Here is a 56,974-nt window from a genome sequence, read left to right as displayed (position 1 = left end):
ACAGCCGGGTCTTCGCGTTTGGGTGCCGCCGCCTCGACCGCCGCGCTCGCGGCAGGAGACTCGGTCGGCTTGGTTTTTTCCGGCGAGGCGCCGTCACAAGCACTGAGCAACGCCAGCGCGCAGGCCAGCAACAATCCTTTGTTGAACATGGAGTGGGAACTCTTTGGCAGCGTGTACGTAAGGGCAGCAACTATAGCGCAATGGCAGCAGGGACACCTGAGGTCGAGCGTATTGGCTGGCTGGCCGTTACACTGTTGCCCTCAGAAAAGCGCGGCGCACGGCCGTTCCCGGACCCGCAATCGTTGGGAGCGGCCCGGTGACGCGAAACGGCCGCAACGCAGCCGCAGATTCAACAGGAACCCGATGACTTCACTGACGACCGACTGGCGCGACCGCCCCACCCACCGCAAGGTCTGGGGCCTGGCCGCACCGATGATTCTCTCCAACGTTTCGGTGCCACTGGTGGCGCTGGTCGACAGCACGGTGATTGGTCACCTGCCCCATGCCCACCAGTTGGGTGCGGTCGCCGTGGGCGCCACCCTGTTCACCTTCATGGTCGGCCTGATGGGCTTTCTGCGCATGGGCTCCACCGGTTTCGCCGCCCAGGCTGCCGGGCGCGCCGACGGTGCTGCGCTGCGCCAGGTGCTGGTACAGGGGCTGTTGCTGGCGGTCGGCTTCGCCCTGCTCATCGGCCTGCTCGCCGTACCCTTCAGCCAGTTGGCGCTGCAGGCCATGCAGCCGAGCGAAGCCTTGCAGCAAGCCACCGAAGACTTCTTCCACACGCGGCTGCTTGGCCTGCCGGCCGCGCTTGCCAGCTATGCCTTGGTGGGCTGGTTCCTCGGCACCCAGAACGCCAGGGCACCGCTGGCCATTCTGCTGACCACCAACCTGCTCAACATCGTGCTCAACCTGTGGTTCGTCCTTGGCCTCGACTGGGGGGTGCTGGGCTCGGCGCGAGCGTCGGTGATTGCCGAATGGAGCGCCGCGCTATTGGGCTTGGCCCTCACCCGCCCTGCCCTGCGCGCCTATCCGGGGCAGATCGCCTGGGCGGCGCTCAAGCGCTGGCAAGCCTGGCGGCCACTGTTGGCGGTGAACCGCGACATCTTCCTGCGCAGCCTTGCGCTGCAGCTGGTGTTCCTGCTGATTACCGTGCAGGGCGCGCGCCTGGGTGAGGCCACGGTGGCCGCTAACGCCCTCCTGCTCAATGGCCTGCTGTTGACCGCCTATGCCCTGGACGGCCTGGCTCACGCCGTGGAGGCCCTGTGCGGCCACGCCATCGGCGCCCGCGACCGCGACACGCTGCGCCGCTCGTTGGTGGTGGCCTGTGGCTGGTCGCTGATCACCAGCCTGGGGTTTGCCGTGTTGTTCCTGATGGGCGGGCACCTGTTCATCGACCTGCAAACCGACATCGACAGTGTGCGGGCAGCGGCTTATCCGTATCTGCCGTACCTGGCGGTGCTGCCGCTGATCGCGGTGTGGAGTTATCTGCTCGACGGGCTGTTCATCGGTGCGACAAGGGCGCGAGAGATGCGCAATGCAATGCTGGTTTCGGTACTGGTCGCGCTGCCTCTGGCGCTGGTGTTGAGTGGCTCCGGCAACCATGGGTTATGGCTGGCGTTTCTGGGGTTCATGGCGTTGCGGGCAGTGACGTTGGGGTGGGTGGGATGGAAATTGCAGCAGAGAGGCAAGTGGGTCGGAGTGGAAAACAATATGAAAAATAGATTCGATTGACTGCGAGAATCAATTTGAAAATGCAGCGCCCACGGAGGGGACTCTTCTTAATTACTTAAGAGCAAGGAGCCTTTATGTACCCTCCAACCGCATCTGTTGATAGCGACATGAATGCTGCCAGCAAGGCGCGTAACTACTTTAAAAACGGCGGCAGTGCTTTTCTAGTGCCGTGGTTTTACTCGATGGTCAGAAATCGAGGTGAGTGGGACTATAAACAGCAAGGAAGGCAGTACGAAACCTTTGGCAACTTCAATTCCGGAGCTACGGGAACCGCCGCAGGTCTATCGCAAGAATTCTTGTTGAGAGGTGCTGGATGGGCACAGCGTCGGGCTGGCACCTGCAATTCGGCATTTGGATCGTGGTGCAATGATGCCCCTTACGGAGACGACCCCGAAGATCAGGCATGGATCAAAGCAGGTATTGAGTATGCGAAGTCAAGGGGCTACTCAGTGCCTGATAGCAGTCTTGCTTCTACTTGCCGTCGGACAAGGCATATGGATGCTCACCACAGACTCAAAGCCCGTACTGAGCAGGGTTGTTGTGTATAGGCAGTTGGGGCTGCTACGCAGCCCTTTCGCGCCACAAGGTCGCTCCCGCCCCACACAGGGCAGGAGCGGCCCCTGGCGATCAGGACGACAGGTATGAAGACCGGGTCAGGCCAAGACGCAGCGCATCGAGGAACTGGGTCCGCTCGCGGGCGCTGATCCTGGCGCTGGCCACCTTGTCGCGGTAGTGGGTCATCAACTCCTCCGGCGACAGGTGCACGTAGCGCAGCATGTCCTCGATAGTGTCGTGGGTCTCGATACCGGCGTGGTACACGCTGCCATCGGCATTCTGATAGATGTTCACCGAGTCGGTGTCACCGAACAGGTTGTGCATGTCGCCCAGGATCTCCTGGTAGGCGCCGACCAGGAACACACCCAGCAGGTAGTCTTCGCCTTCCTTGACCGCATGCACCGGCATGCTGGTCTCGATGCTCTGCTCGTCGACGTACTGGTTGATCTTGCCGTCGGAATCGCAGGTCAGGTCCTGCAGCACCGCGCGACGCATCGGCTCTTCATCCAGGCGATGCAGCGGAATGATCGGCAGCACCTGGCCGATGGCCCAGGTATCCGGCAGGCTCTGGAACACCGAGAAGTTGCAGATGTACTTGTCGGCCAGCTTGTCGTTGAGCTCGTCCAGCACTTGGCGGTGCGAGCGCTGGCGGGCTTTGAGCGAGTTGTGCAGGCGACGGCACACGGCGAAGTAGCACTGCTCGGCCAGGGCTTTCTCGGCCAGGCTGATCTTGCCATCGGCATACTGCGCTGCCACGTCACCCATGTAGTGGGTGGCGCGCCAGTAAGTCTCGGTCACCATCTCGATGTCGGTCGGGCCAAGCAGGTCGGCCAGCCACTGCACGGTCTCCGGCAACGACTCCTTGTTCTCGATGGTCGGCACGTCGTCGTTGTGTTTCTCGACGTCGGTCACCTGGATCACCAGCATGGCGTGGTGCGCGGTCAGCGAACGGCCGCTCTCGGAGAAGATGTGCGGGTGTGGCAGGCCCTGCGCGTCGCAGAACTCCTTGAGCATGCCCACCACCACGCCGGCATAGTCATCCATGTCGTAGTTGATGGAGCTGGCATTGCGCGAGTGAGTGCCGTCGTAGTCGACACCCAGGCCGCCGCCGACGTCGATATGGTCGACCGGCAGGCCCAGGGCCCGTAGTTCGCCATAGTAACGGATGGCTTCCTTGAAACCGTGCTGGTAGTCGGCCAGGTTGGCGATCTGCGACCCCATGTGAAAGTGCAGCAGGCGGATGCCCTGGTCCAGGCCCGCGTCGCGGAAACGCTGAACCACCGAGATCAACTGGGCCGCGGACAAACCGAACTTGGACTTTTCGCCACCCGTGTCTGCCCACTTGCTCGATGCCAGCGACGACAGACGCACGCGCAGGCCTACCTGAGGCTTGACCTTGAGCTCGGCGGCCTCCTCGATCACCAGAGCCACTTCGGACTCTTTCTCGATGACGATGAACACGTTGTGGCCGAGTTTCTGCCCCATCAGCGCCAGGCGAATGAACTCACGGTCCTTGTAGCCGTTGCAGACGATGGTCCCGCCCTTGGGCGCCAGCGCCAGCACCGCCAGCAGCTCGGGCTTGGAGCCGGCCTCAAGGCCGATGGACACGTTCTGGGTGGCGATGATGTTTTCCACCACCGCTTCCTGCTGGTTGACCTTGATCGGGTACAGCGCGGTGTACTTGCTCTGGTACTCAAGGCGCGCGATGTTGGCGTCGAAGGCGCCGGTCAGCTGGCGCACGCGGTCCTGCAGAATGTCTGGGAAGCGCACCAGCAGTGGCAGCGACAGGCCGCTCTGGCGCAGCTCCTGGACTTGCTCGAACAGGTCGATCGGGGCACTGCTCGGCCCGTTGGGGCGCACTTCGACGCGCCCGGCTTCATTGATGGCGAAATAACCAGCGCCCCAATGGCGGATGCCATAAACACTGCGGCTGTCGGCCACGGTCCATTGGCTACCATCGTCTTTGCGTGTGCGTCGTACGGACATTCACGTCCCCTATAGATAAGTCGAAGACACTGCCCCACGAGGCGGCGGGCGCAGTGTAAAAGCTGAAAATGACGATTATTCCGTATTCAGGGATAGACCCCTGCTACGGAAACGAGTTTAGAAAGCGCTGGGGAAAAAATCGCGCGGCCGTATCAACCGCCGGATTTCTTCGCCTTGAAGCCTTGCTTGGTCAGCTCGCCGATGAGTAACTCGACGTGATCGCCCTGGATCTCGATCACGCCCTCTTTCAAGGCGCCACCGGTACCACATCGGCGCTTGAGGGTGGAGGCCAGCTCCTTGAGCTGGTCGAGCGGCAGCGGGACGCCGGTGACGGTGGTCACGGTCTTGCCGCCACGGCCTTTGCTTTCACGACGAACGCGGGCGATACCGTCCCCCTCGGGGATGACGGATTGCTTACAGGTGCAGGCGTCCACCGGCTGGCCACAGTCGGGGCAATGCCGACCGGAATCGGTGGAGTACACGAGACCGCCAAGGGCGGAGAAGGAAGAAGCTTTCTTGGCCACTTTTGTTCCTCTTGCTGAGGACAAAAACTGGTCGACGGGAGCCGACCGCGAAGCCCCACTCTGGCAGGGGCGGCGCTACTGCCACAAGACCTGCGGCAGCCCGAAAAGGGCGCGCAGTGTAACGATAAAACCGGCGTTTGCTAAGTACTGGAATGCGCCATTTTTCGAATGTTTTGCGACCCCTCACAGGCAAGCCCGCTGCAACGGCTATTTCACTGGACTCACTGGCAGTGAATCACCTGCTGGAGCGGGTTAACCCGCGAAAAGGCCAGCACCGGGAAGCCTACCTCAGAGACTGGCCTTGTAGCGCTGCAACGCCGCCAGCGAGTCCGGGCAATAGGGCTTGCTCAGGCTCTCGGCCTCCGCTTGCTCGATGCGAACGAACTTCGCCTCTATCACTTCTTCCGGCTGCAAGCGCAACGGCGCATCCGACACCGCCGAATACACCGCGCACCACAAGCGGTTGTCCGGCTGGTCGAAGTAGAACCGCTCATGGAAGCGCAAGTCGACGCCTTCGATCCCCAACTCTTCGGCCAGCTCGCGCGCGGCGGACTCGGCATACGCCTCTCCCGCCGTCACCATGCCGCCTGCCGCCACATCCCAGTAGCCTGGGTAGAGCGCCTTGCTCAGGGTACGGCGGTGCACGCACAGTTCACCGGCACTGTTGAACAGCAGGATGAAGGTGCAGCGACCGATCAGGCCGCGCTCACGCAACTGAGCCCTGGGCAAGGCGCCGAGGACCTGATCGGCTTCGTCCACCCAGGCGACCAGCTCACGGTCGGAAGCTGCCCGGTGGGCAGCCTCCTTGGGATCGATGGCCATGATCAGCCCTGGGACAGCAGCTGACGCAGGTCGATCACCGCTGCGTTGGCTCGGGAGATATAGTTGGCCATCACCAGCGAGTGGTTGGCCCACATGCCGAAGCCACTGCCGTTGAGCACCATCGGGCTCCACAGCGCCTCCTGGGACGCCTCCAGTTCACGGATGATCTGGCGGACGCTGACGGTAGCGTTCTTCTTCGCCAGTACATCGGCGAAGTCCACCTCGATGGCACGCAGCAGATGCGACAGCGCCCAGGCCTGGCCACGGGCTTCGTAGAACACGTTGTCGATCTGCAGCCAAGGCGTTTCCACCAGTTCCTCGTCAACCTGCGGCGCCTGGCCGGGCTGCACCGACTCGGTCTTCAGGGTGCTGTTGAGCTTGACCCGGCCGACACTGGCCGACAGGCGCTGGGACAGCGAACCCAGACGGGTCGCCACGTCACCCAGCCAGTTGTTGAGGTTGTCGGCACGAGTATAGAAGATCGCGCCCTGATCACCCTTGGCCAGGCGAGCCTGGTAGCGGCTCAGCGACTTGATGCCTTCCTCGAACTCCGACTCGCTCGATGGCAGGATCCAGCTCTTGTTGTCGAAGTTGAAGCGCGGCTCGGCCTTGGCCAAGTCGGCGTCTTCGGTGGATTGCGACTGCGAACGGGCGAAGTCCTTGCGCAGTGCGCGCGACAGGTCGCGCACCTGGACCAGCACGCCGTATTCCCAACTCGGCATGTTGTCCATCCACAGCCCCGGTGGGAAGCGGTCGTTGGAAATGTAGCCGCCCGGCTTGTCCAGCAAGGTCTGCGCGACCGTCTTGAGGGTTTCGATGGTGGTGTAGCCAACGACCATCTGCTGGCCATTCTTCTCGGCCGCCGCCTGGGCGTTCTGCTGCACCGGGAACAGTTCGGGCTCCTGGCTCCAGTACCAACCAAGGCCAATGCAGACCAGCAGGTAAAGGCCAATCAACGTGCCCAGCGCACGGCTCCAGAGGCCACCAAGGTAGCTGCGGGCCGCAGCACCGCGACCATCGACACGCTCGCGGGGCTCGGCTTTGGCCTCGCGGTTTTTCCAATCCAGCATGGCTTTGTCCTTAATCAGTCACGACGGTTCAGGGGCTTGGACCACAGGCCTGCGCCAGGGTGCCACGGCAAGCCCGCGTGGCTGCACTATAAAGCAGACACCGCCGTACGCATAAGCGACCAATGAGTCAGTAACTGAATATTCGTTCGGAACCCTTTGTTGATTCAGGGCACTCACTCGTCGGAAAAGAACTGCTAGCATAGAGCCATCATTGCACCTGCACATCCCCAACTAATAAGTAGTCAGGACATGAGCCAAACAGCCGAGCCGAGCCACGAGCGTCTCAAGCAGCACTTCGCCCAGCGTGTGATCCTCCAGGCCAGGCAGATCCTCGAGATCTGGCAGCGTCTGCAGCGTGGCGAATGGTCGGACGGCGACCTGGGCGAACTGTGCGAGGCCAACCTACGCCTGCAACGCTACGCCGAACGCTTCGAGCAGCCTGAGCACAGCGACCTGTCGACCGCCATTGGCCAGACCCTGCAGGCCATCGAAGCCAACAGCGCACGGCTCAACTCACAACTGATCGGCGAGCTCAACCGCCTGATGCAACGTCTGTCGCGCACCGGGCTGCGCAAGGGCGACCAACTCGACCAAGTGCCCCTGCCGCCCTTGCGCAAGCCGGTGTACATCCTGCTGCAGGACCATGACCGGGCCGAGCGCCTGGCCCAGCAGTTGGAGTTCTTCGGCCTGGGCGTCGAAGCCCTGTTCAGTGCAGACGCTTTCCAGGCCTCGATGAAAGAGCGCCTACCGTCAGCCATTGTCATGGATGTCGACTTCACCGGCCCAGGTCTGGGCCTGCAACTGGCTGCTCAGGCCCAGCAGGGCCTGGAGCAACACATCCCGCTGCTGTTCTTCAGCCATCAGGAAACCGACACGCCGACCCGGCTGGCCGCTGTGCGCGCCGGAGGCCAGGAGTTTCTCACCGGCACCCTTGAGGCCTCCAGCCTGCTGGAGAAAGTCGAGCTGCTGACCAGCGCCACCCAGTACGACCCGTTTCGCGTGCTGATCATCGACGACTCACGCGCCCAGGCCCTGCACACCGAACGCCTGCTCAACAGCGCCGGCATGATCACCCGCAGCCTGAACGATCCGATCCGGACCATGGCCGAGCTGGCCGACTTCCAGCCCGACCTGGTGATCCTCGACATGTACATGCCGGCCTGCACCGGCACCGAGCTGGCCAAGGTGATCCGACATAACGACCGCTATGTGAGCGTGCCGATCATCTACCTGTCGGCCGAGGACGACCTGGATAAGCAGCTCGATGCCATGAGCGAAGGCGGCGACGACTTCCTGACCAAGCCGATCCGCTCGCGCCACCTGATCACCACCGTGCGCAACCGCGCCGCCCGTGCCCGTCACCTGAAAGCGCGCATGGTCCGCGACAGCCTGACCGGGCTGTACAACCACACGCACATCCTGCAATTGCTCGAAGACTGCAGCTTCCGCGCGCGCCGCGAAGAGCAGCCGTTGAGCTTCGCCATGCTCGACATCGACCACTTCAAGAAGATCAACGACCGCCACGGCCATCCCATGGGCGACCGGGTAATCAAGAGCCTGGCGCTGTTTCTCAAGCAACGTCTGCGCAAGACCGATTTCATCGGCCGCTACGGCGGCGAGGAATTCGCCATCGTGATGCCTAACACTGGCCTGGAGGCGGCGCACAAGGTGCTCGATGAAATCCGCAGGCGCTTTGCCGAGATTCTCTACCCCGCGCAGCCCCACGACCTGCAATGCACGTTCAGTGCAGGTGTGGTTCAACTCGACGACGACCTGGATGCGCTGACCATGGCCAGCGCCGCCGATGAGGCGCTATATCGCGCCAAGCATGCCGGACGCAATTGTGTGGTGCGCGTGGAGCCCTGAGGCAGGGCTTTGCCTGTGCTGTGCCCTTCGCACCGACCTTGAATTCGCAGCAGTCCCTGTGGGAGCGGCTTCACCCGTGAAGGCGTCGGCACGGCCAAAACCAATGCCGGCACTGTGCCACTTTTTTTTGTGCCACGCCGCCCCGTCGTCATCACCACGTCACAAAACCGCAATAACTTCAGGCACCTACCTCTCCACTCCCCCGCAGGAAGTTCGCGGCTATGCGCCTGAAGTGGCTGACCAATTTCAACACCTTGTTGCTGGTGACCGTGTGTATCGCCCTGGGCGCGACCCTGTGGTGGTCGCAACGCGCCCTGGAACGTCCCTACCAGTTGATGGAGCGCTACCTTGGCCTGTCGCGGCAGTTCCAGAACGACGCCGTGGGCAATATCCAGGCCTACCTCGGCAGCGGTGACGCATTGCGCCACGCGGCGGCCGTGCAAGCCAATACCCAGTTGCAGGCCGCCCTCGCCGAGTGGCCGGAAGACCTGGCTGGCCGACTGCGCCCAAGCCTTGGCAGCCTTCAGGCCTTCACCCGCAACGAACTGCTTGCCGCCGGCAAGCTGGCCGGCGACCCACAGGCCTTGCTGCTGCAAGCCGAACGCGAACTGGGGGCGAACCTCGAACAATTGGCAGGCTATGCCCGCGACAGCGCGAGCGCCGAAGCCGAGCATTACCTGACGCCGATCCTCGACGCCACGCTGCACCTGGGCCGCCTGTCGTTGGCCCGGGACAAACTGGTCAGCAGTGGACGCGCCGAACTGGCCGACGAAGTCGATCGCGAGCTGCAGCTCATTCGCGCCCAGGCCCAGGTCATCGACAGCCTGCCACTGCTGGGCGTGACTCGCGCCGCCGCATCCGGCGCCGATGACTTCGCTGCCATGATGGGCCTGCAGACCCAAGCCAGCGAGCAACAGGAAGACATTGCCGTCGGCCTGAAACGCGAGCTGCTGAGTCTGCTAAACCGGTACCCCGCGGAACTGCAGCGCACCCGAGAGCTGATCGAACGCCGCACGGTCCTGGCCGCCAATACCAACGAACGCCTCGATGCCGTCCAACAGGCCATCGCCGCCGTGGAGCCGGCGGTGCGCAGCCAGCATGGCACGATCGCCAACGAAGTGCGCATCATCCAAGGCCTGATGATCGCTGTGATCCTGCTCATCGCCCTGCTCATCGATACCCTGCAGCGCCGCCTGGCCCGCACCCTCACCAGCCTGGCGCCGGCCTTGTCACGCTGGGCCGAGGGTGACTTCGCCAAGGCCATCGTCCTGGGCAAGAGCAACCGGGAGCTGCAGGACATACAGGAATCGCTCAACCGCCTGCGCCAGTATCTGGTGGAGCTGGTCGGCACCATCCGCCACAACGCCGAGCAGGTGGCGGGCAGCAGCCATGCCCTAGCCGGGATGAGTGCGGCCCTGCACGACGGTGCCGAGCGCCAGGCGGGCGATACCGGGCAGATTCGCGATGCGCTCGGTGAGCTTGAAGCGACCATCGTGCAGGTTGCCAGCGATGCCAGCTCGGCTGCCGATGCCAGCCGCGATGCCGGCCGTGCCGTCGAACAGGGCCAGGCCGTGATTGGCCAGAGCCTGACGGGCTTGCGCGAACTGGTGGACGAGGTGCACGGCAATGCCCGCATGATCGAGCAGTTGGCCGAAGAGTCAGCCACCATTGGTGGTGTACTGACGGTTATTCGCTCGATTGCCGAGCAGACCAATCTGCTGGCCCTCAACGCCGCCATCGAAGCGGCCCGAGCCGGCGAGATGGGTCGAGGCTTTGCTGTGGTCGCCGATGAAGTGCGCTCACTGGCCCAACGTACCACTGGCGCCACGGGCGAAATCCAGGCTTTGATCGACCGCCTGCAACAGGCGGCGCGTGAGTCGGTGGCGGGCATGCGGGCCCAGCTCGAACATGCCGAGGCTACCGCCGACCAGGCCCAGGCCGCCGACGGCGCGCTGGACGAGATCGTCAGTGCGATCCGCACGATTTCTGCCACGGCCATCCGGATTGCCGACGCCACCGCCCAGCAAAGCGGCGCCGTGGGCGAGATCCGCGACCACAGTGAGCGAATCCACGCCCTGGGCGAAGACAACCTGCAGCGCATCGGCGAAGGGCGCGAACAAGGGGAGCAGTTGCTGGCGCTGGGTGGCGAGTTGAACCGGGCGGTGGGGGCATTCAGGGTCTGAGATCGCACGCGAACTGGCCCGAAACAACCGGAGGAGCGAGCCTTGCTCGCGATGCGCCGCGCCGGCGGCGCTCGCTCCCCCAACGCTGAAGATATCCCGACAAACCCCCGCCCCCAACGCCCATCAACTCCGCTATCATGCCCAGCACGTTCCACCTCGCGAGTCCGCCATGCGCCGCCTGTTTTTCCTGCTGTTCCTGCTGCTGGCCAGCCCCGCCTTCGCCTCAGGCCTGCTCGACAACCGCCCCAGCACCACCCTCGGTGCCGCCTCGCTGTCCAACAGCGCCGATTTCCTGCCTGTCCATGAAGCCTTCAAGCTCAGCCTGATCCAGGGCGACGCCCAGACCATCAAGTTGCGCTTCGTCGCCACCGACGGCTACTACCTCTACCGCCACCGCTTCCAGTTCCGCAGCGAGCCGGCCGACATTGCCTTGGGCGCACCACGAATCCCCAAGGGCGAGCCCAAGCACGACGAGTTTTTCGGCGATGTCGAGGTCTACCACGGCGTGCTCGACATCGAGATACCCCGCTCGACCAGCGACCAGCGCGCCTTCACCTTGCTGGTGAGCTACCAGGGCTGCGCCGACAAAGGCCTGTGCTACCCACCGGAAACCGAACGCCTGACCATCGACGGTACCGGCAGCGCCACCGCGCCAGTCCCTGACCAGGCTTGGAACTGGAAATCGCTGCTACTGTTCTTCCTCGCCGGCATCGGCCTGACCTTCACTCCTTGCGTGCTGCCGATGCTGCCGATCCTCTCGGGCGTCGTGCTGCGCGGCCAGGTAGGTGGCTGGCGTGGGCTCAGCCTGTCGTTGGCCTATGTGTTGCCAATGGCCGCCTCCTTCGCCGCGCTGGGTGCCTTGATGGGTGTGTTCGGTGCCAGCCTCAACTTGCAGGCGCGCCTGCAATCGGCATGGGTACTGGTGCCGTTCGCGCTGTTCTTCGTGCTGTTCGCCCTGGCCATGTTCGGTCTGTTCGAGCTGAAACTGCCGCAGGCGCTGAGCAGCCGCCTGAACAACTTCGCCAATGGTGTCAGGGGCGGCTCGCTACTGGGCGCGGCGGCGCTGGGCGTCCTGTCCAGCCTGCTGGTGTCACCGTGCGTATCGGCGCCGCTGGCCGGCGCGTTGCTGTACATCAGCGCCAGCGGCGATGCCCTGGGCGGCGCACTCAAACTGTTCACCCTGGGCCTGGGCATGGGGGCGCCGCTGTTGCTGGTCGCCACTGGCGGTGCAGCCTGGCTACCGAAGAGTGGCCCTTGGCTGAACACGGTGAAGAATGCCATCGGTGTATTGCTGCTGGGCCTGGCCATTGGCTTGCTCAGCCGCATTCTCCCGGGGCCGGTCACCTTGCTACTGGTCGGTTTCCTGGCCGCCGGCGTGGCGCTATTCCTCGGCGCCCTGGAGTTCGTGGTCAAGACACCACGCCAGCGTCTGGTACAACTGCTGGGCCTGGCGCTGCTGGTGTACGCCCTGGCCTGCTGGTACGGCGCCCTGAGCGGACGCGGCGACCCGCTACGCCCACTGCCACCGCCTGCGGTCGTCGGTGCAGGCCCGACCAGCCCCGCCACTCAATCGGATGCCTGGCAAACCCTGACCACCCCTGCCGCGCTCGATGCAGCGCTGGCCGAGGCCAAGGCCGCCGGCCAGCCGGTGCTGTTGGACTGGTATGCCGACTGGTGCATCAGCTGCAAGGTGATCGAACATGAAGTGCTCAATGCGCCCCACGTGCAACCACAGCTGAGCGCCTTCCGCCTGCTGCGCTTCGACATCACCGACAGCAATGCCGAACAGCGCAGCCTGCTCGACCGCTACCAGCTGTTCGGGCCGCCTGCGCTGATGTTCTTTGCCGCGAACGGCAGCGAAATTACCGCTGATCGGGTGATTGGCGAGATAAATGCCGGCGATTTTGCGCAGGTTCTGGCGCGCGTACGCGGCAAACTCGGTCTATAACTTCCCGCGGGCTGTAAAAAAACCACAGTAGAGTGACCAGATTGAATTATTTGGTCACATACTTCGCGCAAACCTCGGACATCGTGCTGGCTATTGCCGGGAACTGGACACTTGCTCCCGCTTTGCGGCACACTCGCCGCGCTGTGTCGAATTGCCCTACAAATTCAAGGAATCCGCAGATGGCAACCCTACTGGTGCTCCACGGCCCCAACCTGAACCTGCTCGGGACCCGCGAACCGGGCCACTACGGCGCCGTGACCCTGGCCCAGATCAACCAGGACCTGGAGCAGCGCGCTCGCGCCGCTGGCCACCATCTGCAGTACCTGCAGAGCAATGCCGAGTACGAACTGATCGACCGTATTCACGCCGCACGCAACGAGGGTGTGGACTTCATCCTGATCAATCCGGCTGCTTTTACGCACACAAGCGTCGCATTACGTGACGCATTGCTTGCGGTGAGCATCCCATTCATCGAAGTGCACCTGTCCAACGTGCACAAACGCGAACCGTTCCGTCACCACTCCTACTTCTCCGATGTAGCCGTAGGGGTGATCTGCGGTCTGGGCGCCAGCGGTTATCGCCTGGCCCTGGAGTCCGCGCTGGAACAACTGGCTGCCAACGCACAGCCCTGATGATAGAGACCTCGGCCTAAGTGGGCCGGGGTTCGAGAGAAACGTTTTCAAACACGTTTTCAATTACGCCCCCTGACCGAACCTTGGGAGTTGATGATTAATGGATATCCGTAAAGTCAAGAAACTGATCGAACTGCTGGAAGAGTCTGGCATCGACGAACTGGAGATCAAGGAAGGCGAAGAGTCGGTCCGTATCAGCCGTCACAGCAAGGCCCCAGCCGGCCAGCAGTACTTCGCTCCGGCACCGGTTGCCGCCGCGCCTGTTGCCGCGCCGGTCGCTGCCGCCGCTGCCGCCGCTGCCCCGGTTGCCGAAGCCGCTGCCGCCGCTCCAGCCCTCAAAGGCACCGTGATTCGCTCGCCGATGGTGGGTACCTTCTACCGCAAGCCTTCGCCGACCTCGCCGAACTTCGCTGAAGTTGGCCAGACCGTGAAGAAAGGCGACACCCTGTGCATCGTCGAAGCCATGAAGATGATGAACCACATCGAAGCCGATGTCGGCGGCGTTATCGACGCCATCCTGGTGGAAGACGGTCAGCCGGTTGAGTTCGACCAGCCGCTGTTCACCATCGTTTGATTCGCGGAGAGCCAACGATGTCTGGGAAGCTGGAAAAAGTCCTGATCGCCAACCGTGGGGAAATTGCCCTGCGGATCCTGCGTGCCTGCAAAGAGCTGGGCATCAAGACCGTCGCCGTACACTCCACGGCCGACCGTGAACTGATGCACCTGGGCCTGGCAGACGAGTCGGTCTGCATTGGTCCTGCTTCGTCCAAAGATTCGTACCTGCACATCCCGGCGATCATCGCTGCCGCTGAAGTGACAGGCGCTACCGCCATCCACCCTGGCTACGGCTTCCTGGCGGAAAACGCCGATTTCGCCGAGCAGGTCGAGAAGTCCGGTTTTGCTTTCATCGGCCCGAAAGCCGACACCATTCGCCTGATGGGCGACAAGGTCTCGGCCAAGGACGCGATGATCAAGTCGGGCGTTCCGACCGTTCCGGGTTCCGACGGTCCGCTGCCGGAAGACGAAGAGGTTGCCCTGGCAATCGCCCGTGACGTCGGCTACCCGGTGATCATCAAGGCCGCCGGTGGCGGTGGTGGTCGCGGCATGCGCGTGGTGCACAAGGAAGAAGACCTGATTGCCTCGGCCAAGCTGACCCGTACCGAAGCCGGTGCGGCCTTCGGCAACCCGATGGTCTACCTGGAGAAGTTCCTGACCAACCCACGTCACGTGGAAGTTCAGGTGCTGTCCGACGGCCAGGGCAACGCCATTCACCTGGGCGACCGTGACTGCTCGCTGCAACGCCGTCACCAGAAAGTCCTGGAAGAAGCACCTGCCCCGGGCATCGACGAGAAAGCCCGTCAGGAAGTCTTCAAGCGTTGCGTCGATGCGTGCATCGAGATCGGCTACCGCGGTGCCGGTACCTTCGAGTTCCTGTACGAAAACGGCCGTTTCTACTTCATCGAGATGAACACCCGTGTGCAGGTTGAGCACCCGGTGTCGGAGATGGTCACCGGTATCGACATCGTCAAGGAGATGCTCAGCATCGCCGCTGGCAACAAGCTGTCGATCCGCCAGGAAGACGTGGTCATCCGTGGTCATGCGCTGGAATGCCGTATCAACGCCGAAGACCCGAAGAAGTTCATCCCGAGCCCAGGCAAGGTGAAGCACTTCCACGCGCCAGGCGGCAACGGCGTTCGCGTCGATTCGCACCTGTACAGCGGTTATTCGGTTCCGCCGAACTACGACTCGCTGATCGGCAAGCTGATCACCTACGGCAAGGACCGTGACGAAGCCATGGCGCGCATGCGCAATGCCCTGGACGAGATCGTCGTCGACGGCATCAAGACCAACATCCCACTGCACCGCGACCTGGTGCGGGATGAAGGTTTCTGCAAAGGCGGCGTCAACATCCACTACCTTGAGCACAAACTGGCTAGCCAGGAGTGATCGCGTAGCGTGATGTACCCAAACCCCGGACATGTGCCGGGGTTTTTTTTGGGTTGTCTTTAGAGGGTTGGTGACTGAGCCTTGCTGGCGATGCGCCGCGCAGGCGACGCTCGATCCCAAACAGCTGGCTTGCCGACGATGGGGCCGCAAGGCAGCCCCAAAATCACCCCTTCATCCGCGGCATCTCGATCCGGTGCTCATGCACCCGCCGATACAGGGTGGCTCGCGAAATCCCCAACGCCCGCGCCGCCTCGGCCGGCTTCCAGCGATGGCGAATCAAGGCATCGAGCAACAGTTGCCGGGCCGGGCTCGACGTCCCGACATCCGACGAAGGCGCTGCATCGCCACGCACCTCCTGTGGCAGGCTCTCCAGACACACCTGCCCCCCTTCACTGACCGCACAGGCATAGCGCAACACCTGCCGCAGCTGGCGCAGATTACCCGGCCAGCGATACACCAGCAGCGCCTGCAACGCATCGTCGGCCAACGTCACCTCGACACCACACGCCTTGGCCTCTTCGGCCAGCAACTGGTGAATCAAGCCCAAGCGATCATCGCGCTCACGCAGCGGCGGCAACTCGAAGCGGGCGTTGGCCAGGCGAAAATACAGGTCCTCACGAAAACGCCCTTCACTCACCATCACAGCCAAGTCCCGGTGGGTGGCACAGATCACCTGGATATCCACGCGCTCGCGCCGTGCAGCGCCCAAAGGTGCCACCTCGCCTTCAGCCAGCACCCGGAGCAATCGGGTCTGCAGATTGAGTGGCATGTCACCGATTTCATCGAGGAACAAGGTGCCGCCATCGGCCTGCTGCAACAGTCCTTGCATACCTTTGCTCGATGCACCGGTAAAGGCGCCGGCCACATAGCCGAACAGCTCGCTCTCGATCAGGCTCTCAGGGATCGCCGCGCAGTTGAGCGTAACGAAGGGTCCGGTACAGCGCTGGCTCTGCTGATGCAACTGGCGGGCGAAAACTTCCTTGCCCGCGCCAGTCTCACCCTGCACCAGCACTGCAAGGTTGCAGTCCTTGACCCGCGTGGCCAGGCGCAAATGCTGCTCGATTCGAGGGTCCTGGGCCTGCTGCACGGCGCGCACTGGCTCGCGTCGCCGGGGCGCACTCACCCGGCCATACAAACCGCCCCACCCCGGCAGCCGCTGGGCAGAGGCCTCGTTGGCGCGGCGCAGCTGATCCAGGTCGAACAACTCGCCGATGTGCTCGGGCAAGCGTCCATGGCGGGCCAGCAGGCGCTCGCGGGCCAGGCTGTTGATCGCCCGCAGGCGCCCGTCGGCATCCCAGGCCAGCAGGTAGTCCGGCTGGCTCTCGACATACCCCGGCGTGCCATGAGCGCGCATCACCCAATGGCCTTGGGCGCTGTGCATGAAAAAGGCGTTTTCGATCTCCCGCGCAGTCTGCTCCACCAACTGGCGGATCAAGTGCTGGCTACGACGGTCGTCCGGCGATTGCAGGGCGGAAACATCCACTACCCCCAGCAACTCCCCTTGGGGGTCGAACACAGGGGCCGCCGTGCAGGTCAGGCCGATGAAGGCCGCGCGAAAGTGGTCACGCTTGTGCACCGTGACCGGCGCCTTGCTGGTCAGGACGGCCGCCACGCCGCAAGTCCCCTCCTCGCCTTCCGACCAGCAGGTACCCAGGTACAGCCCGGCCTTGCGGCAGTCGTTGCGAATAGCGGATTCAACCCGATAGTCGATGGTGCGCCCGAGGGCGTCGGTGAGCAGCACACAGTAGTCGGCACCGCGCACACGCTCATGCAGGCGCGCCACGGCATCGCCGGCGATACGCAGAAACAGTTCGGCACGTTCGCGGCATTCGTTGAGCACGCTTTGGGAAAGGATGCGCGGCCCCTGCTGGGAGCCTGGGTCGAGGCGGTACAGCTCCATGGAACGGCGCCATGAGTCGAGAATCAGCGGCGGCACCGGTGCCTGCGGCAGGCGGTCGGCATTCTTCAGCACCCGGCTGACGCAGTCGACATGGGCTCGGGAGTTCGCGGCAAGCATTCAGGCCCTCCGGTTCTCGTTGCTGTTTTTATCGTTGTCCGGCCATTAAGCGCTTCCGGACATCCCCCGACAAGCACTGAGTGATTACCGGCAGGCTTGAGACGCAGCGTCTCAGCGTCTCGTCGAAACCGGCCGAGCCCTGGCACCGGGCGTCTCGCCAGTGCCACCGAGGGCACCCGCCGGAAGACGCCGGAACCGCTCTGGAGCAAGCTTCTCAGCCAACCCCGAAAAAGCTGGCACCCACCTTGCTCTTGCCTTGGCAAACAAGAATACGAGGTGCGCCATGCCGCAACCTGCCCCGACTGTCGGGATCATTGCCAACCCTGCCTCTGGCCGAGACCTGCGTCGCCTGACCGCCAACGCCGGGCTCTACTCGAGCACCGACAAGGCCTCGGCCATCCAGCGACTGCTCGCAGCCTTCGGTGCCACCGGTGTGAGCCAAGTGCTGATGCCCACGGACATGACGGGTATCGCTGCCGCTGTACTCAAGGCCAGCCATGGCCCGATAGCTCGCGACCAGCATTGGCCGGCACTGGAACTGCTCGACCTGCCCCTGACCCAGACGGTCGCCGATACCCGCCTGGCCACCCGTCTGATGGTCGAGCGTGGCGTGGCCATGATCGCCGTGCTCGGTGGCGACGGCACCCACAAGGCGGTTGCTGCCCATGCCGGGGACGTACCGCTGCTGACACTGTCCACCGGCACCAATAACGCTTTCCCCGAGCTGCGCGAAGCCACCAGTGCCGGCCTGGCCGGAGGCCTGTTCGCCAGCGGCCAAGTGCCGAACACGATCAGCCTGCGCCGCAACAAGCGCCTGCTGGTGAACGTAGCGCGGCAGAACCTCTGTGAATGGGCCCTGGTGGAAGTCGCGGTGTCGCCTCAGCGCTTCGTCGGTGCCCGCGCCTTGAGCCGCAGCGAAGACCTGAGCGAAGTCTTTGCCTGCTTCGCCGAACCCCATGCCATTGGCCTCTCGTCCCTGTGCGGCCTGTGGTGCCCAGTGTCGCGCCACGCGGCGCAGGGTGCCTGGGTACGCCTAAACCCCGGCGCCGAACATGCCTTGCTGGCCCCCCTGGCGCCAGGACTGCTGCAAGGTTGCGGCATCACCGCTTCGGGCTTTCTGGCCCCCGGCGTGCCCCATGGCCTGAGCCTCGCCAGCGGCACCCTGGCCCTGGACGGCGAGCGCGAAATCGAGTTTGCCGAAGGCGACAACCCCACCATTACCCTCGATCACCAAGGCCCCCTGACCGTGGATGTCGAGGCCGTGCTGGCCCATGCCGCACGGCACCACCTGCTGGCCGTCCCGCGCGGTCATCGGCTGCACCCTGCAAACCCGTGTTGAGACAACCCTGGAGAACAACAAGATGTCCACTCACCTGAGCTGCGAACAGTTGCTACATGCCTACGAAGTGATGCGTACCATCCGCGCCTTCGAAGAACGCCTGCACGTGGAGTTCGCCACCGGCGAGATCCCCGGTTTCGTCCACCTTTACGCTGGCGAAGAAGCCTCCGCCGCCGGGGTCATGGCCCACCTGCGCGACAGCGACTGCATCGCCTCCACCCATCGCGGCCACGGTCACTGCATTGCCAAGGGCGTGGATGTGTACGGCATGATGGCCGAGATCTACGGCAAGAAGACCGGCGTGTGCGGCGGCAAGGGCGGCTCGATGCACATTGCCGACCTGGAAAAAGGCATGCTCGGCGCCAACGGCATCGTCGGTGCCGGTGCCCCGCTGGTGGCCGGCGCCGCTCTGGCCGCCAAGCTCAAGGGACGCGACGACGTTTCGGTGGCCTTCTTCGGCGACGGCGCCTCCAACGAAGGCGCGGTGTTCGAAGCGATGAACCTGGCTTCGATCATGAACCTGCCGTGCATCTTCGTCGCCGAGAACAATGGCTACGCCGAAGCCACCGCCTCGACCTGGTCGGTGGCCTGCGACCACATCGCCGACCGCGCCGCCGGTTTCGGCATGCCCGGGGTCACCATCGATGGCTTCGACTTCTTCGCCGTGCACGAGGCTGCCGCTGCCGCCATCGAACGCGCCCGTTCCGGGCAAGGCCCGTCGCTGATCGAGGTCAAGCTCAGCCGCTACTACGGCCACTTCGAGGGCGATGCGCAGACCTACCGCGCCCCGGACGAGGTGAAGCACCTGCGCGAACAGCGCGACTGCCTGTTGCAGTTCCGCAACAAGACCACCCGCGCCGGATTGCTTACCAACGAGCAGCTCGACGCCATCGACGCCCGCGTCGAAGACCTGATCGAAGACGCCGTGCGCCGTGCCAAGTCCGATCCCAAGCCACAGCCTGCAGACCTGCTCACCGACGTCTACGTCACCTACCCCTGAGCCCGGACAACAAGAACAACAGGAGAACCACCATGGCAAGAAAGATCAGCTACCAGCAGGCCATCAACGAAGCCCTGGCCCAGGAAATGCGTCGCGACAGCAGCGTGTTCATCATCGGCGAAGACGTTGCCGGCGGTGCCGGCGCGCCCGGCGAAGACGATGCCTGGGGCGGCGTGCTGGGCGTAACCAAAGGTCTTTACCACCAATTCCCTGGCCGGGTACTCGACGCACCGCTGTCGGAAATCGGCTATGTCGGGGCCGCCGTCGGGGCCGCCACCCAAGGCCTGCGCCCGGTCTGCGAACTGATGTTCGTCGACTTCGCTGGTTGCTGCCTGGACCAAATCCTCAACCAGGCGGCCAAGTTCCGCTATATGTTCGGCGGCAAGGCCGTCACTCCGCTGGTGATGCGCACCATGTACGGCGCCGGACTGCGTGCGGCGGCACAGCACTCGCAGATGCTCACCTCGCTGTGGACCCACATCCCAGGACTCAAGGTGGTCTGCCCCGCCTCGCCCTATGACGCCAAGGGGCTGTTGATCCAGGCCATCCGTGACAACGACCCGGTGATCTTCTGCGAGCACAAGTTGCTCTACAGCATGCAGGGCGAGGTGCCGGAAGAGGTCTACACGGTGCCCTTCGGCGAGGCCAACTTCCTGCGCGACGGCGACGACGTGACGCTGGTGACCTACGGGCGCATGGTCCATGTGGCGCTTGAGGCAGCCAACAACTTGGCTCGTCAGGGCATCGACTGCGAAGTGCTGGACCTGCGCACCACCAGCCCACTGGACGAAGACAGCATTCTCGAAAGCGTGGAGAAGACCGGCCGCCTGGTGGTTATCGACGAAGCCAACCCGCGCTGCTCCATGGCCACCGACATTAGCGCACTGGTTGCGCAGAAAGCGTTCGGCTCGCTCAAAGGCCCAATCGAGATGGTCACCGCGCCCCATACACCCGTGCCGTTTTCCGACGCCCTCGAAGACTTGTACATCCCGGATGCCGCGAAGATCGAGGCCGCTGTGCGCAAGGTAATCGAAGCTGCAAGGAGCGCCGCATGAGCCAGATCCATACCCTGACCATGCCCAAGTGGGGCTTGTCGATGACCGAGGGCCGGGTCGATGCCTGGCTCAAGCAGGAAGGCGACGAGATCAACAAGGGCGATGAAGTGCTGGACGTTGAAACCGACAAGATCAGCAGCAGCGTCGAGGCGCCTTTCAGTGGCGTGTTACGCCGCCTGATCGCCCAACCCGACGAAACCCTGCCGGTGGGTGCGTTGCTTGCCGTGGTGGTGGAAGGTCAGGCCAGCGAGGCTGAAATCGACGCGGTGGTGCAGCAGTTCCAGGCCGAGTTCGTCGCCGAAGGGGCCGCCGACCAGGCTCAAGGGCCCGCACCTCAGAAGGCCGAAGTGGGTGGCCGCCTGCTGCGCTGGTTCGAACTGGGTGAAGGTGGCACCCCGCTGCTGCTGGTTCACGGCTTCGGCGGCGACCTCAACAACTGGCTGTTCAACCATCCGGCCCTGGCCGCCGAACGCCGGGTAATTGCGCTGGACCTGCCTGGCCATGGCGAGTCGGCCAAGGCACTGCAGCGGGGCGACCTGGATGAGCTGAGCGAGACAGTGCTCGCCCTGCTCGACCATTTGGACATCCCACGCGCCCATCTGGCCGGGCATTCAATGGGCGGCGCGGTCAGCCTGAACGTGGCGCGCCTGGCGCCGCAACGGGTGGCGAGCCTGAGCCTGGTCGCCAGCGCCGGGCTGGGCGATGCGATCAACGGGCAATACCTTCACGGCTTCGTCGAGGCGACCAACCGCAACGCCCTCAAGCCACAGCTGACCCAGCTGTTCGCCGACCCCGCGCTGGTCACCCGGCAGATGCTCGAAGACATGCTCAAGTTCAAGCGCCTGGAAGGCGTGGACCAGGCACTGAGACAGCTGCGCTCGGCCATCGCCGAAGGTGACCGGCAACGGTACGACCTGCGTAGCGTGCTTGGCCAGCACCCGGCTATGGTGGTCTGGGGCGCCGAGGACGCGATCATCCCCGCCGCCCATGCCGAAGGGTTGGAGGCCGAGGTCCTGGTCGTGCCTGGCGTTGGTCACATGGTGCAGATGGAGGCAGCCGAACAGGTCAACGAACGACTGTTGGCGTTCCTGCGCAAGCACTGATCCCGTTGCGTGAGTCTGGAGACAATCATCATGAATGACCTGAGCCACACCCATATGCGCGCCGCCGTCTGGCATGGCCGCCATGACATCCGTGTCGAACAGGTCCCCCTGCCTGCCGACCCGCCTCCTGGCTGGGTGCAAATCAAGGTGGACTGGTGCGGCATCTGTGGTTCCGATCTACACGAATACGTGGCGGGCCCAGTGTTCATCCCGGTCGAGGCGCCGCATCCTCTGACCGGCATCCAGGGCCAGTGCATCCTCGGCCACGAGTTCTGCGGTGAAATCGCCAAGCTCGGCGAGGGAGTCGAAGGCTATGCCGTGGGCGACCCGGTGGCGGCGGATGCCTGCCAGCATTGCGGGACCTGCTACTACTGCACCCATGGCCTGTACAACATCTGCGAGCGCCTGGCCTTCACCGGGCTTATGAACAACGGTGCCTTCGCCGAACGGGTCAATGTGCCCGCCAACTTGCTGTATCGGTTGCCACAGGGCTTCCCACGGGAGGCCGGGGCACTGATCGAGCCGTTGGCGGTGGGCATGCACGCGGTGAAGAAGGCCGGCAGCCTGCTGGGACAGAACGTGGTGGTGGTAGGCGCAGGCACCATCGGCCTTTGCACCATCATGTGCGCCAAGGCTGCCGGTGCGGCTCAGGTGATCGCGCTGGAAATGTCCTCGGCACGCAAAGCCAAGGCCAAGGAAGTGGGAGCCAGCGTGGTGCTCGACCCCAGCCAGTGCGATGCCCTGGCCGAGATTCGCGCGCTCACTGGCGGGCTTGGGGCCGATGTGAGCTTCGAGTGCATCGGCAACAAGCACACGGCCAAGCTGGCCATCGATGCCATTCGCAAGGCCGGTAAGTGCGTGTTGGTGGGTATTTTCGAGGAGCCCAGCGAGTTCAACTTCTTCGAACTGGTGTCCACCGAGAAACAGGTGATCGGGGCATTGGCCTACAATGGCGAGTTCGCTGATGTGATCGCATTCATTGCCGATGGGCGTCTGGATATTCGACCGCTGGTGACTGGGCGAATCGGGCTGGAGCAAATTGTCGAGCTCGGCTTCGAAGAATTGGTGAACAACAAGGAGCAGAACGTGAAGATCATTGTTTCACCGGGCGGGCATTAGGGTCTGTCTGAAAAGTCTTGGGACGAAGGTCAGGCAAGGCGAAAACAGCCGAGGAAGCGGAGTTTACGGGTTGTAAATGAGCATTCCGAGGCTGTTTTCGACGCAGCATCACCGAGTTTCAAGGCTTTTCGTACAAAGCCTAGGTGCACTGGGCGATCAGGATCTTGGGGCGCGTTGCGCCCCTTTTGCCCGTCGAGGCCGCTGCTGAAGGCCGCAGGGATGATCTGCTGACGATGGCGGTCAGGACCGGAACAGGTCCTGCTGCAGCACCAAGGTCTGCTTGCTGCTGTCCAGTTGCACCCACGCCCCCAGGGGCAGACACACATTCGGGTCACAGTGCCCGCTGCGCCACCCGGCCAGTACAGGCACACCCAGCGGCGCGAAGATGTCCTCCAGCAGCGGCGTCATGGCGGCGACCGTAACGCCGGCGAAGTCCCCCACCAATACGCCTTTGACGCCCTCGAGCTTGCCGGCCAGGCGCAGTTGGGTCAGCAGACGATCTACCCGGTACAGTGGCTCGTTCACATCTTCGATGAACAGGATACTGTCCTGGGTATCGACCTCGGCCAAGGTACCCATCGTAGCCCCCAGCAACGACAGGTTGCCGCCCACCAAGCGCCCACTGGCTTCGCCAGGCACTACACTGCTCAACGGGTAGGCTGCCGGATGGACGATGGCATCGCCCGCCGCCAGACGCCCGTTCAACTGCGCCAGTAGCGAAGATTCGGTGGGCTCGAGCTTGGCGCCCAGCAGGTCGGCGTTGAGCATCGCCCCATGGAAGGTCACCAGCCCACTGTGACGGCCGATGGCGGTATGCAGCGCGGTGATGTCGCTGTAGCCAATCAACGGCTTGGGATTGCGCCGAATCAGCTCGAAGTCGAGCTTGTCGAGCAGGCGCATGCTGCCGTAACCGCCACGCATGCACAAAATGGCGTGGATGGAAGGGTCGGCGAATGCATCGTGCAGGTCCTGCAGGCGACGCTGGTCGGAGCCGGCCAGATAACCCTGAGCCTGGTTGACGCTCGGATAGATACGGGACTGATAGCCCCGGCTGGCAAACCACAGGCCGGCTTTTTGCGCATCCAGCCGGGCCGGCCCGGCGGGGGCGACCACGGCGAAGCAAGCACCTACGGGCAACGCGGCAAGCAAGCGGGACTCGAAGGTTTCAACGCTGTTCACTGGGTAACTCCTTACCGTGTTTCACCGACAATGCTCATACAAAAATGCCGATGCCGCCTTTCGGCGCGCATCGGCATGTCTGACTCAACACAGGATCAGAGCTTGATCTTGGCCTCATGAGCCTGCTGGTCAGCGTGATAGGACGAACGCACCAGCGGGCCGGACGCGACGTTCTTGAAGCCCATCTTGTAACCTTCCTCGGCGAACCAGGCGAAGGTATCCGGGTGGACGAAGCGCTGAACCGGCAGGTGACTGCGCGATGGCTGCAGGTACTGGCCAAGGGTCAGCATGTCGATGTCGTGCTCGCGCATGCGGTGCATGACTTCGATGACTTCTTCGTCGGTCTCGCCCAGGCCGAGCATCAGGCCCGACTTGGTCGGCACATGGGGCACCATCTGCTTGAACTTCTGCAGCAGGTCCAGCGACCAATCATAGTCCGAGCCCGGACGCGCGGCCTTGTAAAGGCGCGGGACGGTTTCCAGGTTGTGGTTGAAGACATCTGGCGGCTGTTGCGCAGTGATCTCCAGAGCGATGTCCATGCGGCCACGGTAGTCCGGGACCAAGGTCTCGAGCTGAACGCCCGGCGACAGCGCACGGATTTCGCGAATGCAGTCGGCGAAGTGCTGGGCGCCGCCGTCGCGCAGGTCGTCGCGGTCCACCGAAGTGATGACCACGTACTTCAGGCGCAGGTCGGCGATGGCGATGGCCAGGTTTTTCGGCTCGTCGACATCCAGTGGCTTTGGTCGGCCATGGCCAACGTCGCAGAACGGGCAACGACGGGTGCAGATGTCACCCATGATCATGAAGGTCGCAGTCCCCCCCGAGAAGCACTCGCCCAGGTTCGGGCAGGATGCCTCTTCGCACACGCTGTGCAACTTGTGCTTGCGCAGCAGTTGCTTGATGCGGTCGACCTCCGGGGAAACCGGGATACGCACGCGGATCCAGTCCGGCTTTTTCGGCAGTTCTTCGGTGGGGATGATCTTCACCGGAATACGGGCGACCTTTTCGGCGCCACGCAGTTTAACGCCAGCTTCCACCTTCTTCGGCGCGGGGCGCGGGGTGGAATCCTGGGTAGGAGTCAGGTTCGGCACGGCTTCTTGCACAGTTGTCATATTCAGTCGATTCCGCCCGTGAGGGTCGTCTGCTCAGCATAGTCGAGGTGCTTGACCAGCTGTCCGCGCAGCCTTGTCCTGACCTCGTCGAGTTCGATCGGACCTGCCAGGTCGCGCAGCTGGGTCATGGCCAGCCCCGCGTACCCGCAGGGGTTGATTCGGCGGAATGGCGCAAGGTCCATGTCCACATTCAGAGCAAGGCCATGAAACGAACGGCCATTGCGGATTCGCAGGCCGAGGGAGGCGATTTTCGCTCCATCGACATAGACACCGGGAGCATCGGGTTTTGCCGCAGCCTGGACATCGTAGCTGGCCAGCAGGTCGATCAGGGTGCGCTCGATACGGCTCACCAGGTCACGCACACCGAAGCCAAGGCGACGTACATCCAGCAGCAGGTAGGCCACCAACTGCCCGGGGCCGTGATAGGTCACCTGGCCACCGCGGTCGGTCTGCACCACCGGGATATCGCCCGGTACCAGCAGGTGCTCGGCCTTGCCGGCCTGGCCCTGGGTGAAGACCGCGGGGTGCTCGACCAGCCAGACTTCGTCCTGGCTGTCCGGGCCACGCTGCTCGGTAAAACGACGCATGGCCTCCAGCACCGGTTCATAGGGCTGCAGGCCAAGATCGCGAAAACCGAGACACCGCGGCATCAGAGCACCATTTTCACGATGCCGGTCGCGCGCAGGGCGCTATTGATATCGTGCAGCTGGTTCTCGCTTTCGGCAACGATGTGCAATTGCACGGTGGTGTACTTGCCTTCCTTGCTCTGGCGCTCGGCCAGTGTCTGGAGGTCGACTTTGGCGTGCTTGCTGAGGATCTCGATCACCGTGTCTCGGAAACCGACAACGGTATCGCCGATCACCTTGATCGGGTAATCCTCGCAGGGGAATTCGATTTTGTGCGACTTGACGTCAGCTTCGCTCATGGCGGAAACGGCCTCGTAAGCCGTGGCAACAACAACGCTCCCGCAACGATGCGCGGGAGCGTGGCAGGTCACGTATCAGTTGAACAACCCGTAGAAGAATAGACGAATGCTATCCCACATACGGCGGATGAAACCACCTTCCTCGACGCCGTCGAGGGCGATCAGGTCGGCGCTGTGAACCACGTTTTCGTCCAGTTTGACTTCCACTTTGCCGATCACGTCACCTTTTGCGATCGGTGCGGTGAGCTGCGGGTTCATGGTCATCGAAGCCTGCAGACGCTTCAATTGGCCTTTAGGCATAGTCAGGGTCAGGTCGTTGGCCAGACCCGCTTTCACCTGGCTGGTGGCACCCTTCCAAACCGGCGCCTGGGCCAGTTCGGTACCCTTCTGGTAGAAGGTCTGGGTTTCGAAGAAGCGGAAACCGTAAGTCAGCAGCTTCTGGGTCTCGGCGGCACGGGCTTGCTCGCTGTTGGTGCCGAACACCACGGCGATCAGGCGCTGGCCGTCACGAACGGCCGAAGCCACCATGCAGTAGCCCGCTTCGTCGGTGTGGCCGGTCTTCAGGCCGTCGACGGTCTTGTCGCGCCACAGCAGCAGGTTGCGGTTAGGCTGCTTGATGTTGTTCCAGAAGAACTCTTTCTGCGAGTAGATGGCGTAGTGGGCCGGATCCTCGTCGATGATCGCACGCGCCAGCAGGGCCATGTCGTGGGCCGAAGAGTAGTGCTCCGGGTTCGGCAGGCCGGTCGGGTTCATGAAGTGGCTGTTGCTCATGCCGAGGTCGGCGGCGGTCTTGTTCATCATGTCGGCGAACGCGTCTTCGCTGCCGGCGATGTGCTCTGCCAGGGCGACGGAGGCGTCGTTACCCGACTGGATGATGATGCCGTGCAGCAGGTCGCTGACGGTGACCTGGCTGCCCACTTTGATGAACATGCGCGAACCACCGGTGCGCCAGGCGTTTTCGCTGACGGTGACCGGGTCGTTCTCGCCGATCTGGCCACGGCGGATGTCCAGGGTGGCGATGTAAGCGGTCATCAGCTTGGTCAGGCTGGCTGGCGGCAGACGCTCGTCACCGTTGTTCTCGACCAGCACGTTGCCGCTGGACGCGTCCATGAGTACGTAGGACTTGGCCGCCAGCTGCGGTGGCGATGGCATCATCTGCTCCGCCGCGAAAGCGGCAGGCGTGATCATCAGCAGTACGGGCAGGCAAAGTCGTTTGGCAAGCTTGGTGATGTTCATCCGTCTCTCGAAAATCGCTAATGGTCTGATGCCCGGAGGGCAAGGGTTCCCTGGCCGGCAGCAAAAGCGGCCATTGTACATGCCTGCGCCCGCCAATTCATGACAAAACCGACAGTTTGGCATGGTTCAGTACCGGCCCTGTTGCCGTCGACAGGGTCAGTCAGCTGTGACCAGCTTTGCCTGCCCCAAGTTCGCCAGGCGAATGCTGTCCTGAGCCTGCTGGATCTCGCCCTGGCTGCCGATCGGTCCCAGGCGAACACGGTGCAGGGTCTGCTGGTTACGCACGATGGAACTGATGAACACCGGGGCGCTGACCATGGTGCTCAGTTTCGAACGCAGCAGCTCGGCGGCGTCCGGGTTGGCGAACGCCCCCACTTGCAGGAAGCTGCCGCCGTTGCCGCTTGGCACATTGTTGCCGCCAACCTGCACCGGCACCACAGGTGCGGCGTGCTGCTGCGGCGGCGGCGTCCACTGCTCGACGCGCCCGGTGCTGGCCGGAATCGGCTGAGCCTGGGCCACCTGAGGCTCCTTGAGCATCAGGGGCGGCTGCTGGCCACGCTGGGCCCACCATTGCTGCGGGTCGATACCCTCGACCCGCACGTGGGCGGTACCGATCTCGGCGTAACCGAGCTTCTTCGCCGCCGCGTAGGACAAGTCGATGATCCGGTCCGAATAGAACGGTCCACGGTCATTGACCCGTAGGATCACACTGCGGCCGTTGGCCAGGTTGGTCACTCGCACATAGGCAGGCAGCGGCAGCGTCTTGTGCGCCGCGCTCATGCCATAGAGGTCATAGAGCTCGCCATTGGCGGTGTTCTGACCGTGGAACTTGGTGCCGTACCACGACGCCGTGCCTTCGGCGCGGTAATTGCGCGCGTCTTGCATCGGGTAGTAGGTCTTGCCCAACACCGTGTACGGGTTGGCCTTGTAGGGGCCGGTGTGCACGGTGGGCGTGGCATCGGGGATCTTGTTCACGTCCACGTCCCACCAGGGCGCACCGTCCTTGTGGGCACGGTTGATATCCAGTCCAGGCTGGGAACGGACCACGTTACCGCTCTGCTGGGAGGTTGGGCGGCTGGACGAACAACTGGCCAGCGCCAGGCCGACCGCGACACAGGTCAGCAACTTGAAGGAGTTGGCAGAGATGATTGCGCGCATTACTTGACGCCCCGTGCTTGAACCAGCTGTTCCGAAAGCTGATGCACCGCCATGGCATACATCACGCTGCGGTTGTAGCGAGTGATCGCGTAGAAATTCTTCAGGCCCATCCAATATTCGGGGCCGTTTTCACCTTCCAGGCGGAAGGCGGTCACTGGCAGATCATCGCGCAGCGCATCATGACTCGACCAGCCTAGCGCTCGCAACTCCCCAACCGTCTTCACCGGCTCGATGCCGGTCGTCAGCCCCTGGTCGGCCTGTGTACCGGCCACCTGGGCCCGACTGACCACAGGCTCGCCAGCTACCCAGCCATGGCGCTTGAAATAGCTGGCGACGCTGCCGATGGCATCATCGGGATTGTTCCAGATGTTGATGTGGCCATCGCCGTCGAAGTCGACCGCATAGTTACGGAAACTGCTGGGCATGAACTGCGGCAGCCCCATGGCACCGGCGTAGGAGCCCTTGAGGGTGAGCGGGTCGAGTTGCTCCTCGCGGGACAGTAACAGGAACTCGCGCAGCTCTCTGCGGAAGAACTCGGCACGCGGCGGATAATCGAAGCCCAGGGTCGACAGGGCGTCGATGACCCGGTAATTGCCCGTGTTGCGACCAAAGAAGGTTTCAACACCAATGATGGACACGATCACCTGGGCAGGCACGCCGTATTCCTGCTCGGCACGGGCCAGGGTCGCTTCGTGCTGGCGCCAGAAGTCCACGCCGCGGGCGATGCGTGCGTCGGTGATGAACATCGGCCGGTAGTCCTTCCACGGCTTGACCCGCTCGGCAGGGCGGGAAATCGCGTCGAGAATCGACTGCTTGCGCTGGACCTCGCCGAACACGGCCATGAGCTGCTCGCCGGCAAAACCGTAGTCACGGGTCATTTCGCTGACAAACTCGGCCACCTGGGGCGAGCCCTCGTAATCGCCGGCATTGGCTTGCTGGACAGCGCCAAACAGGCCCAACGCGCCAATCCAGGGCGCAAAACGGGCAGCCCAGCCACGCACTGCTTGCATGAAAATTTTCACCTTATTCAAACTTGCGCGATCCATTTGCGGTGCGTGTGGATCGACATCAGAACGCCAAACGCTGACAGCAGCGTCACCAACGAAGTTCCGCCATAGCTAATGAAGGGCAGCGGCACGCCCACCACGGGCAACAGGCCGCTGACCATACCGATATTGACGAATACGTATACAAAGAAGGTCATGGTCAGGCTACCTGCCAGCAGCTTGCCGAACAGGGTCTGGGCCTGGGCCGTGATCATCAGGCCACGACCAATGAGCAACAGGTAGATCAGCAGCAGCAGGCAGATGCCCACCAGGCCGAACTCCTCGCCGAGCACCGCGATGATGAAGTCGGTATGGCTTTCGGGAAGGAAGTCCAGGTGCGACTGGGTACCCAGCAGCCAGCCCTTGCCGAACACGCCACCGGAGCCGATTGCGGCCTTGGACTGGATGATGTTCCAGCCGGTGCCCAGCGGGTCGCTTTCCGGGTCGAGGAAGGTCAGCACGCGCTGCTTCTGGTAGTCATGCATGACGAAGAACCACATGGCCACCGCCACGGGCACCGCCGCCGCCAGTACGCTGATGATCCAGCGCCAGCGCAAGCCGCCCATGAATAGCACGAAGGCCCCCGAGGCCAGGATCAGCAGTGCTGTGCCGAGGTCAGGCTGGCGCACGATGAGTATGAACGGCACACCGATCAGCACCAGGCTGATGGCCACATGCTTGAGGTGTGGCGGCAAGGTGCGCTTGGACAGGTACCAGGCGATGGTCGCCGGCATGATGATCTTCATGAACTCTGACGGCTGGAAGCGGATCACCCCGGGGATGTTGATCCAGCGCGTAGCGCCCATGGCGTTATGGCCCATGACGTCCACCACGATCAACAGGAACACCCCGGCCAGGTAGGCCAGCGGAACCCAACGCGCCATGAAGCGTGGCTCGAGCTGGGCGATGATGAACATCGACACCAGACCGATGCCGAACGAGCTGGCCTGCTTGAGCAGCAGGTCCCAGTTCTTGCCACTGGCCGAATAGAGGACGAACAGGCTGCCGGCCGCGAGGGTCAGCAGGATGACCAGCAAGGGGCCGTCGACGTGGATGCGCTGCAGGAAGCTGGCGCGTCGACGCATCACGTCCTCGCTGGAGAGCATGCGATCGAAATTGTTCTTCACTGAGCCGTTTCCTGGGCAACGGTGGCAGGCGCGAACTCAGGCTTGAGCCGGCCGTTTTCGTCGAGCAGCCAGGCGTCCATGACCTGACGCACCACCGGGGCGGCGACACCAGAGCCGGATTCACCGTTCTCGACCATCACCGAGACCACGATCTTCGGATCGTCAGCCGGGGCGAAGGCAACGAACAGCGCGTGGTCGCGATGGCGCTCCTGCAGTTTGTTGCGGTCGTACTTCTCGCCTTGCTTGATCGCTACCACCTGCGCGGTACCGCTCTTGCCGGCAATCCGATACTGGGCACCCAGGGCAGCCTTGCGTGCTGTACCTCGGGCGTTGTGCATCACTTGTTCCATGCCATGGGTGACCTTGGCCCAATCGGACTTGTCACGCAGGACGATGTTCTCCATGGGGTTGTCGTCCACCGGGGGTTGACCTTCGATGGTCTTGGCCAGGTGCGGACGGTTCCACACGCCCTTGTTGGCGATCAGCGCGGTGGCCTGCGCCAGCTGCAGCGGCGTGGCCTGCATGTAGCCCTGGCCAATACCCAGGATCAGCGTCTCACCGGGGAACCAGGCCTGGCGACGGGTGGCGCGTTTCCACTCGCGGGACGGCATCAGGCCGGCCGATTCCTCGAACATGTCGAGGGAGACCTTCTGCCCGATACCGAACTTATTCATGTAGCTCGACAGCCGGTCGATGCCCATCTTGTGGGCAAGATCGTAGAAGTAGGTGTCGTTGGAACGCATGATGGCGGTATCCAGGTCGACCCAGCCATCGCCGGTGCGGTTCCAGTTGCGGTACTTGTGGTCGTAGTTGGGCAACTGGTAGTAACCCGGGTCGAACACCCGGCTGCTGGCGTTGACCACGCCACTGTCGAGGCCGGCGATGGCCACGGCAGGCTTGATGGTCGAGCCAGGCGGATACAAACCGCGCAGCACGCGGTTGAACAGTGGTCGGTCGATCGAGTCACGCAGCTCGGCATAGGCCTTGAAACTGATGCCGGTGACGAACAGATTCGGATCGAAGCTTGGCTGGCTGACCATCGCCAGCACCTCGCCGGTGCGCGGGTCAAGCGCGACCACCGCGCCACGCCGGCCACCCAGCGCTGCCTCGGCAGCCTCCTGCAGCTTGATATCCAGGCTCAGGACAATGTCCTTGCCCGGTTTCGGGTCGGTGCGCTTGAGCACCCGCAGCACACGGCCACGGGCGTTGGTCTCGACTTCCTCGTAACCTACCTGGCCATGCAGCTCGGCTTCGTAGAAGCGCTCGATGCCGGTCTTGCCGATGTGGTGGGTACCGCTGTAGTTCACCGGGTCGAGGGACTTGAGCTCTTTCTCGTTGATGCGCCCGACATAGCCGACCGAGTGGGCGAAGTGCGCACCTTGCGGGTAGTGGCGCACCAGCTGCGCAACCACTTCCACGCCAGGCAGGCGGAACTGGTTGACCGCCACGCGAGCGATCTGCTCTTCGTTCAGCTCGAACAGGATCGGCACCGGCTCGAACGGCCTGCGACCCTGGCGCATGCGCTTCTCGAACAGCGCGCGATCGTCGGGCGTCAATTCCAGCACTTCGACGATGGTATCCAGCACTTCCTGCCAGTTACCCGCACGTTCCCGGGTCATGGACAGGCTAAAGCTGGGCCGGTTGTCGGCGACGATCACGCCATTGCGGTCGAAGATCAGCCCCCGCGTTGGCGGGATGGGCTGGACATGCACCCGGTTGTTCTCGGACAACGTCGAGTGATAGTCGTACTGGATGATCTGCAGGTAGTACAGCCGCGCGATCAGCACGCAGATGAGCAACATGATCGCAACCGCGCCGACCACGACGCGGTTGCGCACCAGGCGGGCGTCTTTCTCGTGGTCCTTGAGACGGATCGGCTGCGACATCGGGCGGGCTTACAGGCTCATTTGTGATAAGGATGCCCGGACAGCACGGTCCAGGCGCGATAGATCTGCTCGCCGATGAGTATCCTTACCAATGGGTGCGGCAGGGTCAACGGCGACAGCGACCAGCGTTGCTCGGCGCGTGCACAGACTTCAGGCGCCAGCCCTTCCGGGCCACCCACCATCAAATTCACCGTGCGCGCGTCCAGGCGCCAGCGGTCCAACTCGGTCGCCAACTGCTCGGTGCTCCAGGGCTTGCCATGGACCTCGAGCGTGACGATGCGTTCCCCAGGCTGAACCTTGCTCAGCATGGCTTCGCCCTCCTGACGGATCAGGCGGGCGACGTCGGCATTCTTGCCACGAGTGTTCAGCGGGATTTCCACCAGCTCCAGCGACAGCTCAGGGGGCAGGCGCTTGGCATATTCATGCCAACCGTCCTCGACCCACTTGGGCATGCGCGAGCCGACCGCGATCAGGCGCAGACGCACGACGCTTCCTTATTCCCGATCCTTGAGCTTGTCGGAGTAGTCGTGGCTGTTCTCCGGGCTGTGGTGCTTGCCATCGGCCGAACGGCTCTGCTCGGCGCCCAGCCACAGACGCTCCAGGTCATAGAACTGACGGGCAGCGGCGGTCATCATGTGCACGATGACGTCGTTCAGGTCCAGCAGCACCCAGTCGCTGTCGCCCTTGCCTTCTTCACCCAGAGGCTGAGCGCCCTTGGCCTTGACCGCTTCACGGACCTTTTCCAGCATCGCGTTGATCTGACGATTGGAGGTACCGGTGGCAATGATCATGTAGTCGGTCAGGCTGTGCTTGTCGCGCACGTCGATGACCTGGATGTCCTGGGCCTTGACGTCTTCCAGCGCTGCCTTGGTCAGCTCGACCAGCTCTTCGCCATTGATTTTCTGCTTGCTCATAAAAAACTCTTTCAACTCGTTAGGTGAGGTGCCTGCGGCACCGTCAGTTAGGGGCACGGTACAGGTCGTGCGCCTCGATATAGGCCAGTACGGCGTCCGGCACCAGGTACCTCACCGACTTGCCGCTGGCCAGCAGCTGTCGGATCTGAGTAGCCGACACCGCAAGCGGCGTCTGCCAGACGAACGAAATATTCCCCGCCGGGCCGGACATGGCGGTGGGATCGCTCTCCGAGCGCGCCGCCAGAAGGTTGCGCAGCTCGTCAGGGGGTTCTACGTCGGCATCCGGGCGTTGCAGCACCAGGATGTGACAGTGTTGCAACAGCTCTTCCCAGCGATGCCAGCTAGGTAGGCCACAGAAGGCATCCCAACCCATCACCAGAAACAATTGGTCGGCAGCGCCCAGCTCGGCACGGATCGACTCCAGGGTATCGATGGTGTACGACGGCTTGTCGCGCTCCAGCTCCCGGGCATCCACGCTCAGGCATGCGACGCCTTGAACCGCCTCGCGAACCATCGCCAGCCGGTCCTGCGCCGCCACCTGCGGGGTGTCGCGGTGCGGTGGCCGGGCGTTGGGCAGCAGGCGCAACTCATCCAGCGCCATGAACTCGGCAACCTCCAGCGCGCTGCGCAGGTGGCCGATGTGCACGGGGTCGAATGTGCCGCCTAGAACGCCAATGCGCCGGACTGCCTGGGCCTTGCTCAACTCAGCAGGACTCCTGGCCGCGTAGCTGGCCATCACCGATCACCACGTACTTCTCGCAGGTCAGCCCTTCCAGGCCGACCGGGCCGCGAGCATGCAGCTTGTCGGTGGAAATGCCAATCTCAGCACCCAGGCCATATTCGAAACCATCGGCGAAGCAGGTCGGGGTATTGAGCATCACCGATGCGGAATCGACCTCGGCCATGAACTGGCGGGCCTGCCCCTGGTGTTCGGTGATGATCGAATCGGTATGGTGCGAGCCATAGTGGTTGATGTGCTCGATGGCCTGGTCCAGGCCGTCGACCACTCGAATCGACAGGATCGCGTCGAGGTACTCGGTGTGCCAGTCGTCCTCGGTGGCCGGCTTGGCATCGATCAGCGCCCGGGTGCGTTCGCAACCGCGCAGCTCGACCCCTTTCTCGGCGAAGCGGCGGGCCATTTCCGGCAGGAAGCCTTCGGCCACGCGCTGGTCGACCAACAGGGTTTCCATCGCCCCGCAGATGCCATAACGGTAGGTCTTGGCGTTGAAGGCCACACGCCAGGCCTTGTCGAGGTCGGCATGCTCGGCCACATAGACGTGGCAGATGCCGTCGAGGTGCTTGATCACCGGGACCCGGGCGTCACGGCTGATGCGCTCGATCAGCCCTCGGCCACCACGCGGCACGATCACATCGACGAACTCCGGCATGCTGATCAAGGCGCCCACGGCTTCGCGGTCGGTGGTCTCGACCACCTGCACCACCGCCGCCGGCAGGCCGGCCTCAGCCAAGCCACGTTGAATGCAGGTGGCGATGGCGCGGTTGGAGTGGATGGCCTCGGAACCACCGCGCAGGATGGTGGCGTTACCCGACTTCAGGCACAGGCTGGCAGCATCGATGGTCACGTTGGGACGCGACTCGTAGATGATCCCGATCACACCAAGCGGCACGCGCATCTTGCCCACCTGGATGCCCGACGGGCGGTAGCTCATGTCACGGATCGCACCGACCGGGTCCGGCAGGCTGGCCACCTGGCGCAGGCCGGTGATCATGCCGTCGATACGCGCCGGGGTCAGCGCCAGGCGGTCCAGCAGGGCTGGCTCCAGGCCATTGGCACGTCCGGCGGCCAGGTCCAGTTCGTTGGCTGCGGCGAGCTCGTCACGGGCAGCATCCAGCGCATCGGCGGCAGCTTGCAGGGCGCGGTTTTTCTGCGCGGTGCTGGCACGGGCGATCACCCGGGAGGCCTGGCGAGCAGCGCGACCCAAACGGGTCATATAGTCAAGAACGGACTCAGTCATGGGTTCGGTGTCTTGGCGAAGGGGAAATCGGCTGATTATAACTGTCGCGCAGGTATACGCCCAGCGGCGGGTGGCGGATGGTAGAAAATGGTAGCGGGGAATGCCTGGGAAAGATGTAACCGCTCTTATCGAAATTGCTTCAAGCCACCTCGACCTGATCGCCGGCAAGCCGGCTCTACCGGGCCTTGGACTGACTTGCCGCGATGCGACGGCATTTCCTCAGCTTCAGCCTCGGTTAAGCCAATCATTGTTATCATCGCCGCCTCTGAAACGACGAACCGCCAGCATGCCAGCTACCGCACCCTGCCCTGCCCGCGCCCTGCCCGACAGCTTCTTCGACCGCGACGCCCAGACGCTCGCCAAGGACCTGCTGGGTAAAGTCATCCGCCATCGCCACGGCGACCTGTGGCTGGCGGCGCGCATCATCGAAACCGAGGCCTACTACCTGACCGACAAAGGCAGCCACGCCTCGCTCGGCTACACAGACAAGCGCAAGGCACTGTTTCTCGATGGCGGGCACATCTACATGTACTACGCCCGCGGCGGCGATTCGCTGAATTTCAGCGCCCAGGGTCCAGGCAATGCGGTGCTGATCAAGTCGGGCTATCCGTGGGTGGACGCCCTTTCGGATGCCAACAGCCTGGCACGGATGCAACTGAACAACCCCGATGCCAGCGGCAACCTGCGCCCGGCCGAGCGCCTGTGTGCGGGCCAGACGCTGCTGTGCCGGGCGCTGGGCCTGAAGGTACCGCGCTGGGACGCCCAACGCTTCGACCCCGAAAACCTCTATGTCGAAGACTGCGACATACAGGTCCCTCGGATTGTGCAATGCGCCCGACTGGGCATTCCCACAGGCCGCGACGAGCATCTGCCGTACCGCTTCGTCGACGCCGAGTACGCCCGCTTCTGTACCCGGAACCCGCTGCGCCGGGGACAAGTCGAAGGGCATGATTTCTTCACTCTCGAACAAGGAAGCTGATAGATGGGCCAATGGCTCGATAGCCTGACTGGCTGGCTCAGCGCCAACCCTCAGTGGCTTGGTCTGGCAATTTTCCTGGTGGCCTGCGTGGAGTGCCTGGCCATCGCCGGCATCATCGTGCCAGGGACCGTGCTGCTGTTCGCCGTCGCCGTGCTCGCGGGTAGCGGCACGTTCGGCCTTGGCGAAACGCTGCTGCTCGGTTTCCTGGGCGGCCTGCTCGGCGATGCAATTTCGTACACGATCGGCAAGCACTTCCACCAGAACATCCGCCGCCTCCCCGTGTTGCGCCACCACCCGGAATGGATTGGCAGCGCCGAAAACTACTTCCAACGCTATGGCATCGCCAGCCTGCTGGTAGGCCGCTTCATCGGCCCGCTGCGCCCGATGCTGCCCATGGTCGCGGGCATGTTCGACATGCCCCTGCCGCGCTTTATTGCCGTCAGCCTGGTGGCGGGCGCCGGGTGGTCAGTGGCGTACCTGCTGCCAGGCTGGGCCACCGGTGCGGCCATGCGCCTGCCTCTGCCGGAAGGCTTCTGGCTGGATGCAGGAATCATCGGCGGCAGCCTTGCGGTGCTGATCGGTCTGAGTCTGAGCAGCAGCATTCGCGATCAACGTCATGGCACACGGCTGATCGCCGGCCTGAGCTTCCTGGCGCTGCTGGGACTGTTCCTTGGCTGGCCTTATCTGCATGAGTTCGATCAAGGCGTGATGAGCCTGGTCCAGGAGCACCGCAGCCAGGTCATCGATGGCGCCGTGGTGCTGGTGACCCGCCTGGGCGATTTCCGTACCCAGCTATTCCTCGGAGGGTTGCTCACTGGCTTGCTGCTGCTTGCCCGCCAATGGCGCCATGCGCTGTTTGCCGGCGGCGCACTGATGGGAACGGCCATTGCCAACGGCACACTGAAATGGTTGTTCGCCCGGGCTCGACCTGAGGTGCTGACCGACCCATTGACCAGCTACAGCATGCCCAGCGGGCACAGTTCGGCCTCGTTCGCATTCTTCGTGGTGCTGGCGTTGCTGGCCGGACGCGGGCAGCCACCGAGGATGCGCCTGACCTGGGTGCTGCTGGGCTGCATTCCTGCCCTGGCCATTGCGCTGTCGCGAGTGTATCTGGGGGCGCACTGGCCGACTGATATTCTGGCCGGCGCATTGCTGGCTTGCTGCGTCTGCGCGGTCAGCCTGACGCTGGCCCAGCACCGCCAGCCGCTGGGTGCCTTGCCGCTGCGAGTGTGGTGGCTGGTGTTGCCGGCCTGTATCGCGCTACTGGCGTTCTTTGCCCTGCATGCGCTGCCTCAGGCGTTGTTGCGGTATCAGTATTGAGCCTGGCGGGGGTTGTTGGCGCCTGTGAGAGCGCGCACCGCCGGTGCGGCGCATCGCGAGCAAGGCTCGCTCCTACGCTAGTGAGGGGCCTTGCTCGAATCGATGACCTTCAGGCAAACAGCTCGCCCTGGATGCGCTCCAGCAGTTTCTGGATTTCAGCCAACCGCTCCTGAGGCGAGTCGATCGCCAGCAAGTCCAGCTTGTCCTCCTCCATGAACGGCAACAGATACGCCAGCTGATTAGACAAGGCCTGCCGCCCATCGACCTCCCGAGGCATGTCCAGAGCTTCGACCATCGGGTGCTCACCCAAGGCCACCAGCAACGCCAGCAGGTCATCATCGTGCTCGGTCAAAGGGCTGTCGGCCTGCTCCGGCAACCAATTGACTTCCCCGACCAACAACTGGTCCTTCTGCACCTCGGTCTGGCTCAGCTCGAAGCGTCGAACACCTTCCACACGAATACCCAGCAGGCCGTTCTCCTGCTGCACGAAATCGCGAATCATCGCTTCGCAGCCAATCGACGCGACCACTGGCGGCGCCTTGCCGACCTGCTCGCCTTCCAGGATGCAGACCACTCCAAAACCTTCGCCCTTCTTCATGCAGCGCCCGATCATGTCCAGGTAGCGCGCTTCGAAGATCTGCAAGTCGAGCAGGCAGCCGGGAAACAGCACGGTATTGAGGGGAAACAGCGGTAGCGTCATCACAACTCCTCAGGCCACCAGGCTGACGGCCAAGGGCAGGAATACTGCCGTGGCCACGCCCATCAGGCTCATCGCCAGCGCTGCGAAGGCGCCGCATTCGTCACTTTCCTGCAAGGCCACCGAGGTCCCCACGGCGTGCGCCGTGACGCCCAGGGACATGCCGCGCGCCTCGGGGTTGTGGACCCCGAAACGGGTCAGCAAGGCCGGGCCGAAGATCGCCCCGATCACCCCGGTAATCAACACGAACACCGCCGCCAACGCTGCCACGCCGCCGATCTGCTCGGCCACCAGCATGGCGATTGGCGAGGTCACCGACTTCGGCGCCATGGTCATCAGAATCATGTGTTCGGCGCCAAACCACCTGCCCAGCAGTAGGCAGGCCACAGTCGCGAACAAGCCTCCGACTACCAGCGTAGTAAATGTCGGCCAGAACAACTGCCGGATCCGTCGAAGGTTCAGATACAGCGGTACCGCCAAGGCTACCGTGGCCGGGCCCAGGAGGATGTTCATGATTTCGGTGCTCTTGCGGTATTCGGCGTAATCGATGCCGCAGGTCAGCAACACGCCGATCACCAGCACCATCGACACCAGCACTGGCTGCAGGAAGATCCAGCGAGTCTTCTCATAGGCGGCCAGCACGATCTGGTAGGCCCCCAGCGTGATGCCTATGCCGAACAGCGGGTGATGGATAACAGCATCGAGCGCGCCTTGCCAATCGAGGTTCATGGCCGCTCCTCGCCGCGCTGGCCTTGGCGCTGCATGAGCTTCTGCATGAGCACGCCGACGAACACCAGGGTCACCAGGCAAGAAATGAACAGAGCACCCACGATGGCCCAGAAATCGGCGGCGATATCCTTGGCATACACCATCACCCCCACCGCTGGTGGCACCAGCAACAGCGGCAAGTAGCGCAGCAGGCTGCTGGCCGCTTCGTTCAACGGCTGGCCCACTTCACCGCGGGCCATCAGGAAGCACAACAACAGCAGCAGACCGATGATCGGCCCCGGCAGGATCGGCACGAACAAATGGTTGATCGCCGTACCCAGCAGCTGAAACAGCACTAGCCAGGTCAAACCACGCAACAGCATAAGCATCTCCTTCGGGCATGGCGGCCATTATAAGCACGCCCGACTGATAAGCCGATATTCGCCGAAAAGCTGGCAACTTGACTGGAACGGTTCATCGTGCTGATCTTGCACCTTCGTACCAAAAGACAACTTGGAGAGTCGCGATGCCTTATGTACCGGTTACAGAGCTTTCGCAGTACGTTGGTAAGGAACTGGGGCGCTCCGCGTGGTTGAAGATCGACCAGCAGCGCATCAACCTGTTCGCCGAGGCCACCGGCGACTTTCAATTCATCCATGTCGACCCGGAAAAAGCCGCGAAAACCCCATTCGGCACGACCATCGCCCATGGTTTCCTGACCCTTTCGCTGATCCCCAAGCTCATGGAAGACATTCTGGTCATGCCAGAGGGCCTGAAGATGGTCGTCAACTATGGCCTGGACAGCGTGCGCTTCATCCAGCCAGTGAAAGTCGACAGCCGGGTGCGCCTGAAAGTCGAGTTGGTCGATGCCCTCGAGAAGAAACCAGGCCAGTGGCTGCTAAAGGCCACCGTCACACTGGAAATCGAGGGCGAAGAAAAACCGGCCTACATCGCCGAGCCGCTGTCGCTCTGTTTCGTTTGACCTCTCATCAGGGCCGCAAAGCGGCCCATTCTGCGGCATACTCGGCAGATCTATTGCCCGGATCCCGCCATGCGTCCACTGCTCCCCCTAGCCCTGACCCTGTTACTCGCTGCCTGCGGTGATGGCGAATCGCTTCTTCCGCCGGATGCACGTCTGCCTGACGGAGGGCGCTACCGCGGTGAAGTGGTCAATGGCTTGCTGCAGGGCGAAGGGCGTATCGACTACCCCAACGGCAGCTGGTACGCCGGCACGTTCAAGGATGGCCAATGGCACGGCCAAGGTGAGTGGCATGGACGCAACGGCGAGGTCTATCGAGGGCAATTCGCCGAAGGCCTGTTCCAGGGGCTGGGCGACCTGACGACGCCTGGCAGCCATTATGCCGGCACCTTCAGCCATGGCCGCCGGGACGGCGAGGGCACGCTCAAGCAAGCCGACCAGACCTACCGCGGCCAGTTCAAGGACGACCTGTACGAAGGCGCCGGCGAACTGGAACTGGCCGATGGCAGCCGCTACCAGGGCCTGTTCGCCAGGGGCAAGCCCAACGGGGCGGGCGTGCGCAGCGATGCCAGTGGCAACCAGTTCAGCGGCCGTTTCGTCGACGGCCTGCTGCAAGGCAGCGGCACCTACGACAGCGTCGATGGCGAACAGTACATCGGCGAATTCAAGGACAACCGCCTGGAAGGCCGAGGGCGCTATGAAAACGCCGACGGCGATGTCTGGATCGGCGAGTTCAAGGATGGATCGCTCAGCGGCGAAGGTGAGTTGTTGGGCAGCGATGGCAGCCACTACAAGGGCAACTTCGTCGATTGGCGCCTGTCTGGCCAGGGCAACCTGCAGTTGGCCGATGGCAGCCGTTATATCGGCAGTTTCCAGAATGACGCCTATCACGGCCGCGGCAAGCTGATACAGGCCAATGGCAAGGTCGAGGCCGGGTACTGGGTCAACGGTGTGCGCGTGCGCGATCAGAAAGGCACTTTGCTGCCCGACCCGCTGGACCTGGCCCTGCTCAATCAGGGCCGCCTGCTGGAAGACGCCCTGGCCAAGGTACCTCGCTCCGCCCCGCCCGTTCAGCTGTACAGCCTGGTGGTTGGCGGCGATGGCCAGCAAAGCGTCTTCCTGCGCGAAGCAGACTATGTCAGCAACATGCTCAAGGTGCGCTTCGGCGCCCGGGGCCAAGTCACCCTGGTCAACCATCGCGACCACATGACCACGCGCCCCATGGCCACCCGCGAGAACATCACCCGTGCCGCCCGCATCCTCGCCGAGCGCAGCGGCCCGGAGGACCTGGTGTTCATCTACCTGACCAGCCATGGCAGCCAGGACCACCAACTGGTACTCGACCAGCCGCGCCTGCAACTGGCCGACCTGTCCGCCGATGAACTGGCCAGCGCACTGGCTCCGCTCAAGGAACGCGACAAGGTGATCGTCATCTCCGCCTGCTATTCCGGTGGCTACATCACCCCGCTCAAGGATGATCGGACGGTCATCATGACCGCGGCACGTGCCGATCGGGTGTCCTTCGGCTGCTCCGAGGAAGCGGATTTCACCTACTTTGGCGACGCCCTGTTCGCCGAGGCGCTGAACCAGACCGACGATTTGAAACTGGCGTTTGAACTGGCCCGGACCAGCGTTGCCGAACGTGAACGAAGGGAAGGTTTCGAAGCCTCGGAGCCTCAGATATGGGCACCACCCGCAGTACTGGCACACTGGCAGCAGTTGCGCCGACAGCAGGCCGAGGAAGCCTTACGTAACGCGGCACAAGCCCCTGTGGGGGAGCAGGCAAAAAAGCCCGGCAACCACTAAGCTTGTGTGTAACAAGGGAGAGACATCATGTACTTGACGCCTCAGCATGTCCTGCTTGCCGGAGCCACGGGCCTGACGGGTGAACACCTGCTCGACCGCCTGCTCAACGAACCCACCATCAGCCGCGTGCTGGCGCCTACCCGCCGCCCCCTGGCCGAGCACCCACACCTGGAAAACCCGGTCGGCGACCCTGCAGTGTTTCTCCCCCAGCTGGCCGGCCGGGTCGACATCGCCTTCTGTTGCCTGGGGACCCCCCTCAAGCAAGCGGGCTCCGAATCCGCCTTCCGCGCGGTCGACCTGGACATGGTCGTGGCATTCAGCAAGCGTGCCCGGGAAATGGGCGCTCGGCACCTGCTGGTGGTCAGCGCCCTGGGTGCCGATCCCAAGTCGTCGATTTTCTACAACCGGGTCAAGGGTGAAATGGAAGAAGCCCTCAAAGCCCAGGATTGGCCGCAACTGACCATCGTACGGCCGTCGCTGCTGCTGGGCGAACGTGTCGAGCCGCGGCTTGGCGAACGATTGGCGTCGCCATTTGCCCGTCTGATCCCAGGCAAGTACCGGGGCATCGAAGCCTGCACCCTGGCGCGGGCGCTCTGGCGGCTGGCGTTGGAGGAAGAGGACGGCGTGCGGATTATCGAGTCCGACGAGTTGCGAAGGCTGGGCAAGAAGTAGGCGCCGCCGAGGGCTTCTGCGCGGGTGAAACCGCTCGCACACGCCTTCTCGGCACTTTAGGCAGCAGACCTGCTTCGGGCCATCAAAGGCCGCCGGTGGCCTGAAACCCAACCCCCGCCGCCGTCAGCAGGGACAACGGCAGCAACAGGGTATCGAGCAACAGGCTACCCGGCAGGTCCAGCCCAGGATACGCCGGCGCCTCGGCGCCGAAGCGGTCCTTCGGGCAGCACCCGCCGTTGATCACGTACACGTCCAGACGCGTGCCGGCATATACCAGCGGTGCGCCCGGTTTGTTGGCATCCAGCGTACGCACCGTCGCACAACCGCCGAGCAACAGCGTGGCGAGCAGCCCGACCAGCGCCGGCTTCAATCATCGACCCCGAAGTGGTGCTCGCCCCAGCGCGGTAGCATGTCCTGCGGAATATTGAGCAGGTTGAGGATGCGCGCCACCACGAAGTCGACCAGGTCGTCGAGGGTCTGCGGCTGATGATAGAACCCCGGCGCCGCCGGCAAGATCACCGCCCCCATCTGCGACAGCTTGAGCATGTTTTCCAGGTGGATGGTCGAGAGCGGCGCCTCCCTCGGCACAAGAATCAACTGGCGACGCTCCTTGAGGGTGACATCCGCAGCCCGCTCGATCAGGTTGTTGCAAGCACCTGTAGCGATCGCCGACAACGTGCCGGTGGAACACGGCACCACCACCATTGCCGCCGGGGCTCCCGAACCGGAGGCGACTGGCGACATCCAGTCCTCCTTGCCATACACACGGATCTGCCCATCGGCTGCGCCAGTGTACTCGGTCAGAAACGCCTGCATGGCCTGGGGCTTGGCCGGCAACACCACGTCGGTTTCGGTGGACATGACCAGTTGCGCTGCCTTGGAAATCAGGAAGTGCACCTCACGGTCCTCGCGCACCAGGCAGTCGAGCAGGCGCAGGCCATACTGCGCCCCCGAGGCACCGGTCATGGCCAGTGTGATGCGTTCCGGCCCGCTCACTTCAAGGCCTCGGCCAGTTTGCCGTGCAGGCCGCCAAAGCCGCCGTTGCTCATGATCACCACATGGGTGCCCGGACGCGCCTGGCCCTTGACCCGCTCGATGATCGCCTCGAGGCTGTCCGCCACGATCGCCGGCACCTTGCACTGCGCAGCAGTGGCCGCCAGGTCCCAGCCCAGGTTAGGCGGCGCATACCAGATCACTTGGTCGGCATCCGTCACACTGCCGGGCAAACCCTCGCGGTGGGCGCCGAGTTTCATGGAATTGGAGCGAGGCTCAATCACGGCGATGATCGGCGCCTCGCCTACCCGCTTGCGCAGGCCATCAAGGGTGGTAGCAATGGCCGTCGGGTGGTGGGCGAAGTCGTCGTAGAGGGTCACGCCCTGCACTTCGGCGACCTTTTCCATGCGCCGCTTGACGCTCTTGAAGGCACTCAGGCCCTCGATCCCCATGGCCGGTACCACGCCCACATGGCGAGCGGCGGCCAGGGTCGCCAGCGCGTTGGCGACGTTGTGCTGGCCGGTCAGCGCCCAGTCCACCACGCCCTGCGCCTGACCTTCGAACAGCACTTCGAAGCGCGAACCATCGGCGCTGAGCAGCTTGGCTTGCCATTGGCCACCTTCGCCGGTGGTTTGCACCGGGGTCCAGCACCCCATGCCGATCACCCGCTCGAGTGCCGGCTCGGTGGTGGGATGAATGACCAGGCCCTCGCTGGGGATAGTGCGCACAAGATGGTGGAATTGCCGCTCGATGGACGCCAGATCAGGGAAGATATCCGCGTGATCGAACTCAAGGTTGTTCAGAATCGCAGTGCGTGGGTGGTAGTGGACGAACTTGGAGCGCTTGTCGAAGAAGGCGCTGTCGTACTCGTCAGCCTCGACCACGAAGAACGGGGTGTCGCCCAGGCGTGCGGACACCGAGAAGTTCTGCGGCACCCCGCCGATCAAAAAGCCCGGGCTCATGCCCGCATGCTCCAGCACCCAGGCCAGCATGCTGCTGGTGGTGGTCTTGCCGTGGGTACCCGCCACGGCCAGGACCCAACGCCCCTGCAAGACATGGTCGGCCAGCCACTGCGGGCCGGACACATATGGCAGGCCTTTGTTCAGCACGTACTCCACGGCCGGGTTGCCGCGCGACATGGCGTTACCGATGACTACCAGATCCGGCGCCGGGTCGAGCTGAGCCGGGTCGTAGCCCTGGGTCAGTTCGATGCCCTGGGCCTGGAGCTGGGTGCTCATCGGCGGATAGACGTTGGCGTCCGAGCCGGTGACGCGGTGGCCGAGCTCTTTGGCCAGCACCGCCAGCGAGCCCATGAATGTGCCGCAAATACCGAGAATGTGAATATGCATGGTCGACCTCGCAAAACTTCGAGGCAGGGTAGCCCAGGGCGCAGGAAATCGCACCCGCTGTTTCGCTCAGACGACCCTGGCGATGCCGTGTTTACGCAGTTTTCGATACAAGGTATTGCGGCTGATCCCCAGATGCTCGGCGACATGGGTCATGTGCCAGTGTTTTGCCTCTAATGTGGCCAGCAGCGTGTCGCGTTCGGCACTTTGCAGCGGCGCGCCCATCGCCAGCACGCCTCCGCCCTCAGCGGCGGTGTCGTCAACGTCGCGATCGAGGGTGGCGCCTTCGCGTACGATGGCAGGGAGATCGAGGTATTCGATGCGGCCGTCGTCACACAGCGCCACCAGAGTGCGCAGCACATTGCGCAGCTGCCGCACGTTCCCCGGCCAGGCGAAGCCCAATAATGCCTGACGCGCCTCGGGGGCCAATTGCACGACCTGCCCCTGCGACTCCTGGCGTAACAGGAACTCCAGCAACTGCTCTTTGTCGCTTCGCGCGCGCACCGCCGGCAGCGCTACTTCAAGGCCGTTGAGGCGGTAGTAAAGGTCTTCGCGGAAACAGCCCTGCTCAACCCGCTCGAGCAGGTCTCGGTGGGTGGCGCTGATGATGCGTACATCCACTGCCTGGGGCTCACCGCCGATGGGCACCACCTGGCGCTCTTCCAACACGCGCAGCAAGCGGGTTTGCAGGGCGAACGGCATGTCTCCGATTTCGTCCAGCAACAAGGTGCCGCCATCGGCCTGAAGCAGCTTGCCGCGCATGCCTTCCTTGCGCGCCCCAGTGAAACTCCCACCGCGATAGCCGAACAACTCGCTCTCGATCAGGCTCTCTGGGATCGAGGCGCAGTTGACCGCCACGAACGGCTTGCCACGGCGTTGGCTCGCCTGGTGCACGGCCTGGGCGAAGGCCTCTTTGCCACAGCCGGTCTCACCGCGCAGCAGCAAGGGTACATCACGCTCGAACACCCGCACCGACCTGCGAAACTCATGCTGCAGCGCCGGGTCGAGCAAGCAAATGCCCGGCTCTGCCACAGTGGGAGCCTGAGGCAAGCTCACCGGCACCGACCACGCCGGCGCCCGCGCCCGACCGCGCAGGCTGGCAAACACCAGGCGGCCATCACGGGTATGCAGCGGCCAGGCGGTGCTGCCCTGGGGCTGGGCCCGGCTGAACAAGTCGTCATGACTGCAGGCGAAGAACTGCTCCATCGGCTTGCCCAGCAACCCGCCACGAACGGTGCCCAACAGGTTCAGTGCGCTCTGGTTGGCCGCGCAGATGCGCCCTTCGCCATCGAAGGCCAGCAACCCTTCGCTGAACAGCCCCACCGACTCGGCCTGCAAGTGAAAGCGCAGCAGCCACTGCTGCTCGAAATGGCGCAGGAAGTAACAGCTTTCGATCATCTTGGCCGACAGGTTGACCAGCGCCATGGTGTGGAACTGGCTCTGGCGCGAGACGTCAGGCCGCGCCGACGACACATCGAGCACCGCCAGCAACTCGCCATGGGGGTCGAAGACCGGGCTCGCCGAGCATGTCAGCCCGGTGTGGCGGCCACGGAAGTGCTCGTTCTGGTGGATGGTCAACGCCTGGCGCTCGACCAGACACGTGCCGATGCCATTGGTGCCCTCACGGGCTTCGCTCCAGTCGGCGCCCAGCCACAGGCCGGCGCGCTCGAAACTGCGGCGCTCGGTAGGAGCAGTGACACAATTGAGGATGACCCCGCGAGCGTCGGTCAACAGCACCGCGTGGCCGGCACCGGAGAGTTGCTGATGCAGGCTGTTCATTTCGCTATCGGCGATCTTGAGCACCTGGCGCAGGCGCTCACGGCTCTCCAGCAGACGCCCATGCTCAAGCACCACAGGGGCTTCGATCAGCGCCGGATCGAGGTGATAGTCCTCCAGGCAACGCAGCCAGGAACGGGCGATGGAGGGATCGCTGCCGGCGCCGCCCGCCTCGCCGCGGGCGACGGTATGCACTTGCTGGGCATGGCTGCTGAACGGGTTGCTCTGCATTTGTTGTTGTTCTCCGCAGATAGAGATTCCCGTCAGCATCCTCCACCTGACCTTCCATTGCAATGGCACCGGGACTGCCCAGTCACACAGCGTGTCGCAAACGGTACAAAGTGTCACCCACCCCGTGCCAACGCTGGCACAGCACACGCCTGGCGCGCCGGTAAAACTGTCCCAACTCATTGATTTACAAGGGGTGCAAAGCACTGGCCCAACCTTTGCTCTACGCTTTACCAGCTCCCTAACAAACACAATAGCCAGGAGACACACCATGCGTTACGCACATCCCGGTACCGAAGGCGCGAAGATTTCCTTCAAGAGCCGCTACGGAAACTACATCGGTGGTGAGTTCGTTCCTCCGGTCAAGGGTGAGTACTTCACCAACACCTCTCCGGTGAACGGTCAGCCGATCGCCGAATTCCCTCGCTCCACTGCCGAAGACATCGAGAAAGCCCTGGACGCAGCCCACGCCGCTGCCGATGCCTGGGGCCGCACCTCGGTGCAGGACCGCTCGAACGTCCTGCTGAAGATCGCCGACCGCATCGAGCAAAACCTCGAAGTGCTGGCCATCACTGAAACCTGGGACAACGGCAAGCCGATCCGTGAAACCCTCAACGCCGACATTCCGCTGGCCGTCGATCACTTCCGCTACTTCGCCGGTTGCATCCGCGCCCAGGAAGGCGGCGCCGCCGAGATCAACGAAAACACCGTGGCCTATCACATCCACGAGCCGCTGGGCGTGGTCGGGCAGATCATCCCGTGGAACTTCCCGCTGTTGATGGCGGCCTGGAAACTCGCGCCGGCCTTGGCCGCTGGCAACTGCGTGGTGCTCAAGCCCGCCGAGCAGACCCCGCTGGGCATCACCGTGCTGCTCGAGCTGATTGGCGACCTGCTGCCCAAAGGCGTGCTAAACGTGGTGCAAGGCTATGGTCGCGAGGCCGGTGAGGCCCTGGCCACCAGCAAACGCATCGCCAAGATCGCCTTCACCGGCTCCACCCCGGTGGGCTCGCACATCCTCAAGTGCGCTGCCGAGAACATCATCCCGTCCACCGTCGAGCTGGGCGGCAAGTCGCCGAACGTGTACTTCGAAGACATCATGCAGGCCGAGCCGAGCTTCATCGACAAGGCCGCCGAAGGCATGGTGCTGGCGTTCTTCAACCAGGGCGAGGTCTGCACCTGCCCGTCGCGGGCGCTGGTGCAAGAGTCGATCTACTCGCAGTTCATGGAAGTGGTGATGAAGAAGGTGCTGCAGATCAAGCGCGGCGACCCGCTGGACACCGACACCATGGTCGGCGCCCAGGCCTCGCAGCAGCAATTCGAGAAAATTCTCTCGTACCTGGACATCGCCCAGGAAGAAGGCGCCGAGCTGCTCACCGGCGGCAAGGTGGAGAAACTCGAGGGGACCCTGGCCACCGGGTACTACATCCAGCCGACCCTGCTTAAGGGCACCAACAAGATGCGCGTGTTCCAGGAGGAAATCTTCGGCCCGGTCGTCAGCGTCACCACCTTCAAGGACGAAGCCGAGGCCCTGGCCATCGCCAACGACACCGAGTTCGGCCTCGGTGCTGGCGTGTGGACCCGCGACATCAACCGCGCCTACCGCATGGGCCGTGGCATCAAGGCAGGCCGCGTGTGGACCAACTGCTACCACCTGTACCCGGCGCATGCCGCGTTCGGTGGCTACAAGAAGTCCGGCGTCGGTCGTGAAACCCACAAGATGATGCTCGACCACTACCAGCAGACCAAGAACCTGCTGGTGAGCTACGACATCAACCCGCTGGGCTTCTTCTAGACCGCGTTGCCTTCTTCGCGGGTAGACCCGCTCCCACAGGGACCGCACAGGTTTCACTTCCAGTGCGGTCACCGTGGAAGCGGGCTCACCCGCGAGGGGGCCAGACCTGCGGCGTCAAAGCCAGGGCGGCATCCGTGCACCATCCGCTCTGGCTCGCTTCCTGCAACCTCTATCACCAAGGGCCGGAACCCTTCTGGCCACCAAGAAAAAAAACAGGTGAAACCATGCCAAGCGATCATTCCGCCGGCACGCCGGCAGGCTCTTCCGTCGACTTCGAAAAAGTCGGCTCGGATTATTTCCAGCAACGTGAACTGAAAAAAGGCGCCGCCGGCTGGGTCCTGCTGGTAGGCCTAGGCGTTGCCTATGTAATTTCCGGCGACTACGCCGGCTGGAACTTCGGCCTGGCCCAAGGTGGCTGGGGCGGCATGTTCCTGGCCACCCTGCTGATGGCCACCATGTACCTGTGCATGTGCTTTTCCCTGGCAGAGCTGTCCTCGATGATCCCCACCGCAGGCGGCGGCTATGGCTTTGCCCGCAGCGCCTTCGGGCCTTGGGGCGGTTTCCTGACCGGGACGGCCATCCTGATCGAATACGCCATCGCCCCGGCCGCCATCGCCGTGTTCATCGGCGCCTACTGCCAGTCGCTGTTCGGCATCGGCGGCTGGATGATCTACCTGGCGTTCTACATCGTGTTCATCGGCATCCACATCTTCGGGGTCGGCGAGGCACTGAAGCTGATGTTCATCATCACCGCGATCGCCGCCATCGCCCTGGCTGTCTTCTTGGTGGGCATGTTGCCCCATTTTGATGCAGCCAACCTGTTCGACATCGCCAAAACCGACGCGGTGGGCGCCAGCAGCTTCCTTCCATTCGGCTATGTCGGTGTGTGGGCGGCCATTCCCTACGCCATCTGGTTCTTCCTGGCTGTCGAGGGCGTGCCGCTGGCCGCTGAAGAAACCAAGAACCCGCGTCGCGACCTGCCGCGCGGCCTGATCGGTGCCATGCTGGTACTGCTGGCATTCGCCCTGCTGATTCTCGTGGTTGGCCCAGGTGGCGCGGGCTCCGAGGCCCTCAAGGCATCCGGCAACCCGCTGGTCGAGGCCTTGGCCAAAGCCTATGGCGGGTCCACCTGGATGGGCAGCTTCGTCAACCTCGTGGGCCTGGCTGGCCTGATCGCCAGTTTCTTCTCAATCATCTACGCGTACTCCCGGCAGATCTTCGCCCTGTCCCGCGCCGGCTATCTGCCGCGCAAACTCTCGGAAACCAACAAGAGCAAGGCACCGGTCTTGGCGCTGGTCATCCCCGGTATCATCGGTTTCGCACTGTCGCTGACCGGCCAAGGCGACCTGCTGATCCTGGTGGCAGTGTTTGGCGCCACCCTGTCCTACGTACTGATGATGGCCGCGCATATCACCTTGCGCATCCGCCGGCCGAAGATGGAGCGCCCCTACCGCACCCCCGGCGGCATCTTCACCTCCAGCGTGGCCCTGGTACTGGCCTGCATCGCAGTGGTCGCCGGTTTCCTGGTCGACCCGCGGGTGGTGATTGGCGCCGCGGTGATCTATGGAGTATTAATTGCCTACTTTGCTTTCTACAGCCGCCACCATCTGGTAGCGGGCACACCGGAAGAGGAATTCGCCGCGATTCAGAAGGCTGAAGAGGCCCTGCACTGATCGCCGACACCCGTCGCGGGCCACGCCCGCGGCGCTCTGGAGAATCTGTATGGCAAGTTTCGTACACACCGTGGGCCATCTGGTCTACCGCTTCGACAGCCTCAAAGAGGTCATGGCCAAGGCCAGCCCGGCGCGTTCGGGTGATTACCTGGCCGGCGTCGCCGCCAGCAACGACGGTGAACGGGTCGCCGCGCAAATGACCCTGGCCAATATCCCGCTCACTCACTTTCTCAACGAAGCGCTGATTCCCTACGAAGAAGACGAAGTCACCCGCCTGATCGTCGATACCCATGACGCCGAGGCGTTCGCAGCGGTCAGCCACCTGACCGTGGGCGGCCTGCGCGACTGGCTGCTCAGCGACCAGGCCAACGAAGACAGCCTGCGTGCCCTGGCCCCGGGCCTGACGCCGGAAATGGCCGCGGCGGTGTCGAAGATCATGCGGGTGCAGGACCTGGTGCTGGTGGCTCAGAAAATTCGCGTGGTCACTCGTTTTCGCGGCACCATGGGCCTGCGCGGTCGCCTGTCCACCCGCCTGCAGCCCAACCACCCCACCGACGAACCCGCGGGGATCGCCGCCAGCATCCTCGACGGTTTGCTGTACGGCAATGGCGACGCCATGATCGGCATCAACCCGGCCACCGACAGCATCGCGTCGATCTGCGCCCTGCTGGAAATGCTCGACGCCATCATCCAGCGCTACGACATCCCCACCCAGGCCTGCGTGCTGACCCACGTCACCACCTCGATCGAAGCGATCAACCGTGGCGTGCCGCTGGACCTGGTGTTCCAGTCGATTGCCGGCACCGAGGCAGCCAACGCAGGCTTTGGCATCAACCTAAACGTCCTGCAGGAAGGCTACGAAGCGGGTCTTTCGCTCAAGCGCGGCACCCTCGGGCAAAACCTCATGTACTTCGAAACCGGCCAGGGCAGCGCGCTGTCGGCCAATGCCCACCACGGTGTCGACCAGCAAACCTGCGAAACCCGCGCCTACGCCGTGGCCAGGCACTTCAAGCCATTTCTGGTGAACACGGTGGTCGGTTTCATCGGCCCGGAGTACCTGTACAACGGCAAGCAGATCATCCGCGCCGGCCTCGAGGACCATTTCTGCGGCAAGCTGCTCGGCGTGCCCATGGGCTGCGACATCTGCTACACCAACCACGCCGAAGCCGACCAGGACGACATGGACACCCTGCTGACCCTGCTGGGTGTAGCCGGGATCAACTTCATCATGGGTATCCCCGGCTCCGACGACATCATGCTCAATTACCAGACCACCTCGTTCCACGACGCGCTGTATGCGCGCCAGACCCTGGGCCTCAGACCCGGCCCCGAATTCGAGGCCTGGCTCGAGCGTACCGGCATCTTCACCCAGGCCGACGGCCGGGTGCATTTCGGTGACAACCTGCCGCCGGCTTTCCGCCAGGCTTTGGCACAGCTTGCATAGGGATGACCATGGACCATCGCACGCCTACCCCTGACAACCCCTGGCTGGCCCTGCGCAACCTGACCCCGGCACGCATCGCCCTAGGCCGCGCCGGCACCAGTCTGCCGACCGGCGCCCAGTTGGATTTCCAGTTTGCCCATGCCCAGGCCCGCGACGCGGTACACCTGCCCTTCGACCATGAAGGCCTGAGCACTCAGCTCAGCGACCGTGGTCGCGAGAGCCTGGTGCTGCACAGCGCGGCCAGCGACCGTCACCAGTACCTGCAACGGCCCGACCTCGGTCGGCGCCTGAACGAAGACTCGGCAGCCTTGCTGCGCCAGCATGCTCAAGCCAACCCGGGTGGCGTCGACCTTGCCATCGTGGTGGCCGATGGGCTCTCGGCCCTGGCCGTGCACCGCCATACCCTGCCCTTCTTGACCCGATTCGAAGAGCAGGCGGCCGCCGACGGCTGGACCAGCGCCCCGGTAGTGCTGGTCCAGCAAGGGCGGGTTGCGGTGGCCGACGAAGTGGGCGAGCTGCTGGGTGCCCGCATGACCGTCATGCTGATCGGCGAACGACCAGGGCTCAGTTCCCCTGACAGCCTTGGGCTGTACTTCACCTACGCGCCAAAGGTCGGTCTAACCGACGCCTACCGCAACTGCATCTCCAACGTGCGCCTGGAAGGGCTGAGCTACGGCATGGCCGCTCACCGTCTGCTATACCTGATGCGCGAAGCCTGTCGCCGGCAATTGTCCGGAGTGAATCTGAAGGACGAAGCCGAGGTCCATAGCCTCGACAGTGAGCATGCCCCCAGCCCAAAAGGTAACTTCCTGCTGGGAAAAGGGTAAAAAACATGTCACGGAAGGCGGATTGCGCTCGAAGCCCGCATTGGGCAGGATGCCATCAGAGCCACTGGCAATCCGCTGTTTCCCCAAATGGACTCTGAGGGCTGCACATGCGCATCATCAAGGCAACGCTGGAACACCTCGACCTGCTGACCCCGCTGTTCGTCAAATACCGTGAGTTCTATGGGCAACTGCCCTACCCGGACAGTTCACGCAGCTTCCTGGAAAAACGCCTGAAACGCGACGAGTCAGTGATCTACCTGGCGCTACCGGATGACGACGACCACAGGCTGCTGGGCTTCTGCCAGCTCTACCCAAGTTTTTCGTCGCTGTCGCTCAAGCGCGTCTGGATTCTCAACGACATCTACGTGGCCGAGGACTCCCGACGCATGCTGGTGGCCGACCACCTGATACGTGAAGCCAAGAAAATGGCCAAGGACACCAATGCCGTGCGCATGCGGGTATCCACCAGCGCCAACAACGAAGTGGCACGCAAGACGTACGAGTCGATCGGCTTTCGCAAGGACACCGAGTTCGAGAGCTACGTGCTGCCGATCCAGTTGGATTGAAGCCAGTCGCCAACCTCTGAAAAGCTGGCACGACGCCTGTGGGAGGGGCGGTACGGCGATTGGCCTAGATTGCCTGCACGGCGGATATAACCGCTCCCACAGGCTCAGCTGAATCGGCTGGTCCGCCGCCGCCCGTTGGTAACCCCCCGCTACAATCTCTCCGGGCACGATTCCTACTTCGCCGTATAATGCCTCCCTCTGTCATGTGTGAATTTTTACCCATTGCGCGGTAAACAAGCCCACGCCCTTGGCATTGTCCGTCATCGCGTGCCCGTCGTAGCGGGTCAAGAACACAGGTGCTGTACATGGATTTCAACCCGCTGGACCTCATCCTGCATCTCGATGCGTACCTCGATCTGCTGGTCACCAATTACGGTCCCTGGATCTACGCCATCCTGTTCACCGTGATTTTCTGCGAGACCGGCCTGGTGGTGATGCCGTTCCTGCCGGGCGACTCGCTGCTGTTCATCGCAGGGGCCGTTGCCGCGGGCGGTGGCATGGACCCGGTGCTCCTGGCAGGCCTGCTGATGGCGGCGGCAATCATGGGCGACAGCACCAACTACATCATCGGGCGAACCGCGGGCGAACGGCTGTTCAACAACCCCGAGTCGAAGATATTCCGTCGTGACTACCTGCAGCGCACCCACGAGTTCTACGAACGCCATGGCGGCAAGACCGTGACCCTGGCGCGCTTCCTGCCGATCCTGCGCACCTTCGCGCCCTTCGTGGCCGGCATAGCCCACATGCACTACCCGCGCTTTTTGGCCTTCAGCGTCGCGGGCTCGGTACTTTGGGTCGGAGGCCTGGTGACCTTGGGCTTCTTCTTCGGCAACGTGCCGTTCATCAAGCAGCACCTGTCGCTGATGGTGGTGGCCATCATCTTCCTGTCGCTAGTGCCGATGATCCTCGGCTTGCTGCGCAGCCGCCTGGGCCGCGCGGCCAAGGCCCACTGACCACAGCCCATGTGGTCGTTGAGCGCCTGGCGGCGCAAGCGCACCCTGGCGCGCTTCCCGGTCACCGCACAGCAGTGGCAGGTGGTCCGCGACCATCTGCCGATGCTCGATGGCATCAGTGATGAAGAGGACCGCTGGCTGCGCGAGGCCTGCATCCTCTTCCTGCACGACAAACACCTCACCACCCTGCCCGGCGTCGAACTCAGTGACGAACAGCGCCTGTTCCTCGCCGCCCAGGCACAACTGCCGCTGATGCACCTGGGTGACCTGAACTGGTACCAGGGTTTTCACGAAATCATCCTCTACCCCGACGATTTCAAAAGCCCCCAGCGCCACCGTGACAGCAGCGGTGTCGAGCACGTCTGGGATGCCGAGCACAGCGGTGAGGCCTGGCAGCAGGGCCCGGTGATCATGGCGTGGCCCGGCGTGCTGGCCAGCGGTGGCTGGGAGGCCTACAACCTGGTCATCCACGAGCTGGCACACAAGCTCGACATGCTCAACGGCGATGCCAACGGCCTGCCGCCGCTGCACAGCGGCATGCACGTAGAGCATTGGGCCAGCGCCATGCAAGCGGCCTACGACGACCTCAACCGGCAACTGGATGCCGACCCCGACGCAGAGACCGCCATCGACCCTTATGCCGCCGAGAACCCGGCGGAGTTCTTTGCCGTCAGCAGCGAATACTTCTTCAGCGCTCCCGACCTGCTGCAGGGCAGTTATCCACAGGTGTACCATCAACTGTCGCTGTTCTACCGGCAGGACCCGCTGGCCCGCCTGACCCGGCTGTTGGCGGAGCATCCGGACTACCGCGAAAGCCACGCCTGATGCGGCCGCACATCAGGCCAGGCGTGGCATGCCCGGGCAGAATGTGCCTATAATCGCCGCCACTTTTTTGATCAAACACGGGGGCATAGCCCAATGAGCTACAGCAAGATCCCGGCTGGCAAAGACCTGCCGAACGACATCTACGTCGCCATCGAGATCCCGGCCAACCACGCGCCGATCAAATACGAGATCGACAAGGACAGCGACACCCTGTTCGTTGACCGCTTCATGGCCACCCCGATGTTCTACCCAGCCAACTACGGCTACATCCCCAACACCCTGGCTGACGACGGTGATCCGCTGGACGTGCTGGTCGTTACCCCCTACCCGGTTGCCCCAGGCTCGGTCATCCGCGCCCGTCCGGTTGGCGTCCTGCACATGGACGACGAAAGCGGTGGCGATGCCAAAGTCCTGGCCGTACCACACGACAAGCTGAGCCAGCTGTACGTCGACGTGAAGGAATACACCGACCTGCCAGCCCTGCTGCTGGAGCAAATCAAGCACTTCTTCGAGAACTACAAAGACCTCGAGAAAGGCAAGTGGGTCAAGGTCAAGGGCTGGGCAGGCGCCGACGCCGCCCGCGCCGAGATCACCAAATCGGTTGCAGCCTACAAGGGCTGATACCGATTGGAAAAAAACCCCGCTTCGGCGGGGTTTTTTGTAAGCGAAATTCAAACCTCGAAGGTTGGCTGTAAGTAATCCTACTTAGTCCTAATCCATTTCCCACAACTCAGGCAGCTTGCCGTAGTTCGCATCAACATCAGGTTCATTTCCCCGCTGGCACTCGGTCGTTACACTCGCTGTCATGAATACATCCGGTGAACGCTTAAGGGCCCTGCTCAGGGAATGCGGTCTGACCCCTTCCGACCTTGCCGCCTTGCGTCATGTGTCGGCCCAGCACGTCAACAACTGGTTCAAGCGCGGCGTCCCACTGGCCCGACTAGACGAACTGGCCGAGCTGTTCTGCGTAAACCGACGCTGGCTACACACAGGCGATGGCCCCAAGCACCCGACGTCCATCTTGCGTCAGCCCAGACAACCAGAGGCTGGCGAAGGGTTGGTTGCCGTGTCGACGATGGATGGGCGGCTGCTGCCAGTACCCTTGCACGAACTGCACGAAGGCAAGCTGGTACCCATCAAAGGCAAATACCTGCGCCTCCCTGCGCAAGCGCTGCAGAAACTCGGCGTCGCCGCCAGCCAGACCGTCTGCATGATCATGCCGGCCACTAACATGGCGCCGCTGATCCCAGGAAACGCCCTGTTGGCCATCGACCTTAGCCTGACCGACGTGATCGAAGGCGAAACCTATGCCTTGCTGCATAACGGCACGCTCAGGGTGAACTGCCTGAGCCTGGGCCAATCGGGGACCCTGTGCCTGCACAGCCACGACCGTCGAAATCACGCGGTCGAACGCTACACCCCCGCGCAGCTAAGAAGCCAGGACCTGAAAATTCTAGGCTGGGTATTCCACTGGTCACATTTTCGCCAGAAGCGCGCCGAATGAAACAACCTGTGCCATTTTTCGCTGGGCATCCAGCGCCAGCCCTAGTATGCTACGCGCCACATCAGCCCCGACCGGTGCAAACCGCGATCCAGAGGGCTTGGCGACGTCTCACACAGCCGTCTGCCATCTCTATTCTGGCCGAGTGCCAACACGATTAAGGCGATTGCGGCTTACCAAAAATTAGCCAAGACCGTCCCCGAGAAGCCGGCCACAAGCCGGCTTTTTAATTGCCCAAAATAATCTCCTCCCATCCTAGTCACCGCCTAGATAAGGTTTACGCAGATCAAATTCGCCCTCTTCAAAAGTTAATTCATTAAACATCCCACACCTCTAAATCAAATCGTACAAGGACAGTTCGACAAGAACTGCTCCGCTTCCTGCCTTAACTGCCGGGCTCGAGAGGCCGGCAGGCCTGATGTTCGCAACGCTC

The 56,974-nt window shown here is 63.3% G+C and carries 53 protein-coding genes (1 of these 53 cut by a window edge); 27 read left to right on the top strand and 26 right to left on the bottom strand.

Annotated features, from left to right (window positions below; translation table 11 throughout):
* Window positions 1-149 carry the start of an alpha-2-macroglobulin family protein gene (locus H620_RS0113680; protein ID WP_027907501.1) on the bottom strand. The gene continues 4,753 nt to the left of window position 1, outside the view, so 149 of the gene's 4,902 nt are visible here — the first part of the coding sequence; it begins with the start codon at window positions 147-149; the stop codon falls past the left edge of the window.
* A 214-nt stretch (window positions 150-363) separates the two neighbouring features.
* Here H620_RS0113680 and H620_RS0113675 point away from each other — a divergent pair, with 214 nt between their 5' ends.
* Together H620_RS0113675 and H620_RS26495 are read left to right on the top strand one after the other, a co-directional pair.
* Window positions 364-1,731, top strand: coding sequence for an MATE family efflux transporter (locus H620_RS0113675; RefSeq protein WP_027907500.1), 1,368 nt, complete (start codon window positions 364-366; stop codon window positions 1,729-1,731).
* A 74-nt stretch (window positions 1,732-1,805) separates the two neighbouring features.
* Window positions 1,806-2,279 carry a polymorphic toxin type 44 domain-containing protein gene (locus H620_RS26495; protein WP_155950785.1) on the top strand — a complete coding sequence of 158 codons (474 nt, stop codon included), beginning with the start codon at window positions 1,806-1,808 and terminating at the stop codon, window positions 2,277-2,279.
* A gap of 79 nt (window positions 2,280-2,358) precedes the next feature.
* On the opposite strand, the gene speA is transcribed toward H620_RS26495, so the two are convergent.
* The 4 genes from speA to H620_RS0113655 all read right to left on the bottom strand — a co-directional run bounded on the left by speA (window position 2,359) and on the right by H620_RS0113655 (window position 6,688).
* Complete coding sequence (speA, locus tag H620_RS0113670) at window positions 2,359-4,272, bottom strand: arginine decarboxylase (protein WP_023382506.1); 1,914 nt, start codon at window positions 4,270-4,272, stop codon at window positions 2,359-2,361.
* A gap of 152 nt (window positions 4,273-4,424) precedes the next feature.
* On the bottom strand, window positions 4,425-4,796 hold the full coding sequence (locus H620_RS0113665; protein WP_023382507.1) for a translation initiation factor Sui1: 372 nt from the start codon (window positions 4,794-4,796) through the stop codon (window positions 4,425-4,427).
* A 288-nt stretch (window positions 4,797-5,084) separates the two neighbouring features.
* Complete coding sequence (locus tag H620_RS0113660; protein WP_023382508.1) at window positions 5,085-5,618, bottom strand: NUDIX hydrolase; 534 nt, start codon at window positions 5,616-5,618, stop codon at window positions 5,085-5,087.
* A 2-nt stretch (window positions 5,619-5,620) separates the two neighbouring features.
* On the bottom strand, window positions 5,621-6,688 hold the full coding sequence (locus tag H620_RS0113655) for a DUF2333 family protein (protein WP_023382509.1): 1,068 nt from the start codon (window positions 6,686-6,688) through the stop codon (window positions 5,621-5,623).
* A gap of 249 nt (window positions 6,689-6,937) precedes the next feature.
* Between H620_RS0113655 and H620_RS0113650 the strand changes: the two genes are divergently transcribed.
* The 6 genes from H620_RS0113650 to accC all read left to right on the top strand — a co-directional run bounded on the left by H620_RS0113650 (window position 6,938) and on the right by accC (window position 15,264).
* Window positions 6,938-8,554 (top strand): diguanylate cyclase, encoded by a 1,617-nt coding sequence (locus tag H620_RS0113650; RefSeq protein ID WP_023382510.1) that lies wholly within the window; start codon window positions 6,938-6,940, stop codon window positions 8,552-8,554.
* A 221-nt stretch (window positions 8,555-8,775) separates the two neighbouring features.
* Window positions 8,776-10,737 (top strand): methyl-accepting chemotaxis protein, encoded by a 1,962-nt coding sequence (locus H620_RS0113645; RefSeq protein WP_023382511.1) that lies wholly within the window; start codon window positions 8,776-8,778, stop codon window positions 10,735-10,737.
* A gap of 169 nt (window positions 10,738-10,906) precedes the next feature.
* Entirely contained in the window at window positions 10,907-12,685 is a 1,779-nt protein-coding gene (locus H620_RS0113640) for a protein-disulfide reductase DsbD (RefSeq protein ID WP_027907499.1), read from the top strand.
* 179 nt (window positions 12,686-12,864) lie between these two features.
* On the top strand, window positions 12,865-13,317 hold the full coding sequence (gene aroQ / locus H620_RS0113635; protein WP_008093086.1) for a type II 3-dehydroquinate dehydratase: 453 nt from the start codon (window positions 12,865-12,867) through the stop codon (window positions 13,315-13,317).
* A 100-nt stretch (window positions 13,318-13,417) separates the two neighbouring features.
* Entirely contained in the window at window positions 13,418-13,891 is a 474-nt protein-coding gene (accB, locus tag H620_RS0113630; protein ID WP_023382513.1) for an acetyl-CoA carboxylase biotin carboxyl carrier protein, read from the top strand.
* Window positions 13,892-13,908: 17 nt separating this feature from the next.
* Window positions 13,909-15,264: an acetyl-CoA carboxylase biotin carboxylase subunit gene (accC, locus tag H620_RS0113625; protein WP_023382514.1), complete on the top strand. Its 1,356-nt coding sequence runs from the start codon at window positions 13,909-13,911 to the stop codon at window positions 15,262-15,264.
* 163 nt (window positions 15,265-15,427) lie between these two features.
* Here accC and H620_RS0113620 read toward each other — a convergent pair whose 3' ends face one another.
* On the bottom strand, window positions 15,428-17,281 hold the full coding sequence (locus H620_RS0113620) for a sigma-54-dependent Fis family transcriptional regulator (RefSeq protein WP_023382515.1): 1,854 nt from the start codon (window positions 17,279-17,281) through the stop codon (window positions 15,428-15,430).
* 283 nt (window positions 17,282-17,564) lie between these two features.
* Between H620_RS0113620 and H620_RS0113615 the strand changes: the two genes are divergently transcribed.
* The 5 genes from H620_RS0113615 to H620_RS0113595 are packed head-to-tail and all read left to right on the top strand — an operon-like array spanning window position 17,565 to window position 22,897.
* Window positions 17,565-18,620, top strand: coding sequence for an ATP-NAD kinase family protein (locus H620_RS0113615; protein WP_023382516.1), 1,056 nt, complete (start codon window positions 17,565-17,567; stop codon window positions 18,618-18,620).
* A 22-nt stretch (window positions 18,621-18,642) separates the two neighbouring features.
* Window positions 18,643-19,620, top strand: coding sequence for a thiamine pyrophosphate-dependent dehydrogenase E1 component subunit alpha (locus tag H620_RS0113610; protein ID WP_027907498.1), 978 nt, complete (start codon window positions 18,643-18,645; stop codon window positions 19,618-19,620).
* Between the two features lie 32 nt (window positions 19,621-19,652).
* Window positions 19,653-20,675 (top strand): alpha-ketoacid dehydrogenase subunit beta, encoded by a 1,023-nt coding sequence (locus tag H620_RS0113605; RefSeq protein WP_023382518.1) that lies wholly within the window; start codon window positions 19,653-19,655, stop codon window positions 20,673-20,675.
* On the top strand, window positions 20,672-21,778 hold the full coding sequence (locus tag H620_RS0113600; RefSeq protein ID WP_027907497.1) for an acetoin dehydrogenase dihydrolipoyllysine-residue acetyltransferase subunit: 1,107 nt from the start codon (window positions 20,672-20,674) through the stop codon (window positions 21,776-21,778). The genes H620_RS0113605 and H620_RS0113600 overlap by 4 nt, the downstream gene beginning before the upstream one ends.
* Before the next feature lie 54 nt (window positions 21,779-21,832).
* The gene (locus H620_RS0113595) at window positions 21,833-22,897 is read left to right on the top strand and encodes a 2,3-butanediol dehydrogenase (protein ID WP_238346505.1); all 1,065 of its coding nucleotides are present in this window, start codon (window positions 21,833-21,835) and stop codon (window positions 22,895-22,897) included.
* Window positions 22,898-23,137: 240 nt separating this feature from the next.
* On the opposite strand, the gene H620_RS0113590 is transcribed toward H620_RS0113595, so the two are convergent.
* From H620_RS0113590 to H620_RS0113530, 13 genes are all read right to left on the bottom strand, one after another.
* Window positions 23,138-24,076, bottom strand: coding sequence for a S66 peptidase family protein (locus tag H620_RS0113590; RefSeq protein ID WP_027907496.1), 939 nt, complete (start codon window positions 24,074-24,076; stop codon window positions 23,138-23,140).
* A gap of 95 nt (window positions 24,077-24,171) precedes the next feature.
* Window positions 24,172-25,188 carry a lipoyl synthase gene (gene lipA, locus H620_RS0113585; RefSeq protein ID WP_023382522.1) on the bottom strand — a complete coding sequence of 339 codons (1,017 nt, stop codon included), beginning with the start codon at window positions 25,186-25,188 and terminating at the stop codon, window positions 24,172-24,174.
* A 2-nt stretch (window positions 25,189-25,190) separates the two neighbouring features.
* Complete coding sequence (gene lipB / locus H620_RS0113580) at window positions 25,191-25,838, bottom strand: lipoyl(octanoyl) transferase LipB (RefSeq protein ID WP_023382523.1); 648 nt, start codon at window positions 25,836-25,838, stop codon at window positions 25,191-25,193.
* Window positions 25,838-26,113: a DUF493 domain-containing protein gene (locus H620_RS0113575; RefSeq protein WP_023382524.1), complete on the bottom strand. Its 276-nt coding sequence runs from the start codon at window positions 26,111-26,113 to the stop codon at window positions 25,838-25,840. Before H620_RS0113575 ends, lipB begins: the two co-directional genes overlap by 1 nt.
* 75 nt (window positions 26,114-26,188) lie before the next feature.
* Complete coding sequence (locus H620_RS0113570; RefSeq protein WP_023382525.1) at window positions 26,189-27,349, bottom strand: D-alanyl-D-alanine carboxypeptidase family protein; 1,161 nt, start codon at window positions 27,347-27,349, stop codon at window positions 26,189-26,191.
* A gap of 156 nt (window positions 27,350-27,505) precedes the next feature.
* Entirely contained in the window at window positions 27,506-28,507 is a 1,002-nt protein-coding gene (locus H620_RS0113565) for a septal ring lytic transglycosylase RlpA family protein (RefSeq protein WP_023382526.1), read from the bottom strand.
* Window positions 28,507-29,517 carry a lytic murein transglycosylase B gene (mltB, locus tag H620_RS0113560; RefSeq protein ID WP_023382527.1) on the bottom strand — a complete coding sequence of 337 codons (1,011 nt, stop codon included), beginning with the start codon at window positions 29,515-29,517 and terminating at the stop codon, window positions 28,507-28,509. Before mltB ends, H620_RS0113565 begins: the two co-directional genes overlap by 1 nt.
* Before the next feature lie 17 nt (window positions 29,518-29,534).
* The gene (rodA, locus tag H620_RS0113555) at window positions 29,535-30,638 is read right to left on the bottom strand and encodes a rod shape-determining protein RodA (RefSeq protein WP_049818786.1); all 1,104 of its coding nucleotides are present in this window, start codon (window positions 30,636-30,638) and stop codon (window positions 29,535-29,537) included.
* Between the two features lie 38 nt (window positions 30,639-30,676).
* Complete coding sequence (gene mrdA / locus H620_RS0113550) at window positions 30,677-32,566, bottom strand: penicillin-binding protein 2 (RefSeq protein ID WP_023382529.1); 1,890 nt, start codon at window positions 32,564-32,566, stop codon at window positions 30,677-30,679.
* Window positions 32,567-32,583: 17 nt separating this feature from the next.
* Window positions 32,584-33,051, bottom strand: a complete 468-nt coding sequence (rlmH, locus tag H620_RS0113545) for a 23S rRNA (pseudouridine(1915)-N(3))-methyltransferase RlmH (RefSeq protein ID WP_023382530.1) — start codon at window positions 33,049-33,051, stop codon at window positions 32,584-32,586.
* A 9-nt stretch (window positions 33,052-33,060) separates the two neighbouring features.
* Window positions 33,061-33,480: a ribosome silencing factor gene (gene rsfS / locus H620_RS0113540; protein WP_023382531.1), complete on the bottom strand. Its 420-nt coding sequence runs from the start codon at window positions 33,478-33,480 to the stop codon at window positions 33,061-33,063.
* A 43-nt stretch (window positions 33,481-33,523) separates the two neighbouring features.
* Window positions 33,524-34,216 carry a nicotinate-nucleotide adenylyltransferase gene (gene nadD / locus H620_RS0113535; RefSeq protein WP_049818785.1) on the bottom strand — a complete coding sequence of 231 codons (693 nt, stop codon included), beginning with the start codon at window positions 34,214-34,216 and terminating at the stop codon, window positions 33,524-33,526.
* Window positions 34,185-35,456 carry a glutamate-5-semialdehyde dehydrogenase gene (locus H620_RS0113530; RefSeq protein ID WP_023382533.1) on the bottom strand — a complete coding sequence of 424 codons (1,272 nt, stop codon included), beginning with the start codon at window positions 35,454-35,456 and terminating at the stop codon, window positions 34,185-34,187. Before H620_RS0113530 ends, nadD begins: the two co-directional genes overlap by 32 nt.
* Before the next feature lie 286 nt (window positions 35,457-35,742).
* Here H620_RS0113530 and H620_RS0113525 point away from each other — a divergent pair, with 286 nt between their 5' ends.
* Window positions 35,743-36,435 carry a DNA-3-methyladenine glycosylase gene (locus H620_RS0113525; protein WP_023382534.1) on the top strand — a complete coding sequence of 231 codons (693 nt, stop codon included), beginning with the start codon at window positions 35,743-35,745 and terminating at the stop codon, window positions 36,433-36,435.
* A 3-nt stretch (window positions 36,436-36,438) separates the two neighbouring features.
* Window positions 36,439-37,755 carry a bifunctional DedA family/phosphatase PAP2 family protein gene (locus H620_RS0113520; RefSeq protein ID WP_023382535.1) on the top strand — a complete coding sequence of 439 codons (1,317 nt, stop codon included), beginning with the start codon at window positions 36,439-36,441 and terminating at the stop codon, window positions 37,753-37,755.
* A gap of 109 nt (window positions 37,756-37,864) precedes the next feature.
* Here H620_RS0113520 and H620_RS0113515 read toward each other — a convergent pair whose 3' ends face one another.
* Genes H620_RS0113515 through H620_RS0113505 form a run of 3 tightly spaced genes read right to left on the bottom strand, consistent with a single transcriptional unit; the run spans window position 37,865 to window position 39,543 of the window.
* A complete protein-coding gene (locus H620_RS0113515) occupies window positions 37,865-38,455 on the bottom strand; it encodes an LON peptidase substrate-binding domain-containing protein (RefSeq protein WP_023382536.1) in 591 nt (196 codons plus the stop codon).
* A gap of 9 nt (window positions 38,456-38,464) precedes the next feature.
* Window positions 38,465-39,181, bottom strand: a complete 717-nt coding sequence (locus H620_RS0113510; RefSeq protein ID WP_023382537.1) for an LrgB family protein — start codon at window positions 39,179-39,181, stop codon at window positions 38,465-38,467.
* Entirely contained in the window at window positions 39,178-39,543 is a 366-nt protein-coding gene (locus H620_RS0113505) for a CidA/LrgA family protein (protein ID WP_023382538.1), read from the bottom strand. The genes H620_RS0113510 and H620_RS0113505 overlap by 4 nt, the downstream gene beginning before the upstream one ends.
* Window positions 39,544-39,686: 143 nt before the next feature.
* Here H620_RS0113505 and H620_RS0113500 point away from each other — a divergent pair, with 143 nt between their 5' ends.
* From H620_RS0113500 to H620_RS0113490, 3 genes are all read left to right on the top strand, one after another.
* Complete coding sequence (locus H620_RS0113500; protein ID WP_027907495.1) at window positions 39,687-40,142, top strand: MaoC family dehydratase; 456 nt, start codon at window positions 39,687-39,689, stop codon at window positions 40,140-40,142.
* Between the two features lie 69 nt (window positions 40,143-40,211).
* Complete coding sequence (locus H620_RS0113495; protein ID WP_023382540.1) at window positions 40,212-41,945, top strand: C13 family peptidase; 1,734 nt, start codon at window positions 40,212-40,214, stop codon at window positions 41,943-41,945.
* A 27-nt stretch (window positions 41,946-41,972) separates the two neighbouring features.
* The gene (locus H620_RS0113490; protein WP_027907494.1) at window positions 41,973-42,617 is read left to right on the top strand and encodes an oxidoreductase; all 645 of its coding nucleotides are present in this window, start codon (window positions 41,973-41,975) and stop codon (window positions 42,615-42,617) included.
* A gap of 82 nt (window positions 42,618-42,699) precedes the next feature.
* Here the strand turns inward: H620_RS0113490 and H620_RS0113485 are convergent, their stop codons facing one another.
* From H620_RS0113485 to H620_RS0113470, 4 genes are all read right to left on the bottom strand, one after another.
* A complete protein-coding gene (locus tag H620_RS0113485) occupies window positions 42,700-42,987 on the bottom strand; it encodes a YceK/YidQ family lipoprotein (RefSeq protein ID WP_023382542.1) in 288 nt (95 codons plus the stop codon).
* Window positions 42,984-43,613 (bottom strand): flavin prenyltransferase UbiX, encoded by a 630-nt coding sequence (ubiX, locus tag H620_RS0113480; protein WP_023382543.1) that lies wholly within the window; start codon window positions 43,611-43,613, stop codon window positions 42,984-42,986. The genes H620_RS0113485 and ubiX overlap by 4 nt, the downstream gene beginning before the upstream one ends.
* Window positions 43,610-44,959: a UDP-N-acetylmuramate:L-alanyl-gamma-D-glutamyl-meso-diaminopimelate ligase gene (mpl, locus tag H620_RS0113475; protein WP_023382544.1), complete on the bottom strand. Its 1,350-nt coding sequence runs from the start codon at window positions 44,957-44,959 to the stop codon at window positions 43,610-43,612. Before mpl ends, ubiX begins: the two co-directional genes overlap by 4 nt.
* 66 nt (window positions 44,960-45,025) lie before the next feature.
* Complete coding sequence (locus tag H620_RS0113470) at window positions 45,026-46,963, bottom strand: sigma-54-dependent Fis family transcriptional regulator (RefSeq protein ID WP_023382545.1); 1,938 nt, start codon at window positions 46,961-46,963, stop codon at window positions 45,026-45,028.
* Between the two features lie 268 nt (window positions 46,964-47,231).
* On the opposite strand from H620_RS0113470, the gene exaC reads away from it, so the two are divergent.
* The 9 genes from exaC (at window position 47,232) to H620_RS0113425 (ending at window position 56,544) form a co-directional block, all read left to right on the top strand.
* Window positions 47,232-48,752 (top strand): acetaldehyde dehydrogenase ExaC, encoded by a 1,521-nt coding sequence (exaC, locus tag H620_RS0113465; RefSeq protein ID WP_023382546.1) that lies wholly within the window; start codon window positions 47,232-47,234, stop codon window positions 48,750-48,752.
* Window positions 48,753-48,976: 224 nt separating this feature from the next.
* Entirely contained in the window at window positions 48,977-50,425 is a 1,449-nt protein-coding gene (gene eat, locus H620_RS0113460) for an ethanolamine permease (RefSeq protein ID WP_023382547.1), read from the top strand.
* 49 nt (window positions 50,426-50,474) lie between these two features.
* A complete protein-coding gene (locus H620_RS0113455) occupies window positions 50,475-51,869 on the top strand; it encodes an ethanolamine ammonia-lyase subunit EutB (RefSeq protein ID WP_023382548.1) in 1,395 nt (464 codons plus the stop codon).
* An 8-nt stretch (window positions 51,870-51,877) separates the two neighbouring features.
* The gene (eutC, locus tag H620_RS0113450; protein WP_023382549.1) at window positions 51,878-52,696 is read left to right on the top strand and encodes an ethanolamine ammonia-lyase subunit EutC; all 819 of its coding nucleotides are present in this window, start codon (window positions 51,878-51,880) and stop codon (window positions 52,694-52,696) included.
* Window positions 52,697-52,803: 107 nt separating this feature from the next.
* Window positions 52,804-53,262 (top strand): GNAT family N-acetyltransferase, encoded by a 459-nt coding sequence (locus tag H620_RS0113445; RefSeq protein ID WP_023382550.1) that lies wholly within the window; start codon window positions 52,804-52,806, stop codon window positions 53,260-53,262.
* A 305-nt stretch (window positions 53,263-53,567) separates the two neighbouring features.
* Window positions 53,568-54,215: a DedA family protein gene (locus H620_RS0113440; protein WP_023382551.1), complete on the top strand. Its 648-nt coding sequence runs from the start codon at window positions 53,568-53,570 to the stop codon at window positions 54,213-54,215.
* Between the two features lie 9 nt (window positions 54,216-54,224).
* Window positions 54,225-55,040, top strand: a complete 816-nt coding sequence (locus H620_RS0113435) for a M90 family metallopeptidase (protein ID WP_023382552.1) — start codon at window positions 54,225-54,227, stop codon at window positions 55,038-55,040.
* Window positions 55,041-55,133: 93 nt separating this feature from the next.
* On the top strand, window positions 55,134-55,661 hold the full coding sequence (gene ppa, locus H620_RS0113430; protein ID WP_023382553.1) for an inorganic diphosphatase: 528 nt from the start codon (window positions 55,134-55,136) through the stop codon (window positions 55,659-55,661).
* A 184-nt stretch (window positions 55,662-55,845) separates the two neighbouring features.
* Entirely contained in the window at window positions 55,846-56,544 is a 699-nt protein-coding gene (locus H620_RS0113425) for a LexA family transcriptional regulator (protein ID WP_027907493.1), read from the top strand.
* Window positions 56,545-56,974 lie beyond the last annotated feature (430 nt).

The sequence above is a fragment of the Pseudomonas taiwanensis DSM 21245 genome, assembly GCF_000425785.1.
In the GTDB taxonomy this organism is placed as follows: domain Bacteria; phylum Pseudomonadota; class Gammaproteobacteria; order Pseudomonadales; family Pseudomonadaceae; genus Aquipseudomonas; species Aquipseudomonas taiwanensis.
This window is presented reverse-complemented; position numbering and strand designations above follow the sequence as displayed.

Bases quoted from the DNA above. Each gene is read 5' to 3' on its own strand.
- H620_RS0113425 (WP_027907493.1), top strand. From the start codon at position 55,846: ATGAATACATCCGGTGAACGCTTAAGGGCCCTGCTCAGGGAATGCGGT.
- H620_RS0113530 (WP_023382533.1), bottom strand. From the start codon at position 35,456: ATGACTGAGTCCGTTCTTGACTATATGACCCGTTTGGGTCGCGCTGCT.
- H620_RS0113445 (WP_023382550.1), top strand. From the start codon at position 52,804: ATGCGCATCATCAAGGCAACGCTGGAACACCTCGACCTGCTGACCCCG.
- H620_RS0113640 (WP_027907499.1), top strand. From the start codon at position 10,907: ATGCGCCGCCTGTTTTTCCTGCTGTTCCTGCTGCTGGCCAGCCCCGCC.
- H620_RS0113505 (WP_023382538.1), bottom strand. From the start codon at position 39,543: ATGCTGTTGCGTGGTTTGACCTGGCTAGTGCTGTTTCAGCTGCTGGGT.
- aroQ (WP_008093086.1), top strand. From the start codon at position 12,865: ATGGCAACCCTACTGGTGCTCCACGGCCCCAACCTGAACCTGCTCGGG.
- mpl (WP_023382544.1), bottom strand. From the start codon at position 44,959: ATGCATATTCACATTCTCGGTATTTGCGGCACATTCATGGGCTCGCTG.
- H620_RS26495 (WP_155950785.1), top strand. From the start codon at position 1,806: ATGTACCCTCCAACCGCATCTGTTGATAGCGACATGAATGCTGCCAGC.
- H620_RS0113490 (WP_027907494.1), top strand. From the start codon at position 41,973: ATGTACTTGACGCCTCAGCATGTCCTGCTTGCCGGAGCCACGGGCCTG.
- lipB (WP_023382523.1), bottom strand. From the start codon at position 25,838: ATGCCGCGGTGTCTCGGTTTTCGCGATCTTGGCCTGCAGCCCTATGAA.
- H620_RS0113520 (WP_023382535.1), top strand. From the start codon at position 36,439: ATGGGCCAATGGCTCGATAGCCTGACTGGCTGGCTCAGCGCCAACCCT.
- H620_RS0113575 (WP_023382524.1), bottom strand. From the start codon at position 26,113: ATGAGCGAAGCTGACGTCAAGTCGCACAAAATCGAATTCCCCTGCGAG.
- H620_RS0113515 (WP_023382536.1), bottom strand. From the start codon at position 38,455: ATGACGCTACCGCTGTTTCCCCTCAATACCGTGCTGTTTCCCGGCTGC.
- H620_RS0113600 (WP_027907497.1), top strand. From the start codon at position 20,672: ATGAGCCAGATCCATACCCTGACCATGCCCAAGTGGGGCTTGTCGATG.
- mltB (WP_023382527.1), bottom strand. From the start codon at position 29,517: ATGCAAGCAGTGCGTGGCTGGGCTGCCCGTTTTGCGCCCTGGATTGGC.
- H620_RS0113435 (WP_023382552.1), top strand. From the start codon at position 54,225: ATGTGGTCGTTGAGCGCCTGGCGGCGCAAGCGCACCCTGGCGCGCTTC.
- H620_RS0113615 (WP_023382516.1), top strand. From the start codon at position 17,565: ATGCCGCAACCTGCCCCGACTGTCGGGATCATTGCCAACCCTGCCTCT.
- mrdA (WP_023382529.1), bottom strand. From the start codon at position 32,566: ATGTCGCAGCCGATCCGTCTCAAGGACCACGAGAAAGACGCCCGCCTG.
- H620_RS0113645 (WP_023382511.1), top strand. From the start codon at position 8,776: ATGCGCCTGAAGTGGCTGACCAATTTCAACACCTTGTTGCTGGTGACC.
- H620_RS0113525 (WP_023382534.1), top strand. From the start codon at position 35,743: ATGCCAGCTACCGCACCCTGCCCTGCCCGCGCCCTGCCCGACAGCTTC.
- H620_RS0113675 (WP_027907500.1), top strand. From the start codon at position 364: ATGACTTCACTGACGACCGACTGGCGCGACCGCCCCACCCACCGCAAG.
- ppa (WP_023382553.1), top strand. From the start codon at position 55,134: ATGAGCTACAGCAAGATCCCGGCTGGCAAAGACCTGCCGAACGACATC.
- H620_RS0113440 (WP_023382551.1), top strand. From the start codon at position 53,568: ATGGATTTCAACCCGCTGGACCTCATCCTGCATCTCGATGCGTACCTC.
- exaC (WP_023382546.1), top strand. From the start codon at position 47,232: ATGCGTTACGCACATCCCGGTACCGAAGGCGCGAAGATTTCCTTCAAG.
- H620_RS0113655 (WP_023382509.1), bottom strand. From the start codon at position 6,688: ATGCTGGATTGGAAAAACCGCGAGGCCAAAGCCGAGCCCCGCGAGCGT.
- eutC (WP_023382549.1), top strand. From the start codon at position 51,878: ATGGACCATCGCACGCCTACCCCTGACAACCCCTGGCTGGCCCTGCGC.
- accC (WP_023382514.1), top strand. From the start codon at position 13,909: ATGTCTGGGAAGCTGGAAAAAGTCCTGATCGCCAACCGTGGGGAAATT.
- H620_RS0113660 (WP_023382508.1), bottom strand. From the start codon at position 5,618: ATGGCCATCGATCCCAAGGAGGCTGCCCACCGGGCAGCTTCCGACCGT.
- H620_RS0113605 (WP_023382518.1), top strand. From the start codon at position 19,653: ATGGCAAGAAAGATCAGCTACCAGCAGGCCATCAACGAAGCCCTGGCC.
- H620_RS0113455 (WP_023382548.1), top strand. From the start codon at position 50,475: ATGGCAAGTTTCGTACACACCGTGGGCCATCTGGTCTACCGCTTCGAC.
- eat (WP_023382547.1), top strand. From the start codon at position 48,977: ATGCCAAGCGATCATTCCGCCGGCACGCCGGCAGGCTCTTCCGTCGAC.
- H620_RS0113495 (WP_023382540.1), top strand. From the start codon at position 40,212: ATGCGTCCACTGCTCCCCCTAGCCCTGACCCTGTTACTCGCTGCCTGC.
- rsfS (WP_023382531.1), bottom strand. From the start codon at position 33,480: ATGAGCAAGCAGAAAATCAATGGCGAAGAGCTGGTCGAGCTGACCAAG.
- H620_RS0113595 (WP_238346505.1), top strand. From the start codon at position 21,833: ATGCGCGCCGCCGTCTGGCATGGCCGCCATGACATCCGTGTCGAACAG.
- rodA (WP_049818786.1), bottom strand. From the start codon at position 30,638: ATGCGTCGACGCGCCAGCTTCCTGCAGCGCATCCACGTCGACGGCCCC.
- H620_RS0113610 (WP_027907498.1), top strand. From the start codon at position 18,643: ATGTCCACTCACCTGAGCTGCGAACAGTTGCTACATGCCTACGAAGTG.
- speA (WP_023382506.1), bottom strand. From the start codon at position 4,272: ATGTCCGTACGACGCACACGCAAAGACGATGGTAGCCAATGGACCGTG.
- H620_RS0113470 (WP_023382545.1), bottom strand. From the start codon at position 46,963: ATGCAGAGCAACCCGTTCAGCAGCCATGCCCAGCAAGTGCATACCGTC.
- nadD (WP_049818785.1), bottom strand. From the start codon at position 34,216: ATGGCCAGCTACGCGGCCAGGAGTCCTGCTGAGTTGAGCAAGGCCCAG.
- H620_RS0113650 (WP_023382510.1), top strand. From the start codon at position 6,938: ATGAGCCAAACAGCCGAGCCGAGCCACGAGCGTCTCAAGCAGCACTTC.
- accB (WP_023382513.1), top strand. From the start codon at position 13,418: ATGGATATCCGTAAAGTCAAGAAACTGATCGAACTGCTGGAAGAGTCT.
- H620_RS0113565 (WP_023382526.1), bottom strand. From the start codon at position 28,507: ATGCGCGCAATCATCTCTGCCAACTCCTTCAAGTTGCTGACCTGTGTC.
- H620_RS0113500 (WP_027907495.1), top strand. From the start codon at position 39,687: ATGCCTTATGTACCGGTTACAGAGCTTTCGCAGTACGTTGGTAAGGAA.
- H620_RS0113620 (WP_023382515.1), bottom strand. From the start codon at position 17,281: ATGCTTGCCGCGAACTCCCGAGCCCATGTCGACTGCGTCAGCCGGGTG.
- H620_RS0113570 (WP_023382525.1), bottom strand. From the start codon at position 27,349: ATGAACATCACCAAGCTTGCCAAACGACTTTGCCTGCCCGTACTGCTG.
- lipA (WP_023382522.1), bottom strand. From the start codon at position 25,188: ATGACAACTGTGCAAGAAGCCGTGCCGAACCTGACTCCTACCCAGGAT.
- H620_RS0113510 (WP_023382537.1), bottom strand. From the start codon at position 39,181: ATGAACCTCGATTGGCAAGGCGCGCTCGATGCTGTTATCCATCACCCG.